Origin of the sequence: Shimia biformata (genome assembly GCF_016888515.1) — a bacterium.
Classification (GTDB): domain Bacteria; phylum Pseudomonadota; class Alphaproteobacteria; order Rhodobacterales; family Rhodobacteraceae; genus Shimia_A; species Shimia_A biformata.
In genome coordinates this window covers 738,035-793,723 of record NZ_JAFEJK010000001.1, presented here as the reverse complement: position 1 = coordinate 793,723, position 55,689 = coordinate 738,035, and the positions used below count along the sequence as shown (strand labels likewise).

The 55,689-nt window shown below is 61.2% G+C and carries 54 protein-coding genes and 1 tRNA gene (1 of these 55 running past the window's edge); 19 read left to right on the top strand and 36 right to left on the bottom strand.

What is annotated here, in order from left to right; genetic code table 11:
• Both JQ863_RS03760 and JQ863_RS03755 read right to left on the bottom strand, forming a co-directional pair.
• Window positions 1–1,658 carry the 5' portion of a sensor histidine kinase gene (locus tag JQ863_RS03760; protein WP_204112986.1) on the bottom strand. Its footprint begins 28 nt before the window's first position, so the window shows 1,658 of its 1,686 coding nt (coding positions 1–1,658); the start codon lies at window positions 1,656–1,658; its stop codon lies off the left edge, out of view.
• Window positions 1,659–1,688: 30 nt separating this feature from the next.
• Window positions 1,689–2,390: a response regulator transcription factor gene (locus JQ863_RS03755; protein ID WP_204112985.1), complete on the bottom strand. Its 702-nt coding sequence runs from the start codon at window positions 2,388–2,390 to the stop codon at window positions 1,689–1,691.
• Window positions 2,391–2,795: 405 nt separating this feature from the next.
• Between JQ863_RS03755 and JQ863_RS03750 the strand changes: the two genes are divergently transcribed.
• Window positions 2,796–4,394, top strand: coding sequence for a phosphoenolpyruvate carboxykinase (locus JQ863_RS03750; RefSeq protein ID WP_204112984.1), 1,599 nt, complete (start codon window positions 2,796–2,798; stop codon window positions 4,392–4,394).
• A gap of 76 nt (window positions 4,395–4,470) precedes the next feature.
• Here JQ863_RS03750 and JQ863_RS03745 read toward each other — a convergent pair whose 3' ends face one another.
• Window positions 4,471–5,433 carry a Hint domain-containing protein gene (locus JQ863_RS03745; RefSeq protein ID WP_204112983.1) on the bottom strand — a complete coding sequence of 321 codons (963 nt, stop codon included), beginning with the start codon at window positions 5,431–5,433 and terminating at the stop codon, window positions 4,471–4,473.
• 163 nt (window positions 5,434–5,596) lie between these two features.
• On the bottom strand, window positions 5,597–6,364 hold the full coding sequence (locus tag JQ863_RS03740) for a sulfite exporter TauE/SafE family protein (protein ID WP_204112982.1): 768 nt from the start codon (window positions 6,362–6,364) through the stop codon (window positions 5,597–5,599).
• A gap of 144 nt (window positions 6,365–6,508) precedes the next feature.
• On the opposite strand from JQ863_RS03740, the gene JQ863_RS03735 reads away from it, so the two are divergent.
• The 4 genes from JQ863_RS03735 (at window position 6,509) to JQ863_RS03720 (ending at window position 9,703) form a co-directional block, all read left to right on the top strand.
• Window positions 6,509–8,197, top strand: a complete 1,689-nt coding sequence (locus JQ863_RS03735) for an acyl-CoA dehydrogenase family protein (protein WP_204112981.1) — start codon at window positions 6,509–6,511, stop codon at window positions 8,195–8,197.
• A 148-nt stretch (window positions 8,198–8,345) separates the two neighbouring features.
• Complete coding sequence (locus tag JQ863_RS03730; RefSeq protein WP_204112980.1) at window positions 8,346–8,651, top strand: hypothetical protein; 306 nt, start codon at window positions 8,346–8,348, stop codon at window positions 8,649–8,651.
• Window positions 8,652–8,741: 90 nt separating this feature from the next.
• Window positions 8,742–9,278 carry a TetR/AcrR family transcriptional regulator gene (locus JQ863_RS03725; protein ID WP_204112979.1) on the top strand — a complete coding sequence of 179 codons (537 nt, stop codon included), beginning with the start codon at window positions 8,742–8,744 and terminating at the stop codon, window positions 9,276–9,278.
• Window positions 9,279–9,304: 26 nt separating this feature from the next.
• The gene (locus JQ863_RS03720) at window positions 9,305–9,703 is read left to right on the top strand and encodes an META domain-containing protein (protein ID WP_204112978.1); all 399 of its coding nucleotides are present in this window, start codon (window positions 9,305–9,307) and stop codon (window positions 9,701–9,703) included.
• On the opposite strand, the gene recO is transcribed toward JQ863_RS03720, so the two are convergent.
• From recO to JQ863_RS03700, 4 genes are all read right to left on the bottom strand, one after another.
• The gene (recO, locus tag JQ863_RS03715; protein ID WP_204112977.1) at window positions 9,678–10,409 is read right to left on the bottom strand and encodes a DNA repair protein RecO; all 732 of its coding nucleotides are present in this window, start codon (window positions 10,407–10,409) and stop codon (window positions 9,678–9,680) included. The two genes, JQ863_RS03720 and recO, sit on opposite strands and share 26 nt — an antisense overlap.
• A gap of 235 nt (window positions 10,410–10,644) precedes the next feature.
• Entirely contained in the window at window positions 10,645–11,922 is a 1,278-nt protein-coding gene (locus tag JQ863_RS03710; RefSeq protein WP_239113203.1) for a bifunctional folylpolyglutamate synthase/dihydrofolate synthase, read from the bottom strand.
• Window positions 11,923–11,991: 69 nt separating this feature from the next.
• Window positions 11,992–12,921, bottom strand: a complete 930-nt coding sequence (gene accD / locus JQ863_RS03705) for an acetyl-CoA carboxylase, carboxyltransferase subunit beta (RefSeq protein WP_204112976.1) — start codon at window positions 12,919–12,921, stop codon at window positions 11,992–11,994.
• 85 nt (window positions 12,922–13,006) lie between these two features.
• Window positions 13,007–13,888 carry a CPBP family glutamic-type intramembrane protease gene (locus JQ863_RS03700; RefSeq protein ID WP_204112975.1) on the bottom strand — a complete coding sequence of 294 codons (882 nt, stop codon included), beginning with the start codon at window positions 13,886–13,888 and terminating at the stop codon, window positions 13,007–13,009.
• A gap of 211 nt (window positions 13,889–14,099) precedes the next feature.
• Here JQ863_RS03700 and JQ863_RS03695 point away from each other — a divergent pair, with 211 nt between their 5' ends.
• The 3 genes from JQ863_RS03695 (at window position 14,100) to JQ863_RS03685 (ending at window position 17,421) form a co-directional block, all read left to right on the top strand.
• Window positions 14,100–14,867: a DUF6478 family protein gene (locus JQ863_RS03695; RefSeq protein ID WP_204112974.1), complete on the top strand. Its 768-nt coding sequence runs from the start codon at window positions 14,100–14,102 to the stop codon at window positions 14,865–14,867.
• 17 nt (window positions 14,868–14,884) lie between these two features.
• Window positions 14,885–15,259, top strand: a complete 375-nt coding sequence (locus JQ863_RS03690; RefSeq protein ID WP_204112973.1) for a hypothetical protein — start codon at window positions 14,885–14,887, stop codon at window positions 15,257–15,259.
• Between the two features lie 134 nt (window positions 15,260–15,393).
• Complete coding sequence (locus tag JQ863_RS03685) at window positions 15,394–17,421, top strand: NADPH-dependent 2,4-dienoyl-CoA reductase (protein ID WP_204112972.1); 2,028 nt, start codon at window positions 15,394–15,396, stop codon at window positions 17,419–17,421.
• An 8-nt stretch (window positions 17,422–17,429) separates the two neighbouring features.
• Here the strand turns inward: JQ863_RS03685 and JQ863_RS03680 are convergent, their stop codons facing one another.
• Complete coding sequence (locus JQ863_RS03680) at window positions 17,430–18,335, bottom strand: hydrogen peroxide-inducible genes activator (RefSeq protein ID WP_204112971.1); 906 nt, start codon at window positions 18,333–18,335, stop codon at window positions 17,430–17,432.
• A gap of 104 nt (window positions 18,336–18,439) precedes the next feature.
• Between JQ863_RS03680 and JQ863_RS03675 the strand changes: the two genes are divergently transcribed.
• The gene (locus JQ863_RS03675; RefSeq protein WP_204112970.1) at window positions 18,440–19,411 is read left to right on the top strand and encodes a sodium-dependent bicarbonate transport family permease; all 972 of its coding nucleotides are present in this window, start codon (window positions 18,440–18,442) and stop codon (window positions 19,409–19,411) included.
• 187 nt (window positions 19,412–19,598) lie between these two features.
• Window positions 19,599–20,504, top strand: a complete 906-nt coding sequence (locus JQ863_RS03670; protein ID WP_204112969.1) for a LysR family transcriptional regulator — start codon at window positions 19,599–19,601, stop codon at window positions 20,502–20,504.
• 136 nt (window positions 20,505–20,640) lie between these two features.
• Here the strand turns inward: JQ863_RS03670 and JQ863_RS03665 are convergent, their stop codons facing one another.
• The 5 genes from JQ863_RS03665 to JQ863_RS03645 all read right to left on the bottom strand — a co-directional run bounded on the left by JQ863_RS03665 (window position 20,641) and on the right by JQ863_RS03645 (window position 25,378).
• The gene (locus JQ863_RS03665) at window positions 20,641–22,227 is read right to left on the bottom strand and encodes a hypothetical protein (RefSeq protein WP_204112968.1); all 1,587 of its coding nucleotides are present in this window, start codon (window positions 22,225–22,227) and stop codon (window positions 20,641–20,643) included.
• A 183-nt stretch (window positions 22,228–22,410) separates the two neighbouring features.
• The gene (locus JQ863_RS19590) at window positions 22,411–23,361 is read right to left on the bottom strand and encodes an OmpA family protein (RefSeq protein WP_204112967.1); all 951 of its coding nucleotides are present in this window, start codon (window positions 23,359–23,361) and stop codon (window positions 22,411–22,413) included.
• A complete protein-coding gene (locus tag JQ863_RS03655) occupies window positions 23,358–23,930 on the bottom strand; it encodes a peroxidase-related enzyme (RefSeq protein WP_204112966.1) in 573 nt (190 codons plus the stop codon). The genes JQ863_RS19590 and JQ863_RS03655 overlap by 4 nt, the downstream gene beginning before the upstream one ends.
• Before the next feature lie 6 nt (window positions 23,931–23,936).
• On the bottom strand, window positions 23,937–24,662 hold the full coding sequence (locus JQ863_RS03650; protein ID WP_338055476.1) for a GNAT family N-acetyltransferase: 726 nt from the start codon (window positions 24,660–24,662) through the stop codon (window positions 23,937–23,939).
• Window positions 24,659–25,378 (bottom strand): competence/damage-inducible protein A, encoded by a 720-nt coding sequence (locus tag JQ863_RS03645; RefSeq protein ID WP_204112965.1) that lies wholly within the window; start codon window positions 25,376–25,378, stop codon window positions 24,659–24,661. Before JQ863_RS03645 ends, JQ863_RS03650 begins: the two co-directional genes overlap by 4 nt.
• Window positions 25,379–25,426: 48 nt before the next feature.
• Between JQ863_RS03645 and sfsA the strand changes: the two genes are divergently transcribed.
• Together sfsA and map are read left to right on the top strand one after the other, a co-directional pair.
• On the top strand, window positions 25,427–26,134 hold the full coding sequence (gene sfsA, locus JQ863_RS03640; RefSeq protein WP_204112964.1) for a DNA/RNA nuclease SfsA: 708 nt from the start codon (window positions 25,427–25,429) through the stop codon (window positions 26,132–26,134).
• Window positions 26,135–26,279: 145 nt separating this feature from the next.
• Window positions 26,280–27,095, top strand: a complete 816-nt coding sequence (gene map, locus JQ863_RS03635; RefSeq protein WP_204112963.1) for a type I methionyl aminopeptidase — start codon at window positions 26,280–26,282, stop codon at window positions 27,093–27,095.
• Here the strand turns inward: map and rsmD are convergent.
• Entirely contained in the window at window positions 27,089–27,655 is a 567-nt protein-coding gene (gene rsmD, locus JQ863_RS03630) for a 16S rRNA (guanine(966)-N(2))-methyltransferase RsmD (protein ID WP_204112962.1), read from the bottom strand. The two genes, map and rsmD, sit on opposite strands and share 7 nt — an antisense overlap.
• A 9-nt stretch (window positions 27,656–27,664) precedes the next feature.
• Window positions 27,665–28,873, bottom strand: coding sequence for an NAD(P)/FAD-dependent oxidoreductase (locus JQ863_RS03625; protein WP_204112961.1), 1,209 nt, complete (start codon window positions 28,871–28,873; stop codon window positions 27,665–27,667).
• Between the two features lie 95 nt (window positions 28,874–28,968).
• Between JQ863_RS03625 and JQ863_RS03620 the strand changes: the two genes are divergently transcribed.
• Window positions 28,969–29,457 carry a peroxiredoxin gene (locus JQ863_RS03620; RefSeq protein ID WP_204112960.1) on the top strand — a complete coding sequence of 163 codons (489 nt, stop codon included), beginning with the start codon at window positions 28,969–28,971 and terminating at the stop codon, window positions 29,455–29,457.
• A 65-nt stretch (window positions 29,458–29,522) separates the two neighbouring features.
• Here JQ863_RS03620 and JQ863_RS03615 read toward each other — a convergent pair whose 3' ends face one another.
• The 6 genes from JQ863_RS03615 to JQ863_RS03590 form a co-directional block, all read right to left on the bottom strand.
• Complete coding sequence (locus JQ863_RS03615; RefSeq protein ID WP_204112959.1) at window positions 29,523–29,813, bottom strand: 4a-hydroxytetrahydrobiopterin dehydratase; 291 nt, start codon at window positions 29,811–29,813, stop codon at window positions 29,523–29,525.
• A complete protein-coding gene (locus tag JQ863_RS03610; protein WP_204112958.1) occupies window positions 29,810–30,997 on the bottom strand; it encodes a GNAT family N-acetyltransferase in 1,188 nt (395 codons plus the stop codon). The genes JQ863_RS03615 and JQ863_RS03610 overlap by 4 nt, the downstream gene beginning before the upstream one ends.
• 44 nt (window positions 30,998–31,041) lie before the next feature.
• Complete coding sequence (locus JQ863_RS03605) at window positions 31,042–31,815, bottom strand: glycerophosphodiester phosphodiesterase family protein (RefSeq protein ID WP_204112957.1); 774 nt, start codon at window positions 31,813–31,815, stop codon at window positions 31,042–31,044.
• Entirely contained in the window at window positions 31,812–32,273 is a 462-nt protein-coding gene (locus JQ863_RS03600; protein WP_204112956.1) for a RidA family protein, read from the bottom strand. Before JQ863_RS03600 ends, JQ863_RS03605 begins: the two co-directional genes overlap by 4 nt.
• 77 nt (window positions 32,274–32,350) lie before the next feature.
• Window positions 32,351–33,658 (bottom strand): HlyD family type I secretion periplasmic adaptor subunit, encoded by a 1,308-nt coding sequence (locus tag JQ863_RS03595; protein WP_204112955.1) that lies wholly within the window; start codon window positions 33,656–33,658, stop codon window positions 32,351–32,353.
• Window positions 33,655–35,385 (bottom strand): type I secretion system permease/ATPase, encoded by a 1,731-nt coding sequence (locus JQ863_RS03590; RefSeq protein WP_204112954.1) that lies wholly within the window; start codon window positions 35,383–35,385, stop codon window positions 33,655–33,657. The genes JQ863_RS03595 and JQ863_RS03590 overlap by 4 nt, the downstream gene beginning before the upstream one ends.
• Before the next feature lie 263 nt (window positions 35,386–35,648).
• Between JQ863_RS03590 and JQ863_RS03585 the strand changes: the two genes are divergently transcribed.
• On the top strand, window positions 35,649–36,419 hold the full coding sequence (locus JQ863_RS03585; protein ID WP_338055475.1) for an MlaA family lipoprotein: 771 nt from the start codon (window positions 35,649–35,651) through the stop codon (window positions 36,417–36,419).
• A complete protein-coding gene (locus JQ863_RS03580; protein ID WP_204112953.1) occupies window positions 36,409–37,017 on the top strand; it encodes an MlaC/ttg2D family ABC transporter substrate-binding protein in 609 nt (202 codons plus the stop codon). The genes JQ863_RS03585 and JQ863_RS03580 overlap by 11 nt, the downstream gene beginning before the upstream one ends.
• Before the next feature lie 12 nt (window positions 37,018–37,029).
• Here JQ863_RS03580 and JQ863_RS03575 read toward each other — a convergent pair whose 3' ends face one another.
• The gene (locus tag JQ863_RS03575) at window positions 37,030–39,177 is read right to left on the bottom strand and encodes a transglycosylase domain-containing protein (RefSeq protein ID WP_204112952.1); all 2,148 of its coding nucleotides are present in this window, start codon (window positions 39,175–39,177) and stop codon (window positions 37,030–37,032) included.
• A 253-nt stretch (window positions 39,178–39,430) separates the two neighbouring features.
• Here JQ863_RS03575 and JQ863_RS03570 point away from each other — a divergent pair, with 253 nt between their 5' ends.
• The 3 genes from JQ863_RS03570 (at window position 39,431) to JQ863_RS03560 (ending at window position 41,611) form a co-directional block, all read left to right on the top strand.
• The gene (locus tag JQ863_RS03570) at window positions 39,431–39,769 is read left to right on the top strand and encodes a P-II family nitrogen regulator (protein ID WP_204112951.1); all 339 of its coding nucleotides are present in this window, start codon (window positions 39,431–39,433) and stop codon (window positions 39,767–39,769) included.
• A 23-nt stretch (window positions 39,770–39,792) separates the two neighbouring features.
• On the top strand, window positions 39,793–41,127 hold the full coding sequence (locus JQ863_RS03565; RefSeq protein ID WP_204112950.1) for an ammonium transporter: 1,335 nt from the start codon (window positions 39,793–39,795) through the stop codon (window positions 41,125–41,127).
• A gap of 118 nt (window positions 41,128–41,245) precedes the next feature.
• Window positions 41,246–41,611: a hypothetical protein gene (locus JQ863_RS03560; protein WP_204112949.1), complete on the top strand. Its 366-nt coding sequence runs from the start codon at window positions 41,246–41,248 to the stop codon at window positions 41,609–41,611.
• 76 nt (window positions 41,612–41,687) lie between these two features.
• Here the strand turns inward: JQ863_RS03560 and JQ863_RS03555 are convergent, their stop codons facing one another.
• The 13 genes from JQ863_RS03555 to JQ863_RS03495 all read right to left on the bottom strand — a co-directional run bounded on the left by JQ863_RS03555 (window position 41,688) and on the right by JQ863_RS03495 (window position 54,686).
• Window positions 41,688–42,872, bottom strand: coding sequence for an amino acid aminotransferase (locus tag JQ863_RS03555; RefSeq protein ID WP_204112948.1), 1,185 nt, complete (start codon window positions 42,870–42,872; stop codon window positions 41,688–41,690).
• Entirely contained in the window at window positions 42,872–43,729 is an 858-nt protein-coding gene (gene sseA, locus JQ863_RS03550) for a 3-mercaptopyruvate sulfurtransferase (protein ID WP_204112947.1), read from the bottom strand. The genes JQ863_RS03555 and sseA overlap by 1 nt, the downstream gene beginning before the upstream one ends.
• 113 nt (window positions 43,730–43,842) lie before the next feature.
• Window positions 43,843–44,121 carry a hypothetical protein gene (locus JQ863_RS03545; protein ID WP_204112946.1) on the bottom strand — a complete coding sequence of 93 codons (279 nt, stop codon included), beginning with the start codon at window positions 44,119–44,121 and terminating at the stop codon, window positions 43,843–43,845.
• 162 nt (window positions 44,122–44,283) lie between these two features.
• On the bottom strand, window positions 44,284–44,763 hold the full coding sequence (gene smpB / locus JQ863_RS03540) for an SsrA-binding protein SmpB (RefSeq protein ID WP_204112945.1): 480 nt from the start codon (window positions 44,761–44,763) through the stop codon (window positions 44,284–44,286).
• Between the two features lie 60 nt (window positions 44,764–44,823).
• The gene (locus JQ863_RS03535) at window positions 44,824–45,234 is read right to left on the bottom strand and encodes a VOC family protein (protein ID WP_204112944.1); all 411 of its coding nucleotides are present in this window, start codon (window positions 45,232–45,234) and stop codon (window positions 44,824–44,826) included.
• A gap of 52 nt (window positions 45,235–45,286) precedes the next feature.
• On the bottom strand, window positions 45,287–48,289 hold the full coding sequence (locus JQ863_RS03530) for an error-prone DNA polymerase (protein WP_204112943.1): 3,003 nt from the start codon (window positions 48,287–48,289) through the stop codon (window positions 45,287–45,289).
• A gap of 155 nt (window positions 48,290–48,444) precedes the next feature.
• Complete coding sequence (locus JQ863_RS03525; RefSeq protein ID WP_204112942.1) at window positions 48,445–48,927, bottom strand: RNA pyrophosphohydrolase; 483 nt, start codon at window positions 48,925–48,927, stop codon at window positions 48,445–48,447.
• A gap of 124 nt (window positions 48,928–49,051) precedes the next feature.
• Window positions 49,052–50,389, bottom strand: a complete 1,338-nt coding sequence (locus tag JQ863_RS03520) for a S41 family peptidase (protein WP_204112941.1) — start codon at window positions 50,387–50,389, stop codon at window positions 49,052–49,054.
• A 1-nt stretch (window position 50,390) separates the two neighbouring features.
• Window positions 50,391–51,533 (bottom strand): murein hydrolase activator EnvC family protein, encoded by a 1,143-nt coding sequence (locus JQ863_RS03515; protein ID WP_204112940.1) that lies wholly within the window; start codon window positions 51,531–51,533, stop codon window positions 50,391–50,393.
• The gene (gpmI, locus tag JQ863_RS03510; protein WP_204112939.1) at window positions 51,530–53,053 is read right to left on the bottom strand and encodes a 2,3-bisphosphoglycerate-independent phosphoglycerate mutase; all 1,524 of its coding nucleotides are present in this window, start codon (window positions 53,051–53,053) and stop codon (window positions 51,530–51,532) included. Before gpmI ends, JQ863_RS03515 begins: the two co-directional genes overlap by 4 nt.
• A 110-nt stretch (window positions 53,054–53,163) precedes the next feature.
• A tRNA-Arg gene (locus tag JQ863_RS03505) sits at window positions 53,164–53,240 on the bottom strand.
• A complete protein-coding gene (locus tag JQ863_RS03500) occupies window positions 53,231–54,199 on the bottom strand; it encodes a Hint domain-containing protein (protein WP_204112938.1) in 969 nt (322 codons plus the stop codon). The genes JQ863_RS03505 and JQ863_RS03500 overlap by 10 nt, the downstream gene beginning before the upstream one ends.
• A gap of 1 nt (window position 54,200) precedes the next feature.
• Window positions 54,201–54,686 carry a toxin-activating lysine-acyltransferase gene (locus JQ863_RS03495; RefSeq protein WP_239113202.1) on the bottom strand — a complete coding sequence of 162 codons (486 nt, stop codon included), beginning with the start codon at window positions 54,684–54,686 and terminating at the stop codon, window positions 54,201–54,203.
• Window positions 54,687–54,840: 154 nt separating this feature from the next.
• Between JQ863_RS03495 and JQ863_RS03490 the strand changes: the two genes are divergently transcribed.
• Entirely contained in the window at window positions 54,841–55,671 is an 831-nt protein-coding gene (locus JQ863_RS03490; protein WP_204112936.1) for a 3-oxoadipate:acetyl-CoA acetyltransferase, read from the top strand.
• Window positions 55,672–55,689: the final 18 nt, after the last annotated feature.

Sequence of the window (55,689 nt, the reverse complement as noted above, 5' to 3'; positions counted from 1 at the left end):
GCGCCCAACGGGTCCGAAGTGACGTCAGCATCCGTCGGGCGGATGTTCTCGGCCCAGATGACGCCGCCATGTGCCTCGACGATCTGCTTCGAGATCGCAAGTCCCAGGCCCGAGTTGTTGCCAAACTGGTCGGCGGGACGCTGCGAGTAGAAGCGGTTGAAAATCTTGTTCAGCGCCTGGTCGGGAATGCCCGGGCCGGTGTCCTCGACCACGACCAGCACGCGGTTTTCACGTTTTCGGGCCCAAATGCGGATTGCGTCGCCTTCTTCGCAGAAGCTGATCGCGTTGGTGATCAGGTTCACGAAAACCTGCGCAAGTCGCGCCTCAAGGCCGTTGATGACGACGGGTTTGTCGGGCAAATCGGTGATGAAATCTATGCCTTTGCCCTTGGCATCCTCGCCCAGGTACTGGGCGATATTGCCGATCATATCCAGCAGGTTGAACTGTTCTTCGTCTTCCTTGACCAGTTCGCTGTCCAGCCGCGACGCGTTCGAAATATCGCTGACCAGCCGGTCGAGCCTGCGTACGTCATGGTCGATCACATCGAGAAGTTTCTCGCGGTGTTCTTCCTTCTTGACCATGCGCAGCGACCCCACTGCCGAGCGCAGCGACGCAAGCGGGTTCTTGATCTCATGGGCGACGTCGGCGGCGAACTGTTCGTTGCTGTCGATCCGCTCATAAAGTGCCGAGACCATGCCCCGAAGCGCCCCGGACAGGCGGCCGATTTCATCCGGTCGTGCGGTCAGGTCGGGGATGCGGACGCGGCCGGGATTGACTTTGCGCGCACCGTTCTCTCGGCCGACTTCCGCAGCGGCAGCAAGATCAGACAGCGGGTTCGAAATGGTCGAGGCCAGAACCATCGACAGGCCGACCGAGACAACAAGGGCAATCAGGAACATCTGCAAGACGCGCTCTCGTTCGCTGCGCACCATCTGGTCCAGCTCACCCGCCGCGCTGGTCATGACGATAACCCCAACCGGCGCGCCGTTGGCCGGGAACGGCGTCGCAACGGCAAAAACCGATGCACCGCTGCGGTCCTTCAACGTCGCCAGCAACTCACCTTGCCGGGTCGAGTCCTGCGCCAATTTGGTCGCCTGTTGGTCAAGCGGCGGGATCGAGTACAGCACCGCATCACCGTTTCCGGCCAGCTTGTCCCACACCCAGTTCATCGCATTGGTCAGCGGGGTGCCGTCCGGACGCTGCGACAGTTTCTTGGCGGCATCCACCGGAGCCGACCCTGCCTTGCTTTCAATCAAAGTTCCGGTCGCGTCAAAGACATGTACGGTCGAGCCGGTGCTGATGCGCAGCGCCTCTAGTGTGGCGTCGACATCCACCCCGTCACCCGTGACAAGGTTGACCGGCGCGCTGCCGGGCATCTGCGCCTCAAATGCGCCAGCGACAAGCCGCGCCTCGGCCATCAGACCGGTCGCCCGTTGCACGGAAAAGCTGTCACGCGCGGAATTGAGGTAGAGGATACCGGCAACCAGAATGCAAAGGGCGATCAGGTTGAACGTGATGATCTTGCGCGTCAGCGGCGAACGGCTGAGCGGCAATAGCCGGCGTCGTTCACGCCGGCCACGCATCTCTTTTTCGACGTTGGCTTCGGGGGCGACCCAGTCATCCCCCAGCACCACGTCGCCATCGCGACCTTTAGTCATATGCGCAGTTCGCCCCCGATTGCGCTGAGTTTATTCGTCGTTATACCGGTAGCCGATCCCATACAAGGTCTCGATCGCCGAGAATTCCGGGTCCGCCTGGCGCATCTTCTTGCGCAGCCGCTTGATGTGGCTGTCGATCGTGCGGTCGTCGACATAGACCTGGTCATCATAGGCCACATCCATCAGCTGATCGCGGCTTTTTACGAAACCCGGGCGCTGGGCCAGGGCCTGCAGAAGCAGGAATTCCGTCACGGTCAGGGTCACATCCTGGCCTTTCCAAGTCACCGAATGGCGCAGCGGATCCATGATCAGCTCACCACGCTCCATGATCTTGGTGTCTTCGGTCTCGACCGGGCTGTTTCCGTCCAGCGCGTCCTGCCGACGCAGCAGTGCGCGGATGCGTTCCACCAGAAGCCGCTGCGAGAACGGCTTTTTGACATAGTCATCCGCCCCCATGCGCAGGCCCAGGACTTCATCGATCTCATCGTCCTTGGAGGTCAGGAAAATGACCGGCATCGCGGTCTTCTGGCGCAGCCGTTGCAACAGGTCCATGCCGTCCATGCGCGGCATCTTGATGTCCAAGACGGCCATGTCGGGCAATTTCTTGTTGAACGCGTCCAGCGCCTGCTGGCCGTCATTGTAAGTCTCTACTTCAAATCCCTCTGCTTCGAGGGTCATGGACACAGACGTCAGGATATTCCTGTCGTCATCCACCAAGGCGATCTTCGACATTGGCTGTTCCTTATACTGCTCTAATCTGCCTGTTTTTTTCGTCATTATGGGCCTTGCGGGGCGCCACAATCAATCCCAAAACGCGAATCAGGCAGAAATCACGCCCCATTTGCGCCTGAATTTCCTGACAAATCGCTAAACTGTCTCACTTCGGTGACAGTCACCCTCTCCGACCTGCCCATTCGGTCAGCGGTCCCCCGCCCGTTTCCTGACATGGTTGCGCTAACCTGCACTTGGTTGCGCTAACTGCGGTAAACCGTCCTGTTCAACTGCCAAAACAGCGTGTTATGAGCCGCATACCAGCCCTTGACCGGGGCCGGGCGGTGCGTGGAGTCCCGCAATGACCCCGCGGCATCGATACCAAGACCCGCCGCAAGAACAGGACGCGGCTACAGGAGTTAGACAATGACATTTGGACGGGTAAACCCGCAATTCCGCCTCGAAGACCAAGGGATCGAAGGGCTGGGCAATGTCTATTACAACTTTATGGAGCCCGCGCTGGTCGAGGCCGCTCTGAAACGGGGTGAGGGCACGCTGGGCAAAGGCGGCGCGTTTCTTGTCACCACCGGCAAGTTCACGGGCCGTTCACCCAAGGACAAGCACGTGGTCAAGACCGACAGCGTCGCGGACACGATCTGGTGGGAAAACAACGCCGAGATGTCACCCGAGGGGTTCGACGCCCTTTATGCTGACATGCTGGCCCATATGCAGGGCAAGGAATACTATGTGCAGGACCTGGTCGGCGGTGCCGACCCGCGCCATTCGATCAATGTGCGCATGGTCACCGAACTGGCGTGGCATGGCCTGTTCATTCGCCACATGCTGCGCCGTCCCGACCGCGAGGATCTGGACAGCTTCACCGCCGACTTCACCGTCATCAACTGTCCCAGCTTCCAGGCCGACCCCAAGAAACACGGCTGCCGCTCGGAAACGGTGATCGCGCTGAATTTCGACAAGAAACTGATCCTGATCGGCGGCACCGAATATGCTGGCGAAAACAAGAAATCAGTGTTCACGCTGCTGAACTACCTGCTGCCCGAAAAAGGCATCATGCCGATGCACTGTTCGGCCAATCACGCCAAGGGCAATCCGGTCGACACCGCCGTATTCTTTGGTCTGTCGGGCACCGGCAAGACCACCCTGTCGGCCGATCCCGACCGCGTTCTGATCGGCGATGACGAACACGGCTGGTCCGACAATGGCACCTTCAACTTCGAAGGGGGCTGCTATGCCAAGACCATCTCGCTCAACCCCGAGGCTGAACCCGAGATCTATGCCACGACCGAAAAGTTCGGCACCGTGATCGAGAACATGATCTTCGACCCCGAGACCTTTGACCTCGACTTCGAAGACGATAGCCTGACCGCGAACATGCGCTGCGCCTATCCGCTGGAATACATCTCGAATGCTTCGGCATCGGCGATGGGTGGGCACCCCAAGAACATCATCATGCTGACCTGTGACGCCTTCGGCGTGCTGCCTCCGATTGCGCGGCTGACTCCGGCGCAGGCGATGTATCACTTCCTGTCGGGCTTCACCTCGAAAGTGGCGGGAACCGAGCGTGGCGTGACCGAGCCGGAACCGACATTCTCGACCTGTTTCGGCGCGCCCTTCATGCCGCGTCGCCCCGAAGCCTATGGCAACCTCCTGCGTGAGAAGATCGCCAAACATGGCGCGACCTGCTGGCTGGTGAACACCGGCTGGACCGGTGGCGCCTATGGCACCGGCAGCCGGATGCCGATCCGTGCGACCCGCGCGCTTCTGACCGCGGCGCTGGATGGCTCGCTGGCGGATGCCGAGTTCCGCAAGGACGCCAACTTCGGGTTCGAAGTCCCGGTCCACGTGCCCGGCGTGGCCGAGATCCTGCTCGACCCGCGCCGCACCTGGGACGACAAGGCGGCCTATGACGCACAGGCGCAGAAACTGGTCGAGATGTTCTCGAACAACTTTGAGCAATACCTGCCGTTCATCGACAATGACGTAAAGGCAGCCGCCATCGGTTGACAGCTGTCAACTGAACAAAATCAAGCATTAAGCCCCGGCAAAAACCGGGGCTTTTTATTTTCTTAACAATAGGTTACTACGCTGCGAGCCTCGCCTCGTGAGGTTTTAACGCCGGACGCGCCAGACCGAAGTCCGTCGCCCGTCCGCGCAATTCCGGGAACAGCGCAAAGACCTCTTCCGCCTGGGCCCGTTCCAGTCCGCGCAGTGCTTCGACACCGGGATAGAAACTTTCCGACCAGGCGCCGTCGACCAGGACGATCTCATGCTGGTCAAAAAGAATGTGGACATAGGTAACCGCCTGCGGTGCTAGCTGCGAGATCCCTTCGCGATGCAGAAGGTGGCGCGCGGCAACCAGCACCTCGGTCTCTCCGGTGACCGTTTCCACCATGCCCCCCGTCAGCAGGACGCGGTGATTGGGAGACACCATCATGGACCGTTCCGGCATGTTACCGCCCAGCGCGCCCTGCGTGAACCGAACCGGCATCAGAGGCGCAAAGCGGGCCGCATCCTTGCGCGCAATGTGGCGGGTGCCAACCCAGGCGACGGGGCGCAATCCGTTATCGCGCGTCAGAACGCGCGTTCCGGGGGTCAGTGCTTCGATCGGGATGAGTCCATGTTCAGTCAGGATCAGGCTGCCGGCAGTGAAACAAGGCACCGGGCCGCCGCCGATGGTACCGTTTTCCGCTTCATCACGATAAAGACCAGCCAGAAGCACGTCAGCGCCGAGTTTTGCGTCAGTGACCTCGGACCCGTCGGTTGGTACGAAGAAAACGTGGGTTTCGCCGCTTGCATCGGTACTCTCAACATACCAGCCACGCATGACCGTGCCGTCGTCCAGCGTCATTTTCGAATTGTGGCGGAACTCGCTGATCTCATGTCCATTAACAAGGTCTGCATCGCGGTCAGCGTGTTTCTTGCCGATCTCGCCGTCGCCGCCGACATCTTCGAACACAAGGTCGATTGGCGTGACGGAACTGCCGGCCTTGCCCGCGCCATCGCCCAATGTGCCCAGATAGAAAGCTGTTGCTTGATATTCCATGAATTGCCCACCTCAACCAAGGTGACGCCCGCGACAGACCGGTCGCCACAGAAATGTCACAATTCAGATATGGGTCGATCGAGCTGCGTTTTTCAGGGGGAAAACGGGGTGGATTTTTGCACGTTGCGACAGCAGTTTGGGAGATTGCGACAGGGTCGGAAAATCAGCCGAAAACCGCCCGTCGAACCAGGTTCAGAGCCGCGATCGTCAGCACCAGAAGCGTGGCACGGCGAAACTGTGCCTGGTCGATCCGATCCTGGATGCGGGTTCCGATCCACATGCCGCATACCGCCGGAATGACCAGAAGCGCCGAGAATGGCGCGGTTTCAGCGCGAAGCACGCCGGACCCCAGGTGTGCACCCGCCAGTGCCACTGCCCCGAGCCCATATATTACACCCTGCACCCGCATCTGGTCGCGTTTTTCGGTGTTGATCGCGGTCAGATAAGCCACCGTTGGCGGCCCCCAAACTCCGGATATTCCACCTATCAGCCCGGCAAAACCTCCGATCATGGCCTCGGCCCGGAAGGATGGCCGGGCAAGGCTCAGATGTAGCCCAAAAAGCTGAGCGACCGAGAATAGCGCCACCGGTACGCCTATCATCAAGAGCATCACCTCGACCGGCAGAACCCGTACGAACTGGGCCGAGATCACAAGCGTGACCAGCCCCGCGAGCAGAAAGACCCGGAACCGCCTGACCGACGCCAGCGCTGCCTTTGTTCCTTGTCGCAACGCCTGCATTCCATTGGTGACCAATGTCGGCAGGATCAGGCCCGCCAGTGCCAGTTCCGGCGACAGAAACGACCCCAGACCCGAAATCAGCACCATCGGCATGGCAAAACCGACCATGCCCTTGATGACCCCCGCCAGAACAGCAACGAGGCAGGACAAGAGGATCAGTTGGGGGGCAAGTTCCGGGAAAAACGTTAGCATGACAAGCGTATACGCTGCGATTTGCGGCGGGGCAAAGCATTCCGCGCGTAATTAATGAAATGATGGGCGGCATTTTTAGCATTTTTGTTGCGCTGCACTTGCAAAAGAATTATGTCACACTGCAGCATAACGAGGATATGATTCATGGCCCATGACGGACAGGACCTGACGATGACGCAATCTGTAATTCTCCCCGATCTTCTGACATTGACCGGCGCGGCCGTAGCCCCTGTCGAGGCCGTTCTGGATACTGCAACGGCCCGCGTCCGCGACATGGTATCCGTTGACGGCCGAGTGTCTGGCGGACTGATCGAGGAAAACCAGACAGCCGCGCATGGCCTGTCCTGGCTGGCAACATATGCGCAGTCTCTGAAACAGATGCAAGCCTGGGCCGAACGCCTGCAGGCGGATGGCAAGTTCGGTGAGATGGAACAGCTGATCCACCAGATCGCCTTTGGTGAATACCTCTGGCAGGTCTATGGCGGCATCCCGATGAGCCAGAATGAAATCGTCCGCCTTCAGGATCTGGGGCTGACACAGGACGAGATGCGCGGCCTGATGATTCCTGCCGTGATGACCCTGTGCGACAGCGGCAACAGCCAGGGCGCACGAATGCGGCTGGTTGAACTGATGCGCGACAATGCGGGTCACGCCACCTTTGGTGCGTCCGGGCTGAATGAAGAACTGGAAATGATCCGCGAACAGTTCCGCCGCTATGCCGACGAACGTGTGATCCCCAATGCGCATGAGTGGCACCTCAAGGACGAGTTGATCCCGATGGAGATCATCGAGGAACTGGGAGAAATGGGCGTCTTTGGACTGACCATTCCCGAGGAATACGGCGGGCTGGGTCTGTCCAAGGCGTCGATGGTCGTCGTATCCGAGGAACTGTCGCGCGGGTATATCGGCGTCGGCTCGCTTGGCACCCGGTCCGAGATCGCGGCTGAACTGGTCGAAGCGGGCGGCACCGAGGAACAGAAAGCCTATTGGCTGCCGAAATTCGCCAGCGCCGAAATTCTGCCGACCGCCGTTTTTACCGAACCGAATACAGGGTCCGACCTTGGCAGCTTGCGCACCCGCGCGGTCAAAACCGAGGGCGGCGAGTATGAGATCACGGGTAACAAGACCTGGATCACCCATGCGGCGCGGACCCATGTCATGACCCTGCTGGCACGCACCGATCCCGACACCACGGACCACCGCGGCCTGTCGATGTTCCTGGCCGAGAAGACACCGGGCACGGATGAAAACCCCTTTCCCACCGAGGGCATGACCGGCGGCGAGATCGAAGTTCTGGGCTATCGGGGCATGAAGGAATACGAGCTTGGCTTCGACGGTTTCAAGGTCAAGGGCGAGAACCTTTTGGGCGGGGTCGAGGGGCAGGGTTTCAAGCAGCTGATGAAAACCTTTGAGGCCGCCCGCATTCAGACCGCCGCCCGCGCAATCGGCGTGGCGCAGGCCTCGCTTGAAGTGGGCATGCAATATGCCGAGGACCGCAAGCAATTCGGCAAGTCCCTGATCAACTTCCCCCGCGTCGCTGGCAAGCTGGCGATGATGGCGGTCGAAATCATGGTGGCGCGCCAGCTGACTTATTTCAGCGCCTGGGAAAAGGATCACGGCCACCGCTGCGACCTTGAGGCCGGCATGGCCAAGCTTCTGGGGGCGCGGGTCGCGTGGGCCTGCGCCGACAACGCGCTGCAAATTCACGGCGGCAACGGCTTTGCGCTGGAATACCAGGTCAGCCGCCTGCTGTGTGATGCGCGTATCCTGAACATCTTTGAAGGCGCCGCCGAGATTCAGGCGCAGGTGATCGCGCGTCGTCTGCTGGGCTGACCGGAAAGAGGGGGCGTGATAGGCTAGCCTAACAGCCGCCGAACCAATGTTGCGTCACAAGGCCCTGGGCATTGCCCGGGGCCTTGGCATTTTGAACATTGGCCCCAGCGCCCTATCATTCGCGCCCTGGCCAATAAGGGAGGTCACAATGCGGACCATCACTATTACCTATGAATATGGTGGCAACGAAAGCGAATGGCGTGAGGCAATAGACGCCTTCATTCGCGCGCTGGACGCCGACACTCGGAAACCCGGCACATTTTGCTATCAGGTTGCAGTCGCGGACAATGGCACGACCCGCATTCATTGGGGGCGCTGGGACACGGCCGAGACCCTGGCGCATGTCCAGTCGCAGGACTATTTCCAGACATTTGCCGGGAAGGTGCGGGCGTTCTCAGGAGGCGGACCGACAAACACCGGCGCGGATGTTGTGACACGGACCGCCAACTGGTAATTCCGCCGAGTGAGGCTTTGCTGCATCGCAGCAATGCACAGCGACAATGCTGCACTTGCAAAGAATCGCACGCCTGCATATGCCGAAATCATGTCTTCGACCCGCCTTTCCCCCGACCGCTGGATCGATGCCGGCTTTGACGCGCTGGTGTCCGTGGGACCGTCGGCGCTGAAGGCCGAGTCGCTGGCACGGCGGCTGAAGACCACCAAGGGATCGTTCTATTGGCATTTTGCCGATGTCCCCGCCTATCACGCTGCGATGCTGCAACGCTGGGAGAAACTGGCGCTGGCGGACCTGGCAAACATTGCCGAAGCGGATGAGGCACCGGTTCAGAAACTGCGACACCTGGCCCAGTTTGCGTTGCGCGACAGCAAGGGCACCGAAGCCGCGATCCGGGGCTGGGCCTTTGACAGTGCTGCGGCAGCGCAGGCGGTTCTGCGGCTCGATGAAAAGCGAATGGCGGCGCTGGCCGAGGTTCTGGAAGAGGTTGGCCTGCCAAACCCGGAACTCGCGCGTATCGTGCAAGCCGCCAATATCGGCATGGCGGAACTGACCAGCCGCGACCAGCGGGACAATGCCGAGGCCCTTGGAACTCTGGTCGACCTGATCCTTGCGCTTTATGACTAAGGGGGCCTCGCAACCTGAACCTTGTCATGCGCCCTGCTCTTCTTGCCTTTTTCCTTTTCAGCCTGACGGCCTGTAGCGGAGATGAAACCGCGTCACGTTATGGCGCGGCGGGCAAGACATGGGCCCTGCAGGAGATCGACGGTCGGGCGTGGACAGAACGGGCAACGTTGGTTTTCGACGGTACGGCGATTTCGGGTCAGGCCCCCTGCAACCGGTATTCAGCCAGCCAATCGGCTCCATACCCTTGGTTCGAAGTGACGGACCTGGTTCAGACCAAGCTGGCTTGCCCGTCACTGGATGCCGAAAACAGGTTCCTGTCCGCGCTGACCGCGATGCGCCTGATCGAAGTGTCGGACAGCACATTGATCCTGAGCGACGAAACGGGGCGCGAGATGATATTCACCCCCGCGCAATCCGGCGGCTGATCGCATCAAGAAACCGCCCGCGTGCCTCTGGTGGAGGGCGGTTGCCAAGGCTGGCCGCCAGCTTGTTCTCGATGAACCAACCCGTTGTGCCCAGCGCGGCAAGCACGTCGGCGTCGCTGGCATCGCCTTCACCGCGCAGACATGGCACAAGAGGCAGCATTCGGTCCGCCCATTCCCCCGCCCCATCCCGCGACACTGCGCGTCCGGTTTTCGGCGAAACATAAACCAGATTTTCCGTCTGCCCTGTCGCGGCGCAACGGCTCAGATCCAGGCCGAACCCGGTTTCTTCAAGCAGCGCCATTTCCCATTGCAGATAGGCCAGCGGCCAAAGATCGTCTTGTCCCAGAAGATCAAGAAGGTCGCGGGTACGGCGATAAAGCGGAGGATGCGCCTCGCGTTCGGGCAGGGCAAAAATCAGTAGTGCGGTCACCGCGTTCAGACCCGCCAGTGCGAAACGGTCGGAAAACACCGCCGCCCGGCTGCGCACCGGTTCAACCGTGAAACTGCCGATATGTTCCGACAATCGCGCCCGCCATGTCGCATCGACCTGCGCTCCGGGCTGCAAAATCGGGGTCAGCTTGCGGCTGACGCCGCCACGAATGACACCGGCGTGGCGGCCATGACTTTCGGTGAAGAGTTCGGCAATGACCGAGGTCTCTCCGTGTTTACGGATCGCAAGGATGATACCGTCTTCACGCCAGTCCATGATCCGAGCCTAGGGGTTTGCAAAGCGATGTCGAGTGATGAGCCGCAGCAATTTCGGTCGCTGGAATTATGTGAGGGGCGACCAGCGCCCCTCTTATACCTGCCTGCCTGTCCCGTGACCGGGCATCCGCTGGACTGAGCTACAATGTCGGATGCCTGTGCTTGGCAGCGACATTAGGCGAATCAGTGCGAATCAGTCAATAGCAAGTGATTCGGACGTGGTGATTCGGCGCAGCTTACCCATTGCTGCGCAGCACGTGTCCCGCCAGATAGAGAGAGCCGCAGATCAGGACCCTTGCATTGGGATCCTGTGCGACGATGGTGTTCAGCGCCGTCTCCAGCGACGGGGCTGTCGTCGCCGCCATGCCCACAGACAGAGCCGCTGCTGCGGTCTGATCGGCGCTCAGGGTGTTGGCCTCACCGGGGATCGAGATCGCCGTCAGGCTTTCACTGACCGCGAACAACGGGGCGAGATAGCCGGTCACGTCCTTGGTGTTCAGCATGCCGCAGATCAGGTGGGTCGGGCGCTGGGGCAATGTGGCAAGGTGAGCGCCAAGCGCCTCACCCGCGGCGGCGTTGTGCCCGCCATCCAGCCAGATTTCTGCCCCCGGCGCAGCATCGACCAACGGCCCTGTGCGCAGGCGCTGCATCCGGGCGGGCCAGTGCGCGCGGGTTATTGCAGCCTCGCACGCGGTTTCATCCGCACGAAGATAACGCAGCGCGGCAAGCGCGGCGCCGGCGTTCTGGATCTGATGCGCACCGGGAAGGACCGGAAGCGGCAGATCGAGCAACCCGGTTTCATCCTGATAGATCAGTCGCCCGCGCTCTTCCCAGACCTGCCAGTGTTGACCATGGGCAATCAGCGGCGCGCCCAGTTTCGCGGCCTGTGCCTCGATCACCTCCATCGCGGCATCCGCTTGCGGACCAACGATGCAGGGCACGCCGCGCTTGAGGATACCGGCCTTCTCGGAGGCGATCTGCTCGATCGTGTCGCCAAGGAACTGCTGATGGTCGATCGAGACTGGCGTGATCACCGTCAACGCCGGACGGTCGATCACGTTGGTCGCATCCAGCCGTCCGCCCAGTCCGACCTCAAGCAGGGTGTAATCGGCTGGCGTTCGCGCAAAGGCCAGAAGCGCGGCGCAGGTGGTGATCTCGAAATAGGTGATGTTCTCGCGATTGTTGGCGTTCCAGCACTCGTCCAGCACGGCGGTCAGGTGGTCCTCGTCGATCAGGGTTCCTGCCAGCCGGATTCGTTCGTGAAACCGGGCGAGGTGCGGAGAGGTATAGGCGTGAACCACCTTGCCCATCGCCTCAAGCCCGGCGCGGATCATTGCTTGTGTCGAGCCTTTGCCGTTTGTGCCCGCAAGGTGGATCACCGGAGGCAGCGCGTTCTGCGGATTGTCCAGCGCCGCCAGAAGTCGCCACATCCTGTCCAGCGTCAGGTCGATCACCTTCGGGTGCAGCGCCATCATCCGGGCAAGGATGGCGTCGGAGTTCTGGGATGTGGTCATACAAGGGATTCCGTCATTGAACGACAGATTGGGTTGGGCACAGTCGGGCGGTGTCCGCCCGACCGCCGCTCAGGTTTTTTCGACGGCTTTGGCGTCAGTGTCATCGGCCTCTTCCGCCACAGGTGCGGGCAGATCGCCTTGAACGGCAGGTGTCAGACCCAACAACATGCGGATGATCGTAACCAGCTCGTCCCGCATTTCGGTGCGCGGGGTGACACGGTCCAGCATGCCATGATCCAGAAGGTATTCGGCGCGCTGGAAGCCCTCGGGCAGTTTTTCGCGGATGGTTTGTTCGATCACGCGCGGCCCGGCAAAACAGATCAGCGCATTCGGCTCGGCAATATGCACATCACCAAGCATGGCATAGGACGCCGTGACACCGCCGGTCGTGGGATGGGTCAGGACGACGATGTAGGGCAGACCCGCCTCTTTCAGCATCTGCACCGCCACGGTGGTCCGCGGCATTTGCATCAAGGACAGGATACCTTCCTGCATCCGGGCGCCGCCCGCAGCAGAGAACAGCACCAGCGGGCGCTTCAGCTTGATCGCGCGTTCGGCGGCGGCGATGATCGCGTTGCCGACATACATGCCCATCGACCCGCCCATGAACGAAAAGTCCTGCGCAGCGGCGACGATCGGGGTGCGCCCGATTTCGCCTTCAACGACCAGCATGGCCTCTTTCTCACCGGTGGATTTCTGCGCCGCTTTCATCCGTTCGGGATATTTCTTCTGATCCCGGAACTGCAGCGGGTCGGCCACCGGATCGGGCACGGCCACTTCGGTGAACACACCACCGTCAAACAGCGCCTTGAAACGGTCGCGCGGCGTGATGTGCATATGGTGGCCGCAATGCGTGCAGACGTTCAGATTGTCCTTCAACTCGCGGTGAAACAGCATCGTGCCGCATTCATCGCACTTCGACCAGAGATTGTCCGGCACCTCGCGGCGCGAAAAGATCGAATTGATCGTCGGACGAACGTAGTTGGTGATCCAGTTCATGAACGAGTCCCTGATTGGCCGAAACGACAGCCGTCAGATAAGCTTACCCGACGGGAATTGCAAACACTGGCTTGAGGATTGGACACTAGCGACGGATCGCCAACCGCACAACAAGCCAGCTGCAGAAGATCATCAGTGCCTCGGCCGGAAGCAGTGCGGCGACAAGGTCGTGGTCATGGGGGCCGAAGGTCAGGACAAACAGCGACATCCCATCCCAGAACCCCTGCATACTGCTGACCATGAGGGCAAAGACATTGTTTGCCAGATGTAGGGCCAGCGCTGCGCCCAGATTACCGGTCCGGGCGGTAACATCCGCCGCCGCCAGCGCAAAAAGCCCCGACCAGGCCGCGACCCAACCGGCATTTGGTCCATAGGTTTCGCCGTCAAAGTGCAGCAAAGCAAACAGGACGCTGGGCAGCACCATCCAGACCAGCGGCGAGCGGAACCGCGCCGCCAGCTGCGCCATAAGATAGCCACGAAACAAAACTTCCTCGGCGGTAATCTGCAGCATCACCAGCAAGAGCGACACCGGAAGCAGCGTCAGCCACCGAGCCAGCGACATGTTCCAGATCAATTCCACGCCACTTGGCCCGGGCAAAAGCAGAATCAGGCCAAAAAACGGGGTGAGGTAGCGCAAACAGCGCAGGAAATCGCGGACCAGCGGGCGGAAGGCTCCGAACAATGAGGTCAGCGGGCGGTGATGCAGCAGCCCCAGCACCACGGCCAGAGACAGCAAAATGCCGGAAAAACTGAACAGCATCAGCCACATGGCGGCCGCGCTTGTGCCAAAGGCCAGGTCGTTTGCCAATTGCGGCCACGCGGGAAGGCCACTCAGGACGCCAAACAACATGCCATTGAATATGATCGTGCCACCCGCGATCATGACCAGGGCCAGAACCACGCGCCAGGGTTCACAGGTTTCCCGGGCCGGGGCGATCAGCTTGGAAAGGGAGTCATAGGCTGCCATGCGCCTTGATTGACCGGAATGGCGCCATAGGCAAGAAGATTGGTGCCGGGCCGCGCCATGCCAAGACATTTCGAATATAAAGGAAAATTTCCCGGCATTGCGCCTTGCTGTTTGTTTCGCGGCAACCATTCGGCTAGACAATGGAAAACGCCGAGTGCCATTGTTCCGCATTCGGAAACGAATTTGAGGCAGCAGCGCGGGAACGGAAACAATGGCTCGGGGTGGTTTGATCCAGCGGCTCTATCAGAAAGGGTTGGCGCGCTATTGGGCACGTGCGGCCCGAAATGCCCAATCGACCGACCTTGCCACCCTGCGTCAGCAGCGAAGTCGCGCCCGGAAGCTGCGGCAACATCTGAACTCTCTGATCTCGATCGCCGAAGGCCGTTTGGCGCTGCCGATGATTGGTTCTTCGGCCTTTCCCAAGCCCCACGGCACCGACTGGTCCTGGCGGCCGCTTTTGTGGCGCGAGCCGTTGCCGATGCGCGGGATGTCCGCGGTCGAAAACAAGGAAATGCTGGGGGATGAGGTCACGCTGTTCCATGATTGCGACATCTCGGAACTGACCTTGCGCCAGTTGCGCAACCAGCGCGAAAAGGATCTGGCCCCTTTTGGTCTGCGCATGGACGTTTTCCGTTTTGACGGATCGTTCCTGTCGCTGGTCGTGGATCTGCCAGAGGATGCCTGCAAGGGGCTGAAACGGTCACATGTGATCCGCATGGACACGATCGTCGAGGTCGAAAAGCCGCTGGAAATCTTTGCCCGCCTCAACATCAAGCACGGCCCCAACACGGAACAGATCGTCCGCGAATTGCCCCTGAACGAAGAGGACATCATGGTTGAGTTCGACCTCACCTATACCAAGATGGTCGAGCGGCGGATCGAGAAGATGTGGATCGACCTGATCTTTGAGGGGCCGGAAATGAATCAGGTCATCCTGCGGGACGTAACATTCAGCCGTTACCCACGCGCGGAATTCTGATCGGAACAGAGGACATAATGAGCGACATCACCGTTACCAAGACTCGTCTGTTCGAAGGCATCTGGGAAGGGCTTGTGACCCGCGCATCTGGCGAGGGCATGCCGAATATCGAGGTCACGCACCTGGAGCATCCGGTCCGCAACACGCGCCTGACAGCCGCACCTGATGGCACGGGCTGGGTGCTGCGGGTGCCGATCCCGGTCGAGACAATTGCCGATGGCGTTCAGACCTATCTGATCCGCGACAAGGACACCGACGAGGTGCTTGAGATCATCACTCTGATCTCGGGCGAGGTTCTGGCCGACGACATCCGCGCCGAAATGGATTTGTTGCGGGCCGAGCTGGACATGCTGAAACGCGCCTTCCGACGGCACTGCATCGAGACGATGTAGCCCGGCCTCGCGCCGACCACGGGCGGCTAACCGAGGCAAAATGACGAAGCGGCACATGTGTTCCTGACGCGGCGTTTTGCGTGACTATATGTGTGGCTTGGGGTTTCTTGCGGTCAAATCTGAGGAGATCACCCATGTCCAACTACCCGCATCTGCTTGCCCCGCTCGACCTTGGCTTCACCACGCTGAAAAACCGTGTGCTGATGGGGTCGATGCACACCGGGCTTGAGGAAACCAAGGACTGGAACCGCGTGGCCGAATTCTACGCCGAGCGCGCACGTGGCGGCGTTGGCCTGATGGTGACGGGTGGCATGGCCCCGAACCGCGAGGGCGGCGTGTTTCCCGGAGCAGCCGGGTTGTTCAATGATCAGGACATCGCCAACCACAAGGTTGTCACCGATCGGGTGCATGATGCGGGCGGCAAGATTGCTATGCAGATCCTGCATGCGGGCCGGTATGCCTATGGGCCGGAATGTGTCTCTGCATCACCCGTCAAGTCCCCGATCTCGCCCTTCCCGCCGAAGGAGCTGGACGAAGAGGGCATCGAGAAACAGATTCAGGATTTCGTCACCGCAACGGTCCGCGCCCGTGAAGCCGGTTATGACGGGGTCGAGATCATGGGATCTGAGGGTTACTTCATCAACCAGTTCCTGGTGACTCACACCAACAAGCGCACCGACCGCTGGGGCGGGTCCTATGAGAACCGGATGCGCCTTCCGGTCGAGATCGTGCGCCGTTGCCGCGAGGCCGTGGGTGAGGATTTCATCATCATCTACCGTCTCAGCATGATCGACCTGATCCCCAACGGCTCGACCCATGAAGAGGTTGTGATGCTGGCCAAGGCCGTGGAACAGGCCGGCGCAACGATCATCAACACCGGCATCGGCTGGCACGAGGCACGGATTCCGACCATTGCGACTTCGGTGCCGCGCCGCGCCTTTGCCTGGGTGACCAAGAAACTGATGGGCAAGGTGGGTATCCCGCTTGTGACGTCGAACCGGATCAACATGCCCGACGTGGCCGATCAGGTTCTGGCCGAGGGTTGCGCCGACATGGTGTCGATGGCACGCCCCTTCCTTGCCGATGCCGATTTCGTCAACAAGGCCGCCGAGGGAAAGGCCGAGCTGATCGCACCGTGTATCGGCTGCAACCAGGCCTGCCTCGATCATACGTTCTCGGGCAAATTGACCTCGTGTCTTGTGAACCCGCGCGCCTGCCACGAGACCGAATTGGCGATACCACCCGCTGATACGCCAAAATCCATCGCGATCGTCGGCGCGGGCCCGGCGGGGCTTGCCACTGCGCTGACCGCCGCGCAGCGTGGCCATGACGTTACCCTTTTCGACAAGGCCGAAAAGGTGGGCGGACAGCTGAACGTCGCCAAGCAGATCCCCGGAAAGGAAGAGTTCTGGGGGCTGGTCGATTGGTACGAGGCAATGCTGAAGACGCATCCAGTCAAGCTGGAACTGGGCCGCGCGGTGGGGGCAGATGACCTGACTGATTTTGACGAAGTGGTGATCGCCACCGGCGTCATGCCCCGCGATCCGCAGATTCCGGGTCAGGATGGGCCGAACGTCATGGGGTATCTCGACGTGCTGCGCGACAAGAAACCTGTGGGCAAGCGCGTCGCGGTGATCGGCGCCGGCGGGATCGGCTTCGACGTTTCTGAATACCTGGTGCATGAGGGCCAAAGCCTGACCGAAGACCTACCGGAATGGATGAAGGAATGGGGAGTATCTGACCCCGAAGCCAACCGTGGTGGCCTGGCGCCGGAAGGCCCGCAACCCCATGCGCCCGCCCGTGAAGTCACGCTTTTGCAGCGCAAGGCGCAGGCATTGGGCAAGGGTTTGGGCAAGACCACCGGCTGGATTCATCGCAGCCAGTTGAAGATGAAGGACGTGACCATGATTGGCGGCGTCAACTACGAAAAGATCGACGAAGCGGGTCTGCATGTCTCGTTCGGCGAAGCGCGTGAGAACCCGCAGGTGATCGAGGTCGACAATATCGTCCTGTGCGCCGGGCAAGTGCCGGACCGGTCTTTGGCTGATGCGCTTGAGGCAAAGGGCATCACGCCGCATGTGATCGGTGGCGCGGATGTGGCTGCGGAACTGGACGCCAAGCGCGCGATCAATCAGGGCACCCGACTGGCCGCGGCGCTGTGACGCCGGGACTATAACATTGCCATCAGGCGCGCGGCCTCTTTCGACAGGGCGCGCGCCAGCATACCGCTGCCCGGTCTGGCCTCGGGGCCGGCGGGCTGGATCAGCGAAAGAGTCCTTCTGGCCTTGTCGCCAGAGATGGGCCGAAGGACTACGTCACCCTGCCGCGCCGCAACGGTCGCGGCATAGACCTTGGGCAAAACCGCAACACCCGACCCAACTGACGCCATCAACCGGATCGCGTCCAGGCTTGTGCCCTCATATTCATCCGAGACCACGGCCCCTGCGTTCATGGCCAACTCCGCCACGATCAGAGATAGTCTGTGGCGACGGCCCAACGTCAGGATTGTGCGCCCCTGCAAGGCAACAGCACCGATCGCGCCCTCTGCCGCCAGTGGGTCGTCACGCGCCACCGCCAGCCATAGCGGTTCTTCGAACAACTCTACCTGCCGCGTACCGGGATGGTCTTCGGGCGTAGACACGATCATGTCGAGCCGCCCCGTGCGCAATCCTTCCTCAAGGTCCTGCGTTGCCTCTTCCCGCACCACGAGCCTGAATTCGGGAAACTCGCGATGCAGCGCAGGCACGATCCCCGGCAAAAGATAGGGGCCAATTGACGGCAATATCCCGAGGCGCAGACGCCCATCGAAAATTCCATTCCCGCGCACGGACGCCTTCAGGTCTTCCATTTCGCGCAAAATCCGGCGGGCCCGGCGCACCACGTCGACTCCGCCTGCGGTCAGAACCGCCCCACCCCGCCCCCGGTGAAACACCCGCGCGCCAAGCGCGTCCTCGGCTTCCGCGATCTGGGCCGACAGGCTGGGTTGGCTGACGTTCAGTCGATCAGCTGCCAGACCAAACCGCCCGGTATCCGCCACAGCCACGAGGTATTCCAATTGCCGAAGAGTCGGCTTCATAGTCAAATCCTATTTAAAGATCAGTTTTAATATATTTGCCCTTTTGCAAAAATCCAACCATCTGGGCCAGCGACGCCTCAATGCCCTACCAACAAGGAGACATCATGACCGCGCCGCTCGACATGCTGGCCAGCAATCTGCTGGTTCCGACCATCCTGTTCTTCATGCTTGGAATCGTTGCCGCGGTGATGCGGTCCGACCTGTCCATCCCCACGGGCGCAGCCAAGCTGATGTCGATCTATCTTTTGTTTGCCATCGGGTTCAAAGGCGGGGTCAGCCTGTCGGAGAACGGGTTTTCGGGCACCTTGCTGGGCAGCCTTATGGCCGGCGCGATCCTGTCCTTTGCGATGCCTTTCGTGGCCTTCGGTCTACTTCGGCTGCTCACGCGGCTGGACACGCTGAACGCTGCCGCGGTTGCAGGGCATTATGGATCGATCTCGATCGTGACCTTCGTTACGGCTGCCAACCTGCTTGAGGGACAGGGCATCCCGTCCGAGGGCTATATCGTGGCTGTTGCCGCCGTCATGGAAGTTCCGGCGATCATGTCCGCGCTGTGGCTGGCGGCACGTGGCAACGGCGGGGCGAAGGTGGACTCGGAACTGATCCGCGACATTCTTGGCAACGGGTCAATCGTTCTTCTGATCGGCTCGTTCGTGATCGGCGCCATCACCGGCAAGGAGGGGCTGGCGCAGGTCGATACGTTTATCGTTGTGCCCTTTACCGGTGTCCTGTGCCTGTTCCTTCTGGACATGGGCCTGTCCGCCGGGCGTTCGGTCATGCAGCACCGTCGGGACGTCACGGCAGGACTTGTGGCCTTTGGCTGCATCATGCCGGTGGTAGGAAGCGGCTTTGGCATGGTGGCCGCGCTGCTTCTGGGGCTGAGTCAGGGCGGTACGTTCCTGATGATGACGCTTGCGGCCTCGGCGTCTTACATCGCGGTTCCGGCGGCCCTGCGGATCGCCCTGCCCGAGGCGCGGCCCGGCATCTATCTGACACTGTCTCTGGGCATCACTTTTCCGTTCAACCTGACACTGGGATTGCCGCTTTATTCGGCGCTGTCCGCGCTGGTCGCATAGGGAGACAGACTGTCAGGGCGGCAAATTTTCGCCCTGGATCCAACGACCGAATCTGTTTCCACGCCGCAAACGATCCAAGAGAAATCCCAGATATTGTCTGCGCCGTGCCCAGTTCCTGCCCGATTTTAGCGCGATAGATGATCTTCAAGCACGGGGGCGTGTGATCAAGAAGTGATGAGGCAGGACAATGGATCGTCTGACCGAAATGGAAGCATTCGCCACGGTTGTGGATCAGGGCGGGTTTACCGATGCCGCCAAAAAGATGGGGATTTCCAAGTCCGCCGTCTCGAAACACGTCTCAAGCCTTGAGGCCCGCCTTGGCGCGCGCCTGCTAAACCGCACCACCCGCCGCGTCAGCCCGACCGAGATCGGCCTAGCCTATTACGACCGCGCGCGTCGTGTCCTGAACGATGCAGGCGAGGCTGACGCGCTGGTCACGTCGATGCAGTCGGCACCATCCGGTCTTCTCAGGATCAGCGTCGCCACCGATTTTGGCGTCAATCACCTGTCGCCGGTCCTTGGGAATTTCCTCAGCGAGTTTCCTGACATCACCGTCAACATGGTGCTGAACAACCGCTATGTCGAACTGATCAGCGAAGGATTCGACATGGCGATCCGTATTGGGGAACTCGAAGACAGCACCCTGCGCGCCCGCAAGCTGACCGAGACCACCAAGCGCATGATCGCAAGCCCGGCTTACTTCGAACGGTATGGCCGGCCACAGAAGATCGACGATCTGAACGAACACAAGCTGCTGCACTATTCCAGCCAGGCCAATGGCGCGGTCTGGAAGCTGACGGCGCCGTCGGGTGAAAAACGCCAGGTGCGCACTGGCGGCTGGTTAAGTGTGAATGACGGCCAATCGCTTCTGAACGCCGCGATTGCCGGGCTTGGCATCGCCTATCTGCCAAGCTTCCTTTATGCCGACGCGCTGAAAGCCGGGCTGGTCGAGGACGCCATCCCCGACCTGCCGATGGAAACCCAAGGCATCTATGCGGTCTATCCGCCGGGACGTTTCACCCAGCCCAAGGTCCGCGCTTTTATCGATTTCCTGGTCCACGCCTTCAACGACAAGGGCCCGACCGACTGGTAAAATCACTTCTTCCCCTGGCTTTCATTGCTGAAAGCACCTGCACCCGGGCAATCGCCCGGGTTTCTTTTTGAATTACAGGCAACACGTCGGCGCACAATGGGGAAACCTCTGAACGACCAGCGCAGTTAAACCGTCCTCAGCCGTGATCCGCGCGGTGCCATTCGAATCCTGCACGGATCAAATCGGCATAGCGGCCCGAATTGACGGCCGCTCGGGCCAGTCGTTCAAGCGCAAGGTCATTCAGGTCCGCCGCGCCAGATTCCGTGGCAACACGAAGGGCGAAAAGATAGGTCTCGACAGCGATCTGCCCGGTAAGGGCTTCGCCCTCCAAGAGGTTCTTGACCGTCGACAGGGCCCATGCTCGGTGTTCGGCCGTACTGTGGTTCGCGACATCATCTGCTGCGAGGGAAGCGCGCAAATACGCCATTTCGGAATCGTTCAGCGTCTTGCTTGCCACAAGAAGAAGCGGGGCAAGATGTTCCACAGGGATTTCCGGGGAAAGCACGCTGCTCCACCATCCGACAGGGCGTTCAAGACCGTCCATCAAGCGTTCGGCGCTTTCCAAATCACCGATTCGCGCGAAAAGGTTGGACAGCTCGATCCTGGCAGAGGCATCCAGCCCGGATGCGCCCCAAATTATGGGACCGCTGACAAGCCCGACCCCCACGATTTTCGACGGATTTTCAGGAAACAGGGCCAGAGCCTTGTCGATGCTTTCGCGAATATCGCTTTCTGGCGCGCCCGCGACGCTCAGCGCACGAGCCGCATCGATGTGTCCAAACACCGGCAACGAGGACGGGGTTTTGTCCGCTAGCTGCGCCATCTGTTTTGCCAACCTCAGAGACAAATCGGCATGCCCCTGATCCACTGCCTTCCGAACGGTTCGGAACATAAAAGAAAAGTCGGGCGAAGGGGTACGCGATGCAAAGGCGTCAAAGGCGGCAACAAAAAGGTCCGCGGCCCGCTCGTCATTATCCTCGGCAGTGGCCAGGGACAGCAGGGCAAGGGGCATTCGCTTGCCTGCCCGACTATTCAGGTCACGGGCTTTGTCGACGCCGATCGCCTTGATCAAATCCGGCGACATATGAAGATATGTGTCCTCTGCATCAGGAATTTGCAGAAGGGCATCAAGGGCCGCCTGCCTGTCACCTACCGCCGCGAAAAGTTCAGCAGCATAGGTGAAGTGCGAACGTTTCCGCCGTTCCGACCCACTTGCGGCAATCACCTGAATTTCATGGGCCATGTTGCTGACCGTGGTCAGGACCCAATTCGCGGGTTGGGTATCGGGATGGCGCGCCGCTCCATATGGGTTTCTGTCGAGCAGGTCCAAAGCCGCGATCCACAGAACACCGGCGTCCATCTCGGGGATGTCCCGGATCGAGTCAGCCAGGGGTGTCCCGGACCTTAGCGCCGCAGCGAGCCGGTGGCTGGCAACTCTGCGGTCCGCACGCGCGCCAGCGACATCCAGCGTTTCGCCGACACCCTTCTGCACCAAAAACTCAAGGGCGCGGGCATCCTCAATTCGCCCCATCCGGGCAAGCTGATCCACCGCACGCAGGTAAGGGGGCAGACTGTCCTGCGCCAAGGCCTTTTCCACACCCCAATCTGTCAGGCATGTTTTGGATGGCGTCGCTTTGCAGGCGGTAAATCCTGCATCGATGTCCGGTGAGTCGGATGCCAGGAAGAGAGCCAGAAACACAATGGCAAAGCCGCCCGCGCCCAACAGCGAATAGCGAAGCGGGACGCGCAATACGTGTCTGCATTTATTCAACATGTCGCCCGATCTGGTCCCGCACAAAGCTGTTTCGCCTGTTATCTTCACACGCGGTCGGGCGCGGTCACAAGGTTGCGAAACGCTATGCGTATTTATTGGCAAACGATGGGATTGACGGGACGCGGGAAAAACTCAGTCAGCGGTTAGCAGGATCGCCTCGACCCGCCGGTTTTGTTCGCGACCTTCGGGCGTCGCATTGGTGGTCACCGGCGCAAGATAGCTGACCCCGTCCGCATCAAGTTGACCGGCACCGACCCCCAGTTCCTGCACCATGTAGTCGCGTACCGCCTCGGCCCGGCGCTTTGACAGCGTCATGTTCTTGTCCAATCCGCCTTCGCTGTCAGTGTGCCCCACCAGCGTGACACGTGCGTCAGGGTGGTCCGACAGATAGGCCGCCAGCGCGACAAGAACCGGAACCTCGCCCGCATCAAGACGGGCGGATCCTGTTTCAAACGTCAGCCCCTGCAGAACAACATGGCCATGCGCCTCAAGCGCACGGGCAAGCGCATCGGAATCCCCGGTTGCAATGGCGGGGCTGAACACCGCCGCAGCGCCAGACGTTTCGGGCACCACCAGCGTCACCGGGTCCGCGTTCGTGTCCTCGACCACATGCACGATATGAACCAGCCCGGCACGCACAGCCGAACTTATCAGGATGTTGACGCCTTCCCGTCCCGCCGGTCCGACCCGCACTGCGCTGATGACACGGAAGTCCGACAGGTCGACGAACATCTCCGGCGGCGGTAGGATCTCGGTGTTGAAGCGATAGTCAAAGCCCCCGCACCCATCCGTTTCGCAGTCCAATTCCACCCGGAATGCGGCCTTCTCAAGTAGGTCGCGCAGCGCGTCTGCCAACCCCGATGTGCCGGCAAACCCGGACTCGACGCGCCAGACCTCGAACCGCACTTGCCCGGACAATCGCATTGACGGCACTTTTTGACCATCAAACGGAGCGACAGGCAGGTCATATCCGCCCGAGACATTGCGTTCAGCGTCAAGCCGCGCGCCTTCCGGCAGCGCCAGTTCCAGCGCCGCCCCCACTCCCGGCCAGACGGCAAGGCATATGGTCGCAAGCCATTTCACCGGAATTGCGCGTGATACTCGTCATTGGGACGCATGTCTGTCGCCGATGCGACGCGGTTCGTCATGTTGAAGAACCCGGCAACCCCGGCAATGTCAAAGATGTCCCGGTCCGAGAATCCGACATCGCGCAGCGCCTGACGGTCAGTTTCCTCGATCGTGGCTGAGGCGGTGGTCATCTTGGCGGCGAAATCCAACATGGCCCGTTGACGCACATCCAGCGGAGCGACTCGATAGTTCATCACCAGCATCTCGCCCAGTTTCGGATCGCCCGACAACTCGCGCACCGCCGCGCCATGCGCAACCAGGCAATAGAAACACTTGTTGATGGACGAAACCACGACTGCAATCATCTCGCGTTCAAGCTTGGTCAACCCGCTGTCTGCCAGCATCAGGTCATTGTACATCGCCGTGAACGCATTGAGTTTGTCTATGTCAAACGCATAGGCCCGCAACACATTCGGCACCATACCCAGCTTTTCGACACAGATGTCGAAGTATTTTTGCGTTTCAGGCGGCAACGGATCGACCTGCGGCAGGTCCAGCGCGGTCGGCATATCTGTCTTTGTCATCGTGACCTAGTCCTGTTTGATACGGTAATGATACTGTCCCACAACCGTCATCCCGAGGGAAGAATAGAGCGCATTGGCCCCCTGGTTCGCCGTGGTGCAGATCACGGCCAGAGTGTGCCCGCCACGCGCCAGGGTCCAGAAGGCCGCACGACGCATCAGCCAGCGGGCAACCCCCTGGCGTCTCTGACTGGGTAGGATTTCCAGCGCGTGAACCATGCCGACCCCATCATGGACCGCCATGAAACTGGTCCCCGCGGGATGGTCGTTCCAGCGGCTGATGAACCCCGTCTTGGGGCCTTCGGCGCGTTTCATCACCTCGATCCGGCCCGCCCCGATACCGCCCGCCTGCCAGATTTCCAGCATGATCTGCAGCGGTTCCCACGCGGCAATTGCGGCGGTACGCGGCGGTACTTCCGACGCGATGTCCTGCGCGGGTGCGGCATACATGGTCACCGGGTCGATCACTTCGTAACCAGCATCAGCGAGCTGCATATCCAGCACCTCTTGGCCATCACGGATCATAAACAGAGCGGGCTGGTCCATCGCGCGCATCGCGGCTTCGAAGTCGGGCAGTTTCTGTGGGTCGAGCGCCCCATCGACCGTCGCCGCCGACACCCGTTTGCCACCACCACGCCCTTCGCGCAGGGTGACATTGCCGATTTTCCGGGTGGAAGCAGGCGGCCAGGTCGATTCGATGACCTCATACATTTTCTGAACGTCGGGAAGGCTCACGCGAAAATCTCCGCGAGTTCTGCAATCGCAGCGTCGATCCGCGCGCCGTCAAAGCCACGGATGACGATGTTTGATCCAAAGGCTCCGTTTTTCTGGAACGGATAGCTGCCGATGGACAGGTCGCTATAGCGCGCCGCCAGATCGCCCAAAGGACCGGCGATGTCGCCCTCTCCACGGTCGATACGGAGTGATTGCGACAACAGCGGCGCACCACCGGTGAGGGTCGGCAACACACTGGCGACCATGGCCTGAAACACCGACGGCACTCCGGCCATGACATGTACGTTCTCAATGGTGAAGCCGGGCGCGACCGACACCGGGTTGTCAATCAACGTCGCCCCATCCGGGATACGCGCCATGCGCAGACGCGCGGCGTTCAGTTCCTGCCCGGAATTGTCGTAATGTGCCTGCAACAGCGCGCGGGCATCGTCGCGTACGTCGATACGCACACCGAAAGCGGCGGCGACACAATCGGCGGTGATGTCATCATGGGTCGGTCCGATTCCGCCCGATGTGAACAGATGGTCATATTCGGCAGACAGTGCATGAACCGCGTGAATGATCGCTTGTTCCTGATCCGACACCACCCGCACCTCGGCCAGTGTGATGCCGTGCTTGGTCAACTCACCCGCAAGGAAATGCATGTTGGCGTCACGGGTGCGACCGGACAGGATCTCGTCCCCGATCACAAGCATGGCGGCGGTGGGGTTGGGCATGTCTCGGGCTCCTTGTCAGACCGTCCCTGTCGGTATAGGCCCGGATTCATGCGCTTTCAAACCCCACTTGTGCCCGCCGTGCTGATCCGCCGCTACAAACGCTTCCTGGCGGATGCGCGGCTGATGGACGGGACCGAGGCCACCGCCCATTGCGCCAATCCCGGCTCGATGATGGGGTTGGCGGAACCGGGGACGCGAATCTGGCTGGAACCCAATGACGACCCGAAGAAGAAGCTGAAATTCGGCTGGCGGCTGGTCGAACATGAGACCGGGCATTTCACCGGGGTCGATACGTCCGTGCCCAACCGCGCCCTGAAGAACGCGCTTCAAGGCAGCGCGATCCCGGCGCTGGCCCAATACCGCACCATCCGCCCCGAAGTGAAATACGGCACCAACAGCCGCATCGACTTCCATCTGTCGGATGGCGACATGCCAGACCTCTGGCTCGAAGTGAAATCCGTGACCCTGTCACGCAGCCCCGGCACCGCCGAGTTTCCCGACAGCGTGACCGCGCGCGGCCTGAAACACCTGCATGAGCTTGCCGAGGTTGCCAGAGGCCCGGATCGCGCCATGATGCTCTACCTCGTCCAGCGCACCGACGCCCGAACCGTTTCCTTGGCAACCGATATCGACCCGGCCTATGCACAGGGCTTCCGGCTGGCACGCACCGCAGGGGTCGAAGTCATGGCGCTTGGCTGTGACATCACCCCCAAGGGCATAACCATCGCTGCGGCGCTGCCCTTTTCCGATCCCTGACTTTTTTCTGGTAGCAAATACCCCCGGGGGTCCGGGGGCAGCGCCCCCGGCCTTGCGTCACACCGCCCATATTGCGACGAAAACCCGCCCCCTCTGGTTTCCCGGCCAAAAACCGCCTAAATAGCGGCAAGAAGAAACGCGACCCATGAGGCAGACCATGATCGGCAAAGGCCGCCAGACCCGTGACGGGATCAGGATCTATGAACAAGCCGATTTCGCCGGCATGCACAGGGCTGGCGAACTGGCGGCGCGTATTCTGGATGAGATCGCCGAGCATGTCTTTCCCGGCCAGACCACGGGCGAGATCGACCGCCTGATCGAAGACAAGGTCAACGCCGCCGGTGCAAAATCTGCAACCATCGGCTATCGCGGCTATGAACATGCCTCCTGCATCAGCGTGAACCACGTCGTTTGCCACGGCATTCCCGGGGACAAAAAGCTCAAGGATGGCGATATCCTGAATATCGACGTCACGGTGATCGTCGATGGCTGGTTTGGTGACACCAGCCGGATGTTCGTCGCGGGCAAACTGAACCGCAAGGCCGAGCGGCTTATTCAGGTGACCTATGACTCGCTGATGCTGGGGATCGAGGCGGTGAAACCCGGCAACACTTTCGGCGACATCGGTCACGCGATCCAGTCATACGCCGAAAGCCAGCGGATGAGCGTCGTGCGCGACTTCTGTGGACATGGGCTGGGACGGGTATTCCATGCCCCGCCCAACGTGCTGCACTATGGTCGCCCCGGCACCGGTGCGCGGCTGGAGCCAGGCATGTTCTTCACCATTGAACCGATGATCAACCTTGGCCGCCCGGAAACCAAGGTCTTGGCTGATGACTGGACCGCCGTCACGCGCGACAAGTCGCTGTCGGCCCAGTTCGAGCACTCGGTTGGTGTGACAGAGGACGGGGTCGAGATCTTCACCAACTCGCCCGCCGGGAAGTTTCACCCGACTTATTGAGCGTCCCGCTCAAGAAAGGTGACATGGGTGTCGCCGTATTTGCGCGTGTCCAGCACGTTGAAACCTTTTGGCGCGGGCTGGGGAGCGTTTTCCTCGAAAACGATCAACGCGCCGGGCGCAATCCATCCCGTGTCCACCGCCCCTGACAATGCCTTCATCCCCAGCCCCTTGCCGTAAGGCGGATCGAGGAAGACAAGGCTGGCCGCCGCGCCGTCACAGGTGGGCAACCGGGTGGCATCGCGCTGGATCAGCCGGGTCTGAGCGGAGCTGCGTGTTGTCTTGATGTTCTGACGGATCAAGCTGGTTGCCTTGCGTCCATCATCGACAAGTGTGACATGTGACGCGCCGCGTGACAGCGCCTCAAGCCCCAGCGCGCCCGTGCCGGCAAATAGGTCCAACACCACCGCATCCGTGACCGGATCACCGAACCGTCCGCCCATCAGCACGTTGAACAGGCTTTCGCGCACCCGGTCGGTGGTCGGGCGCAGATGTGCGCCCGGATCGCCTTTGCCGACCGAAGCCAGCGCCGTGCCGCGAAACGCGCCTGCGATGATGCGCACCTTTGCCCCCTAACCCTTGAGCAGGTCCTTGAGGTTGGCATCGGGGTTGGCAATCACTGCTGCGTCGGGTGATTTGCCCGCTTCGATCAGCCGCCGTCCCATCATGAAGTCGCGCGGCGCGTTCATTGCGTCGACCGCCAAAAGCGTGTCGCCCGCAAAATACCAGAACGACACCGCCCCACCCTCGCCCGGACGTGTGACCACGCGGTCATAGCCGATGTTCAGCCCGGCGATTTGCAGTTTGACGTCGTATTGATCCGACCAAAACCAAGGTTTCGCGACATAGGTCTTGCCCGCCCCCATGATGTTTTCCGCCACGCATTCCGCCTGATCGATGGCGTTGGGCACGCTTTCCAGCCGGATACGTCCACCGCGATAGGGGAAGGATGCACAATCGCCCGCCGCCCAGATCGACGGGTCCGACGTGCGGCCCTGTTCGTCGGTCTTGATCCCGTTTTCAAGCTCGACCCCAGCGCCCTCGGCCAGCGCCGTGCCGGGCATGATGCCGACGCCGACGATGACAAAATCCAGATCCAATGTGGTGCCGTCGCTCAGGATCGCTCCGGTGACGCGATCCTCGCCGGTGATACGCTCAAGCCCGGTCGCCTCAAGGATTCTGACGCCATGGCTGGTATGCAGGTCGCGGAAAAAGGCGCTTGTTTCGGGGGCGGCTACCCTTTGCAGGATGCGGTCTGACATTTCGACCAGCGTGACATCCAGACCTTTCTTGGCGGCCACTGCCGCCGCCTCAAGCCCGACATAGCCCCCACCGACGATCAACACCCGTTTGCCCGCACTGAATTGGGGCGCCATGGCGTCGACATCGGCAAGCGTGCGCACGGTAAAAACGCCGGGAAGCGCGCCGCCGATACTGGCGGGCAGGCTGCGTGGCACCGAACCCGTGGTCAGGCACAGGTGATCATAGGACAGTGGCCCGGATGTAGTCTCGATCATCTTGGCCCCCGCGTCGATCGCAGTCACGGTTTCGCCAAGTCGCAGGTCGATCTTGTTGTCGGCGTAAAAGCTGAGGGGACGCAGGTACAACCGCTCCAGTTCCATCTCGCCCAGAAGGTAGGCTTTGGATAGCGGAGGACGCTGATAGGGCGGTGCAGTTTCGGTCCCGATCAGCGTGATCTGCCCGTCAAAACCCAGCGATCGCAACTTGGCCACCAGTGAGCTTCCGGCCTGCCCTGCCCCGACCACAACCACATGCGTCATATTTCTGTCTCCCGCCGCAAAACCTGATTGTAACCTCAAGGTGGCAGCCTATATCGTCGCCAAGGGAAAACGCAATGAACAAGGACTTCTGAACCATGACTATTTCCGTAGGCGAGTCGCTGCCCAAACCAACGATGATGCGACTGGGGGACAACGGCCCCGAGCCAGTCGAACTCGCCCCCTATATTGATGGCAAGAAAGTTGTGCTGTTCGGCGTGCCGGGCGCGTTTTCGACCACTTGCGACCAGGCGCATATGCCCAGTTTCATCCGCAACGTCGATGCCTTCAAAGCCAAGGGCGTGGACGAGATCATCTGCATTGCCACCAATGACCCCTGGGTGATGGCTGCCTGGGACAAGGCGACAGGTGCTGGCGACGCGGGCATCACTGTCCTGTCGGATGCTTCGGCCGCCCTGACCAAGGGCATGGGGATCGAGTTCAGCGCGCCGGTTGTCGGGTTCAACGACCGCTGCCGCCGCTTTGCCGCCTTCATCGACAATGGCGTCGTCAAGGTGCTTCAGGAAGAAGTTGAAAAGGGCGTCTGCGACCTGACCGCGGGTGAGGCGCTTCTGGACGCAATCTGATTGTCCTGACACGCAGAAAACGAAAGGGGCCGTGCGGCCCCTTTTTCATACGCGTGTGCCCGGTTTCAAAGGCTATCCAGCTTGCGGGCCAGTTTCGCGTCCAAAGTCGACAGTCCGCCGACATCATGGGTGGTCAACAAGACCGTGACGCGGTTGTAGACATTGCTCCATTCCGGGTGGTGGTTCCATTTCTCGGCCCAGATCGCAGCCTTGGTCATCCATGCAAACGCATCAACAAAACTACCGAAGGTAAAGGTTTTTTCGATTGCGTCCCGCCCGTCGACCAAAGTCCAGCCATTTGCAATCAGCGGGTCGAGCAGAAGCTTGCGGGTGTCGTCGCTGAGAAGTTCCGTCATTGGTGATCCTCTCGGGTTTCGTTTCGGAACGGGCCATAGGCGGTCAGGATTTCAATTTCCTCGGCCACGGCGTCGCGTTCGGCCTGAAGGTAACTCGCCACGGCATCGGCAAATCCGGGGTCAGCAATCCAGTGCAACGAATGAGTGGTCACCGGCATGTAGCCGCGCGCCAGCTTGTGTTCTCCTTGCGCGCCCGCCTCGACACGGGTCAGACCATGACGGATCGCCCAGTCGATGGCTTGATAATAGCACAATTCGAAATGCAGGCAGGGGTGGTCCTCGACACAGCCCCAGTAGCGGCCAAACAGTGTTTCGCGCCCGATCACGTTCATCGCCCCCGCCACGAAGCGCCCGTCGCGCCAGGCAAGTATCATCAGAATATCATCGCGCAACGTGTCGTGAGCGATGTCAAAGAAGGCGCGGGTCAGATAGGGCGAGCCCCATTTTCGCGCACCTGTGTCCTGGTAGAACTGCCACATCGCGTCCCAATGTTCCGGGCGGATGTCCTCTCCGGTCAGGCAGAGGATGTCGCCGCCAAACGCCTGTGCCCGTGCGCGCTCCTTGCGGATATTCTTGCGTTTGCGCGACGACAAGGCTGCAAGAAAAGCGTCGAAATTGCCAAACCCGTCATTGACCCAGTGGAATTGCTGACCGGTACGGTGCAACAGACCCATCTGCCGCCCGGCCGCGGCCTCGGACGGGGTGCAGAAGGTCAGGTGCAGCGAACTAATTTCGTTTTCTGAGGCCACCTGGACCGCGCCCTGTACCAGTGCGGCCATGCCGATTTCCTCATAACCGGGACGGGTCAGCAAACGCCGTCCGGTGACAGGGGTGAATGGCACGGCAACCTGCAGTTTCGGGTAATACCGCCCGCCTGCCCGTTCAAACGCATGCGCCCAATTGTGGTCAAAGACATATTCGCCCTGGCTGTGGGATTTGGCATAAAGCGGCGCGCAGGCGATCACCTCGCCATTCATGCGCGCTGTCAGATAGCGCGGCTGCCAGCCTGTTCCCGGCCCGACCGAGCCGCTGTCCTCGATCGCCTTGAGGAAGCGATAAGTGGTAAAGGGATCGACGGGACGGTCATCGGTGTCCAGCCCGGGTGCGGCGCAGGCGTCCCAGTCGCGCGGTCCGATACTGGCCAGCCCGTCATGCATCTCGATCGCGATTTGCGCCCCGTCCATGCTGCGCCTCCTCGCTGAATTAGGTGGTGTCGATCCGTGAAGGATCAAGCCGGAAACGGCGCTGTGTAGCCCTCGAATGTGATATTGTCGGCGATCCGGCGGGCGGTTGCCTCTTCTTCAGGCGACCGCACAGTCCAGCACAGGACCGGCACGGCACGTGCTTTCAACGCAGCCACGGCCGGACTGGTCAAATCCTTGCGATCATGGCTGACAAAGCTGGCGCCGACCGCCTCAAAATCGGGAATCCCGGCCAGCCGTTCGCGGGTTGTGGCCGGGACCAGCGGCCATTCATCGGCGGCGAAGGCTTCGGTCACCAGCCCGCGCGCCACGTCTGGCGCATGCCAGGCCATGGCCGCAACCGAATGCGGGTTGAAAGACATTACAGCCACCGGCCCGGCATAGTCCGCAAGTGCCGCGCCAACCGCCTGTTCCAGCTGCCCGACATTGACGCCAAGCGCGCCATCCTGGTCCTTTATCTCGACCAGAAGGGGCACCTTGCCCGCGACGAGTGACAGAATCTCGGGCAAGGTCGGTATCCCTTCGTCCCCGCCGGTCAGCGGCACCCCGGCCAGTTCTGCAGAAGTTCTCTGACGGATCGGGCCGGTCTGTGCGGTCAGCCGGGCAAGGTGATAATCGTGGAAGACCATCGCCTGCCCGTCGGCGGACAGCTGAACGTCGATTTCGATCCCGTAGCCCGCCTGCAGCGCGGCCCGCACCGCGGCGCGGCTGTTTTCAGGTCGCCCGTCGCCGACATTATGCAGGGCACGGTGGGCAAGCGGGACCGACAGAAAGGCGGAAGGCAGCGCGGGCCGTGTCATCGGATCTGAAAGATGCCTTCGATTTCCACCGCGACGTCGCGCGGCAGCGCCCCGGCCGACACTGCCGAACGGGAATGACGGCCCGCATCGCCCAGCACGTCGACCAGGAAGTCGGACGCACCGTTTACCACTTCGGGCTGGTCGGTGAAATCGGGGCTTGAATTGACGAAGCCGGTCAGCTTGACCACCCGGACCAGCCGGTCAAAATCGCCGTCGCAGGCTGCCTTGACCTGAGCCAGAAGGCCGATTGCGCAAGTCCGCGCCGCCGCCGCACCTGCAGCAACATCCAGATCAACGCCGACCTTGCCGGTGATCAGACCATTTTCATTCATCGAAATTTGCCCGGACACAAAAACAAGGTCTCCGACAATCACGAAAGGCACATAGTTTGCGGCCGGAGCCGGGGCAGTGGGAAGGGTTACGCCAAGCTCGGCCAGCCGAGAGTCCACGTTGCTCATGTCATCCTCCTGAGGTCAGTCGGCCGCGACGCTAGACCGCGCAGGCGGCAAGGGAAAGCATGATTTTCAAACCGCAGTCAGCTTTCGCGGAACGCCTTGGCGAAATAGTCCGCCAGCGGTTTGACGAAATAGGCCAGCGGCGTCCTGTCCGCCGTGCGCAGGAAGCTTTCCACCGGCATTCCGGGCAACAGGGCGGCGCCCTCTGGCAGTTTTTGTACCTCTTCCGGGTTCAGCGTGATCTCGGCCCGGAAATAGCTGTATCCCCGTGCCTGGTCTTCGAAGGCATCCGCCGAGATATTCTTGACCGTTCCAAACAGCTCGGGTGTCTGACGCTGGTCAAAGGACGAAAACCGCAGGATGACCTCTTGTCCGGGATACACCTGATCGACGTCGATCGGAGGCACCTGTGCGGCGATCACCAGTGGCCGATCCTGCGGCACGATGTACAGCACCGGGTCGGCCGCCCGGATCACCGACCGAGGGGCAAAGACCTGCAATCCGTAGACAATGCCAGAGACCGGCGCCGTGATGTCGAGCCGCCCCATCTGTTCATCGAGGGCACGTTTCTGTTCGGTCAGCTCTGTCACGCGGAATTCGATATCGCGCAGAAGCGAGATCGCCTCTTGCCGCCGCGCCACGTCGAGCTTGTCGATCTCGATGTCGATCTCGGTGATGCGACCTTCGACCTGGGCGCGGTTTGCGGTTAGTTCTCCGACGCGGCCCTTCAGTTGCGCCTCTTCGCGCTGCAGGGCCAGAACCCGGTTCGACTGTGCCAGACCCCGATCCAGAAGTGACTGCTGCACCGTCAGTTCGCGCTGGATCAGATCAAGCTGCTGCCCCAGGGCGTCCAACTGAGCATCGACGCCTTCGATTTGATTGCCAAGCTGGTCCTGACGCCGCCGCAATTGATCCGTTTCGCGCTCAAGCGACACATTCCGTGCGCGAAACAGGCTGCGCTGGCCTTCGATTTGCTTGGCAAGGCTATCGTTCACCCCGGCATCCGCGATCAGGTCAGGGGCAAAGGTGATTTCATCGGCCCCGTCCCTTTCCGCTTCCAGCCGAGCAAGTCGCACGCGGTATTCGTTCAACTGGTTCTCGACAATTTCCAGGTTTGACGCCAGGCCGGTATCGTCCAGCCGGATCAACAACTGGCCTGCTTCGACAAGGTCGCCCTCATCAACCTCGATCCTTTCGACAATGCCGCCATCCAGATGCTGGACGACCTGCCTCTGTTGCTCGACTTCGACACGACCTGGCGCAATAACTGCACCTGAAATCACCGAATTGGCGGACCAGTATCCAAAACCGCCCAGAAGGATAGCCAGACCGAGAAAGCCAAGAATCACAAGCCAGCGGGCCGAAAATCTGCGTTCCGGTGTCGTCATCGCGCACCTCTTGCGGTTGCCTTGCGGACTTGTTCGGCGTTAGCCAGGACTTCGCGCAAGACTTCGTCACGTGGTCCGAATTTGCGTGTCGTGCCCCCTTCCAGCACCAGGATCAGATCACATTCCTGGATCGCCGCGGGCCGGTGCGCCATGATGAGGATCGAACTTCCTTCGGATTTCAATGTCCGAATGGCAGAATTGAGCGCCTCTGACCCGATGCTGTCCAGGTTCGAATTCGGCTCATCCAGAACCAGAATCACTGGCTCGGAATACAGAGCGCGCGCCAGGCCGATCCGCTGGATCTGGCCACCGGACAGCCGCCCGTCAGCCGAACTGACCACGGTGTCATAGCCGTTGGGAAGTGCCACGATCATATCGTGCGCTGCTGCTTTTTTTGCCGCTGCCACAACCTTCTGGTGGTCGGGTTGAAGCGACAGGCGCGCGATGTTGTCGGCAATGGTTCCGTTGAACAATTGCACCCGCTGGGGAAGATAGCCGATGTAGCGCCCCAGATCTTCCGGTTCATATTGGTCCAGCGACGCCCCATCCAGCCGCACCCGTCCACCCGCAGGGGGCCAGACTCCGGTGATGGCCCTTGCCAGCGTCGATTTGCCTGACCCGGATGGTCCGATCACACCGACGGCCTGCCCAGGTGCGACAGCGAAGCTGACCACGCGCAAAGATGCCTGACTTTCGCCCGGCGGCAGAACAGTCAGTTGTTGCACCTCAAGTTTGGCTGCGGGTTTTGGCAGCTTGGTGCGCGGTGTTTCTTCTGGAACCTCGCCCAGTAATTCCGCCAGAGCATCCCAGCCCCTCAGCGCGCGTTCGACCACCGGCCATTGCCCGACAGCCACTTCGATCGGGGCCAGCGCCCGGCCCAGCAGGATCGACCCGGCAATCATCGCGCCGGGCGTCAGTTCGTTCTGCAAAACCAGATAGGCCCCCAGCCCCAGCATGGCCGATTGCAGGAACAGGCGGAACGTCTTGGTGAACGAGGTAAACGTCCCGCCGAGATCGGATGCCGACACCTGTTCGTGAAGCGCCTTGTTTCTGGCCTGCTGCCAGCGTGCAAAGCCGGCTTCGGTCATGCCAAGGGCACGCACCATCTCGGCCTCGGTCTGCAATTGCCCCGAAGTCGACTGAGACTGGTTCGACGCCATCATTGCCTGCATCAGCGGGCGGCGGGACAGTGCCTGATTCAGAATGATCGCAAGGATCAGAACCGACCCCCCGGCAACCGCCAGCATGCCAAGCCAGGGATGAAACAGCGCAATGCCGAGAAGAAAAATGGGCGTCCAGGGAATGTCGAAAATCGATAGGAACACGGGCGAGGTCATGAACCGCTGGACCGCCTCAAGGTCGGTCAGCCCGGTCAAACCGGTTTTCGACGGTGTCCTCACCGATTTGCGCAGCACTGCATCAAAAACCCGTCGGTCAAGCCGTGCCTGAAATCGCGCCCCCACGCGCGACATGATGCGCCCGCGCACGAAATCCATGAGGCCCATCATTCCGTAAAGGAACACGACCACCAGTGTCAGAGCGATCAGAGTCGCCTCGGACCGGCTGCCCAGAACACGGTCATAGATCTGCAGCATGTAAAGCGGGCCGGTCAGCATCAGGAGGTTGGTGAAAATGCTGAAAACGGCGACCGCCCAATACAGTCCCCGGCTTTCGCTGCGGGCCTGCCTCAGCTCGGCCCGTCCTGCCTGTTTGACATTGTTGTTCATGTTCAGACCGTACCTGCCTGCTCACTCAAGGAATTACTGCCATTCAACCGACCTTACCCCAGACAGCGCGTTTCGGTACAAAAAACTGTTTCCAATGAGCAACAGCCATCATCTATGTTTGCGCAGCCAATTTGATGTGACGGTTGGAACGTACACATGTCGTCGCGACCCCTCCGGCCAACGTAAGGCCAGAAGCAAGTTTGAACGGAAAGCGTGTTTAGGTGATAAAGATTTCCGGGCCAATCAGAGTGTGTTTGCGCGCCGTGCTGACGCTTGTCTTGCTTGTCGGAGTCTCTGGCTGTGCCAAGAACCACCCGGCGGTCGGCATCAACGACCCGCACGAGGAAGCCAACCGCCGTGTCCACAATTTCAACAGGTCGATGGACCAGTTCCTGCTGGGGCCGGCCTCGGAAGGGTATGGCGGGGTCATCCCGTCCGACATTCGTGTTCTGATCTCGAACTTCTCGCGCAACCTGGGCGAGCTGAGTGATGCTTACAACTTTCTCTTGCAAGGCAAATTGAAGAACTCGGGCATCGCGGTCATGCGGTTCGGCGTGAACTCGACCGCCGGGATTTTCGGCATCGTCGATGTGGTCGAGGAATTCGGCGGCCCCGACAATCGGACAGATTTCGGTGAGACGCTGCATGTCTGGGGCATGGCGGAAGGGCAGTACGAGGAACTGCCGTTTTTTGGACCGTCGACCAGCCGTGACACGATCGGATTTGCCGTCGATCTTTTGGTGAACCCGTACACGTTCCTCAATTTCGACTCGGTGCGCGGCATCGGTATCCTGGCCTATGTCGTTGCGCGGCTGGATGACCGTTACAACTATTCCTCAACCGTGGATTCGGTGCTGTATGACAGTGCCGACAGCTATGCCCAGGCGCGTACGCTTTATCTGCAGAACCGGCGGTACAGGCTGGGCATCGACGCCGCAGCAGGGGGAAGCGGCGGGGACGCGTTTGAAGACCCCTATGCCGACCCCTATATTGAAAACTATTCCGATCCTTACGAGGACCCCTATGCTGAATGATTTTCTGACCCGCCGCAGTTTTGTTAAGCTGGGCTTTGCGGCCTCGGCAGTCGCCATGACCGCCCCGGCAGCCCTTGCTCTGACCACAGGAGAGGCCACGGCGCTGGTTGATCGTGTGGTTGCCGACATCAACAAGGTGATCTCTTCCGGCAAACCGCTGGGCGGCATGATAAACGATTTCGAAAAAATCCTGATCAGGTATGGTGACGTTCCCATCATCGCCCGCTCTGCGCTTGGCGCAGATGCCCGCAGCCTGAGCGGTTCACAGATGTCGTCCTATACTAAGGCGTTCCAGGGCTATCTGGCCCGAAAATACGGCAAGCGCTTCAACGAGTTTGTTGGCGGAACGATCGAAGTGCAGGATGCCCGCCAGGTCAAAAGCTTCTACGAAGTGCGCACCCTGGTAAAACTGAAGGGCGAAGCGCCCTTCGCGGTGAATTTCCTGGTCTCTGACAAGTCAGGTAAGAACCTGTTTTTCGATATTATCATCGAAGGCGTCAGCATCCGGCTTTCGGAAAAAACCGAGATCGGCGCCATGCTGGACCGGCGTGGTGGCAATGTCGACCAGATGATCGCCGACCTGAAACAGGCCGGCTGATACAACGTTCGGTTACCGAAACAACTCTCGCAGGATTTCATTGAGGACCCGTTCCACCGGGTCCTCTTTCCGTTTGCGCTTGGGTTTCTCGGGCTTGGGTTTGGGCACGAAGGCCGGCAGGGGCCGGGGGTCAAGCCCTTCATGCACCCGCATCATCGCCTCTCGCCAGATTTCTGCCGGCAGGCCGCTGCCGGTGACTCCGGTCAGGGGGGTATTGTCGTCATATCCCATCCAGACCCCGGCGACGTAATCGGCCGAAAAGCCGACGAACCATGCATCGCGCGCCTCTTGCGACGTTCCCGTCTTGCCCGCCAGTTCCCAACCTGGGAATTGCGCCCGGCCGCCGGTGCCTTCTGTGATGACCTTGTTCATCATGAAGATCAGCTCACGTGCGGCGCCTTCGGTGATGACCCGCTCACCGATGCCGCCCCCCGTGCCCATCAGGGGCTCGGGGTCGTTCACCAGGCGCAGTTCGACCAGACCATAAGGCGTCACGGACGAGCCGCCGTTCAGGATGCCCGCATAGGCCCCCGTCATCTCGATCAGCGTGCTTTCCGACGCGCCAAGCGCCAGCGCCGGCCCCAGCGCAAGGTCGCTTTCGATGCCGAACCCTTCGGCCACTGTACGCACGTTTTCGCGACCGACAGCTTCGGATATCTTCACCGCTGGGATGTTGAGCGAGTTCTTCAGGGCATAGGTCAGCGTGACCTCGCCGTAATGCTTGTTGGAATAGTTCGACGGGCACCAGCGGCCCGACCCGGCAATGTTCATGCAGAACGGTTCGTCCACAATTGTATCGTCATAGCGATAGCCGAGATCCAGCGCCGCGGCGTAGACAAAGGGCTTGAAGGCGGAACCGGTCTGACGGCGCGCCTGGACCGCGCGGTTGAACGCACCTGACACCTTCAGTTCGCGTCCGCCCACCATGGCCCGCACCGCCCCGTCCGCCGACATGACAACAATCGCGGCCTGCGCCTTGGACCCTTCGCGGACCTTGTTCTCAAAGACCCATTTCAAGCCGTCTTCAGCTGCCTTCTGAATACGCGGATCAAGCGTGGTTTTCAGGATCACGTCCTCTGTGGTGTTGTCGGTAAAGAACTCTGGCCCAGTCGACATCACCCAGTCAGCAAAATACCCGCCAGCCTTGGCCTGCGCCGCTTCGGAAAGGGTTGCGGGGTTCTGTTGCCAGTATGCCGTTTCCTGATCCGTCAGATAGCCTTGCTCGTTCATCAACCGCAGAACCGTAGCGGCGCGATCCTGGGACCGTTGCAGGTTGGCGGTCGGCGCCAGCGACGACGGCGCAGTCAGCAACCCTGCAAGCATCGCGGCCTCTGCCGGGGTGACATTGGCAGCCGACTTTCCAAAATAGCGTTGCGACGCGGCCTCGGCCCCGTAGGCGCCGCCGCCCATGTAGGCCCGGTTCAGATAGATCGAGAGAATGTCGTCCTTGGTGTATTTCAACTCCATCGCGACGGCATAAAGAGCTTCCTTGCCCTTGCGCCACAGAGAGCCGCGACGGCAGTCGCGGATATACTCGGCCTCGTTCTTCCACTGCGACTTGTCATATTCGACACCAAGGCACAAAAGTTTCGCGGTCTGCTGGGTGATCGTGGACCCGCCATGGCCTGACAGCGGACCGCGTCCCTCGCGCAGGTTGATGCGAATGGCACCGGCAACACCGCGCGGGCTGACACCGAAATGGCCATAGAACCGCTTGTCTTCGGTCGCGACGACGGCGTTTTTCAGGGCGGGAGCCACGGTATCAGCGGTCACCACGCCACCGAACTGATCACCGCGCCAGGCAAAGACCTTGTCGTCGCGATCCAGAAGCGTGACCGACCCGCGCGCGCGCCCATCAAGCTGGGCATCAAGCTCTGGTAGGGTTGTGTGGATGTATCCGACCGCCAATCCGACCAGTATCATCACCACCATCGAAACCCGCCAGGTGATCGACCAGATCAGCCGCAGGACCCACCGCAGAAGCCGGGTGAAAATATTGCCGCCCTTCCTTCCGCCGGACTTGCGGGCCGGTTTCCGAACCTGCTTGCGGGCCTTGGCCGGCGCCTTCTTGCGCGCAGGTTTGGCCGCCGGTTTCGCGGATTTCTTGGTATACCGTTTCTCGGCCACGAGGGGTGGCTTGCGTCGGCCTGAATCACTCATTTTCTGCTCTGCCCGGCGTCGTGTTTGCGTGCACCTTACCTTCTTTCAAAAGGATTGTTGAGTTAACGCTAGCGCAAATTCGCCTTCATATTCTGCCTATTTTTTCACCCAATCATGCCATTTGTGCAAAAATTAAGCACAAACGCCGTCATTTTCAGCCATTCCAGCCTCGCCAAGCTTCGATTCGAAGCCCTGCATCGCTTTTCTGCACAGGCAACATGCACGATGTCACCAATGGAAAAAGGGGACCAGGGTGAAACTGATTATCGCAACGATCAAGCCGTTCAAGCTTGAGGAAGTCCGCGAGGCGCTGACCGACGTCGGCGTGCGCGGCATGATGGTAACCGAAATCAAGGGCTTCGGATCTCAGTCGGGACACACCGAGATCTATCGCGGCGCGGAATACGCCGTGAACTTCGTGCCCAAGGTGAAGCTTGAACTCGTCGTTCCGGCATCCATGGCCGACCAGGTGGTCGAGACCATCACCAAGACCGCCCAGACCGGCAAGATCGGCGACGGCAAGATTTTTGTTCTCGACGTGCAGCAGGCGGTTCGCGTGCGCACCGGCGAAACCAACGAAGACGCCATCTGAGCGTCGCAGGAAGGGACCTGACTATGACCAAACTGACGAAATATGCCCTGCCCGCCGCGCTGATCGCGCTGCCCGCGGCAGGCTTTGCACAAGAAGGACCGGTGCCGGGCGTGAACGCCTCGACTGACACGGTCTTTATCCTGAACTCGCTGCTGTTCCTGGTCGGCGGCTTCCTGGTCTTCTGGATGGCAGCCGGTTTTGCCATGCTGGAAGCCGGGCTTGTCCGCTCCAAGAACGTCACGATGCAGCTGACCAAGAACATCGCGCTGTTCTCGCTGGCCGCGATCTTCTATTACCTCATCGGCTACAACCTGATGTACCCGCTGGGCACGTGGTCGATTGACGGCATCCTGTCGGGTGTCTGGGGTCCGGGTGTTCTGGAATCCGTCGGCGTAACCGCAGATGCGGCGGACGACTATTCCTATGCCTCGACCGGGTCGGACTTCTTCTTCCAACTGATGTTCTGTGCAACCACCGCGTCGATCGTTTCGGGCACTCTGGCTGAACGTATCAAGCTGTGGCCCTTCCTGATCTTCACGATCATCCTGACGGCAATCATCTATCCGCTGCAGGCTTCGTGGAAATGGGGCGGTGGTTTCCTGGATGCGATGGGCTTCCTCGACTTCGCCGGTTCGACCGTCGTGCACTCGGTCGGTGGCTGGGCAGCTCTGACTGGTGCGCTGATCCTTGGACCGCGTATCGGCAAGTATAAAGACGGCCGCACGGTTCCGATCCCCGGTTCGAACCTGACCCTTGCCACGCTGGGTACGTTCATCCTGTGGCTCGGCTGGTTCGGTTTCAACGGCGGCTCGCAGCTGGCTATGGGCACCGTGGGTGACGTCGCAGACGTAAGCCGCATCTTCGCCAACACCAACACTGCCGCAGCAGGTGGCGCAATCGCGGCCCTGATCCTGACCCAGGTTCTTTACAAGAAGCCGGACCTGACCATGGTGCTGAACGGTGCGCTGGCCGGCCTGGTGTCGATCACCGCTGAACCGCTGACCCCCAGCCTGGGCGCAGCAACCATCATCGGCATGATCGGCGGCGTGATCGTGGTCTTCGCGGTTCCGTTCCTGGACAAGCTGAAGATCGACGACGTTGTCGGCGCGATCCCGGTTCACCTGATCGCCGGTATCTGGGGCACCATCGCGGTTGTCTTCACTAACGATGACGCCTCGCTTGGCACGCAGCTTTATTCGATCGTCGTGGTCGGCGTGTTCACCGTGGTTGTCTCGGGCGCCGTCTGGCTGATCCTCAAGGCCGTCATGGGTCTGCGGGTCGACGAAGAGACCGAGATCAACGGCCTCGACATGGCAGAGCTGGGTATGGAAGCCTATCCCGAGTTCTCGAAGGGCTAAGCGCCTCGACACAAGATCAAAGAAGGCCCGGGCGATTGTCCGGGCCTTTTTTTCATGCGCCAAATATGTTGACGAAAGCGTGACGAGACTTGCCGGGGTATGCCGCTAGACTGGCTATATGCCGTTGCGCCCATCTATCGCCCTCGCCCTGACCTGTCTTGCCCTGCCGCTGCGGGCCGATCCACCTGACATTCTGGCGGTAACTGCGACGCGCGATGGCAATGACCGCGCACGCTTCGACGTGACGCTTGCACACCCCGACACGGGGTGGGACCACTACGCCGATGGTTGGAGGGTCGAGGATGAGACCGGCAAGGTGTTGGCCGTCCGAGAGCTTTTGCACCCGCATGTCCACGAACAACCGTTCAAACGGTCTTTGGGCGGCGTGACGATGGTGCATGACAGCGCCCCGTTATTCATCCGCGCACGATGCAGCGTCGATGGCTGGTCCGAACACCGGGCCCAGGTGCCGCTGGATGACTAACCCGGACTTGTCGAAGACAAAAAAAACGCCCCCGCAGGTCGCGGGGGCGCGTGGACTGATAAGTCGTTGAAATTTGTCAGATGCCGGTCTCAACGATCGCCTTGGCCAGGATCGGCACTGTTACGGCATTTAGCCCGGCAATGTTCAGGCGCGAATCCGAGACCATGTAGATCCCGTGTTCCGCCCGCAGACGCTCGACCATGTCGGGGGTGGTCCCCAGCTGGCTGAACATGCCCCGGTGCTGAGCGAGGAAGCCAAAACGGTCGGACCCTGACAGGCGCTGCAATTCGCTGGCAAGCTGTTCACGCAGGTTCAGCATCGACAGCCGCGTCTCTTCCAGTTCCGCAGCCCAATCCGCGCGCAGCGCGTCATCGGTCAGGATGGTCGTGACGACCCGCGCGCCATGATCGGGCGGGAAGGAATAATTCTGGCGGTTCAGGTGGTTCAGGTTGCCCTGGGTCACGGCCGTGTTGTCGGCGTTTTCCGAGATCGCCATCAACATCCCGGTCCGCTCTCGATACACCCCGAAGTTCTTCGAACAGCTGGCCGCGATCAGGCATTCCGGCACGGACGAGGCCACCAGCCGGGTCGCGGCGGCATCTTCCTCAAGCCCGTCGCCAAAGCCCTGATAGGCAATGTCGATCATCGGAATCAGGCCCTTTTCGTTCAACAGGTCGATCACCGACTGCCATTGGGTCAGGTTCAGGTTCGCACCCGTCGGGTTGTGGCAGCAGCCATGCAACAGCACCACGTCGCCCGGAGTCGCGGCGTTCAGGTCTTCGATCATGCCGTCGAAATCGACACCGCGCGTTTCAGTGTCGAAATAGCGGTACTTCACCGTTTCGATCTGCAGGTGGTTCAGGATCGAGACGTGGTTCGGCCAGGTCGGGTTCGAGACCCAGACGCGGGCCGTCGGGCTTGCCCCCTTGATCAGTTCGAACGCCTGACGCACCGCGCCGGTGCCGCCAGGTGTGGCAATGGCGGCGATGCGGGCGCGGTCGACACTGTCAGCCAGAAGAAGGTCTGTCATCGCAGCCGAAAACGCAGGATCACCGGCCAGCGCAACATAGGACTTGGTGGTCTGTTCTTCGACCAGCCGCCGCTCGGCCGTTTTCACGGCACGCATCACCGGGGTCACGCCCTCGGCATTCTTGTAGACCCCGACGCCCAGGTCGATCTTCGTCGGGCGCGGGTCGTCGCGATACATCGCCATCAGAGCGAGGATCTTGTCGGCGGGCTGGGCTTTGAGGTTGGTCAGCATCAGGCTTCTCCGGTGGCAACTGGGACGGTGGGGAACATCCCCCACTCTGTCCATGATCCGTCATAGAGCGAATGGTCAGATTTGCCGAACCGCTCCATGGCAAGACTGAGAACCGCAGCAGTGACGCCCGATCCGCAGGTGGTGATGGCGGGTTTATCCAGATCGACCCCAGCAGAGGCAAAAACCGCGCGCAAGTCGTCGGGCGCTTTCATCGTGCCATCTTCGTTCAGGAGCGTGGCAAAATGCACATTCTTCGAGCCGGGGATGTGGCCTGCGCGCAGACCCGGGCGCGGTTCGGGTGCCTCGCCACGGAACCGGGCGGGGGCGCGGGCATCGATGATCTCGTGATCGCCAAGTTTCGACGCCGATGACACCTGCGTCACATCCCGGACCATGTGGTTTTGCCGGCGCACTGTCATGTGACGGTCACGGATTACCGGGGGCAGGTCTTCGACCGGGCGGCCTTCGGCCTGCCATTTCGGGAAACCGCCATCCAGCACCGCGACATTGTCCTGCCCCATCAGGCGGAACAGCCACCAGACCCGAGCCGCCGAAAACAGCCCGGCGCCGTCATAGACCACGACCTGATGCCCGTCCCCAACGCCCATGGCGCGCATCCGTGACATGAACTTTTCGACCGGCGGCACCATATGCGGCAGGTCCGAGCGCAGGTCGGCAATCTCGTCAATATCGAAGAACCGCGCACCGGGAATATGGGCGCTGTCATATTCGGCCTTGGGATCGCGCCCGTCGCCGGGCAAATACCAGCTTGCGTCGATGATCCTGAGATCGGGATCCTTGAGGTGCTGCGCCAGCCATTCGGTGGAAACAAGCGTTCTGGGATCGTCCTGAGCCATGATTACCCCCGGTGTGAATATCGGTTCCTGCCTACTATCAGGGGCAAACAGAGGCAAGAGCGGGGTCGCCGCAGCGTCCCTGCCCATTGGGTTTTCCTGTCCGGGTACTCGGCTTACTTCGACAGTGCGTTACGCACCAGTCCGACAATTGCCAGAACCACACCGCCGCCGACACCGCCGCTGGCGACCTGGCCGATGATCGCGCCGACGTCCATGCCACCGCCGTCCGCCATGCCACCCGCGCCCAGCGCCGCCAGAATCTGACCGCCCAAACCGCCGCCGACAATCCCGGCGATCGAGTTGATCAGCGTGCCCTGGTCGATTCCCTTGATCAGCCGGCCGGCCGCGTTGCCACCAACCGCACCCGAAAGAAGTCCGATTATCAGTTCCATAATACCCTCCGCGAGGCCGCATTTGGATAGCTGGCGGGCCGGCCCCTGAACCCTGCATCGTCAAGCTATCAGGAATGGCCGGTCGATATGCGGGAAAGGAAAGGGAGTTTTCCCCGTACCATGCATCCCGGAGGGGGATGGCGCGGCGAAAGCCAATGGAGTTTAGTCGCCGTGACGCAGCAGGCGCTGTTTCTGGCGACCCCAGTCGCGCTTCGCCTCGGTGGCCCGCTTGTCGTGGATCTTCTTGCCCTTGGCGATGCCAATCTTCAGCTTCACCCGGCCCTTGTGGTTGAAGTAAATAACCAGAGGCACAAGGGTCATGCCCTTGCGCTGGGTCGCGTTCCACAGGTTTGCCAGTTCCTTGCGGCTGACCAGAAGTTTGCGGCGGCGGCGTTCTTCGTGGCTGAACATCGCGCGGTCATAGGGCGCGATGTAAGAGTTCACCAGCCACAGCTCTCCCTCCTCAACAGCGGCATAGCTTTCGGCGATATTCGAGCCGCCACCTCGCAGCGATTTGACCTCGGATCCTTGCAGCACGATCCCGCATTCAATGTCATCCTCGATAGCATAATCGAACCGGGCCCGCCGGTTCTCGGCGATAACCTTGTAGTTGGGATCGGTTTTCTGCTTCTGCTTAGCCATGACAGCGGTGATTACAACGGCGCGGCGGGGCTGTCCATCGGTTGCAGCCCGAGCAAGGGTTTATTCCCCGTCCACCTGATGCACCTCGATGACATTGCCGTCGGGGTCATAGAAGAACACCTGATGCCAGCCCTCGACGGCGGCATTTTCCCAGTCCGAGAACGGGATCCCCCTGTCGCGCAGATGCTGCTTGAATGCCTCGATGTCGTCGGTGCGATAGGCGATATGTCCGCGACTGACCGGGTTGACGATCTGTCCGGTGTTGAACCCGGCATGAATATCCTTCTGCGCCAGATGCAATTGGATGTCGCCATCCCAGACAAAGGCCACATCCCCAGCATAGCCCTTGTCCTTTTCCAGCATCGGCAATCCCGACACGGGCGGCTCAAGCCCCATGACATCACGGTAAAACGCATCCATCCGCCCGACATTCTCGGTAGACAGGTTGATATGGTGCAGTTTGAGTTTCATGCCGTCCTCCCTTCTGGAAACCTAGCGCGGGGTTGCCTGTGGGGGAAGCGTCTCAGCGATGGTTTCCCGCACCGTCCGCATGGGTCGGGAAACGTGGCGGCGCCGGTCGGGTCGCCGTCGGCCCTACCGGATGCGGCAGGGTGGCGGGCCGGGTTCCGCGCGGCGGCGTCAGGCGGTCCCTGAGAAGTGCCAGCGGGTGACGGCGCAGCGTCAGGCGCATGGCAACGTAATCCTCGACCACCTCTTCGCCTTCGCTCATCTGCGGCAGGGTGACGGGGGCCTCGTGGATCACCTCGCCATCAAGATCGGCAGCAAACAGCGGCAATTCGCTGTCGGCGCGGATCGCCTTGGCCTGCCACAGCGCCTCGCGCCGTGTGAGGCCAAGCGCGGCGAAAACATCCGCTTCGGCCAGCCGCGTGATGACGGCAGGCGCGATCCCGGCGCGGCGCCAGACATCCATGACCTCGGTATAGCCATTACCCCGCGCCTGCGCGATCCACACCGCATCCTCTTCGCGCAGCCCCTTGATCTGGCGGAAGCCAAGGCGCAGCGCCAGACCGCCATTGCCATCGGGCTCCATCACGTTATCCCAGAAACTGTTCTGGATGCAGATCGGGCGCACCGTGACACCATGTTCCCGCGCATCCCGCACGATCTGGGCCGGGGCATAGAACCCCATCGGCTGGCTGTTCAGAAGCGCGCAGGCGAAGATGCCCGGGTGGTGGCACTTGATCCACGCGCTGGCATAGACCAAGAGGGCAAAAGACGCCGCATGGCTTTCGGGAAAGCCATATGACCCGAACCCCTCGATCTGGGAAAAGCACCGCGCGGCGAATTCCTCGTCATAGCCATTCTGCTTCATCCCACGCATGAAACGGCTTTGAAACTCGCTGACATTGCCATGCTTCTTGAAGGTCGCAAGCGAGCGGCGCAGGCGGTCGGCCTCTTCCGGGCTGAACCCGGCACCGATGATGGCGATTTGCATGGCCTGTTCCTGAAACAAGGGCACCCCCAGCGTCTTGCCCAGGACCTGCCCAAGCTCGTCGGAAGGAAACGATACTTCCTCCTCACCATTCCGCCGCCGGATATAGGGATGCACCATGTCGCCCTGGATCGGGCCGGGCCGGATGATTGCCACCTCGATCACGAGGTCATAGAAATTGCGCGGCCGCATCCGGGGCAAGAAGTTCATCTGGGCGCGGCTTTCGACCTGGAAAACGCCAATCGAATCCGCCTCGCATAGCATGTCATAGACCGCCGGGTCCTCGGGTGGCAGGCTGGAGAGCGTATGACGCTGGCCCAGATGCAACTCAATCAGGTCAAACGCCTTGCGGATACAGGTCAGCATGCCAAGGCTGAGGACATCCACCTTGAGGATGCCCAGCGCGTCGATATCGTCCTTGTCCCAGCAGATGACGGTGCGGTCCTCCATCGTGGCGTTCTCCATCGGGACCAACTCGTCCAGCCGTCCTTCCGTCATGATGAACCCGCCGACATGCTGGGACAAATGACGCGGGAAGCCGATGATCTCATGCACCAGCTCCATCGTCTGCTTCAGCCGCCGGTCCTCGGGGTCTAGACCAATCTCGCGCAGGCGCTGATCCTCGACCGCATCAGCCGAGAAGAACCCCCAGAGCTGGGACGACAAAGCCGAGATCGTGTCCTCGGTCAGCCCCATCGCGCGGCCAACCTCGCGGATTGCCCGCTTGCCGCGATAGTGCACCACGGTGGCACACAGCCCGGCGCGGTGGCGGCCATAGCGTTCATAGATCCACTGGATCACCTCCTCACGCCGCTCATGTTCGAAATCGACGTCGATGTCGGGCGGCTCGTCCCGTGCCTCGCTGACGAAACGTTCGAAGACCATCGTCCCGATCTCGGGGCTGACCGAGGTCACACCAAGGCAATAACAGACCACGGAATTGGCCGCCGACCCACGCCCCTGGCACAGGATGTCACGCGAGCGGGCGAAATGCACCACGTCGCGCACGGTCAGGAAATAGGGCTCGTATTTGAGCTTGGAAATCAGGTCCAGTTCGTGGCGCAGCATGGTGCGGACCTTTTCGGGCGCGCCATGGGGATAACGCCAGCGCAGCCCCTCAAGCGCCAGCCGTTCCAGCCGTCCCGCCGCCGTCTCGCCCTGCGCCACCTCGGATGGATACTCATAGCGCAACTCGTCCAGCGAGAAGGTCAGCCGCGCCGCCAGCCGTCCGGTTTCTGCCAGCGCCTCTGGATAATCAGCAAAGATGCGGGCCATCTCCTCCGCGCCGCGCAGTCGGCGCTCACCATTGGTCAGCGCCTCGCGGCCGAGGAAATCGACGCGTGTGCCGGTGCGGATTGCGGTCACTACATCGGCCAGCTTGCGCCGCGCCCCGTGATGCATCACCGGCATGGCGCTGGCGACCAGCGGCAGGCCCTGTTCCCGCCCCAGCCGGGCGAGATGGGCAAACCGCGCCGCGTCCTCGCCATCATAGGCCGGGGTCAGCCCCAGCCACAGCCGTCCGGCAAAGCGCCGCTTCAGGCGGTTCAGATGTGGTGCCCACCCGCCCGCGCCGCGTGCCACGTGGCGGGCATGGGGATGGGGATGCAGGATCAGGCACAGCCCGTCGCCGTTCTCCATAAGGTCATCCAGCGTCAGATGACACTGCCCCTTCTCGACCCGCAGCCGCCCGCGCGACAACATCCGGCACAGGCTGGCCCAGCCCGCCCTGTTCTCGGGCAGGGCCGTCACGTCCGGCGTATCCGCCAGAACCAGCCGCGCCGCCGGAATCAGCCGCGGCGTGGCATAAATCGGCATCGACGGCCCGGGATCACAGCCCTCGGGACAGGGCGGCCCGATCAGCCCGACCTCATCATCAAACCGCCGCCTCTCGGCCACCCGCCGCGCGATCTCGCGCGCCTCGGCATGTGCCCGCACGATGCCCGCAACCGAGTTTTCATCCGCAATCGCAATCGCATCCAGCCCGACCATGGCGGCACGGCGCATATATTCCTCGGGGTGCGACGCCCCGGTGAGAAAGGTGAAATTCGACGTGATCGACAGTTCGGCTAGCATGGTGACTCGGCAGTATATTCACTTTTTGTTCTCATTTCGAGTCCCCCGCTTCCTCTTGCCCCAAATACCTCCGCCGGAGGCACGACGCGCGTCAGCGCGGCGCCCTGCCCAGCCAGAGGACGGGCCGACAGGCCCTGACGATGGACGGGAGACCTTCAGAGATGGTCGGCAAACGCCTCAAGCACGGCGGCATAGACCGCGCGTTTGAACGGCACGATATTGTCCACCAGTTCAGATGGCGGCAGCCAGCGCCAGGTCGAGAATTCGGGGTGGTCCGTGGCGATATTCACATCCGAATCCGCCCCGTGGAAGCGCAACAGGAACCACTTCTGTTCCTGCCCGCGATACCGCCCCTTCCAGATGCGCGGCACGATGTCATGCGGCAAGTCATAGGGAATCCAGTCCGCAGTTTCGGCCACCACCGACACCAGATCAGCCGGAACGCCAGTTTCCTCCCACAATTCGCGCAGCGCCGCGTCGCGGGGGGCTTCACCCTTGTCGACTCCGCCCTGCGGCATCTGCCAGGCCGGTTGTTCCGTGTCGATGCGCTGACCGACAAAGACATGGCCCGCCGCATTCATCAACATCACACCCACGCAGCGGCGATAGGGCAGCTTGGCTATTTCTTCTGGTGTCATCTGCGGCTCCTTCAACTGGACTTGTCCTAGCCCGGCGCATTCATCGGTGCAACGCACCCAGATTACATCGTGCAAAAAAGAAGGGGCCAAACGGCCCCTTCCGAAATGCCAATCTGTGCGACGGCTATTCCTTCGGACCCAGAGCCGACAGGCCCTTGAGGATATCGATGGCATAGGCCAGCTGATAGTCCTCTTGCCGCAACTCGGCAGCTTTCTCGGCGCGGGCGCGATCCTCTTCGATCTGGCGGATCTCGTCCTCGGACAGGCTGTCATTGTCGAGGCTGCCGCGCAGGTCGGCCTCCGAGCGGCCCTGACGCGCTGCCGACTCATCATCTTCCTCGCTGGCAGGACGGCGCGGGGGCTGTTCGACGATAATGTCGGGGCTGACGCCCAGCGCCTGGATCGACCGGCCCGACGGGGTGTAGTAGCGCGCCGTGGTCAGGCGCATCGCACCGTTTCCACGCAGCGGCATGACCGTTTGCACCGACCCCTTGCCGAAGCTCTTGGTGCCGACAACGATCGCGCGGCGATGATCCTGAAGCGCACCGGCGACGATTTCCGAAGCTGAAGCCGACCCGCCATTAATCAGCACCACGATGGGCTTGCCCTGCGACAGGTCACCGGGCTGAGCGTTATAACGCTCACCATCCGCCGGGTTGCGGCCCCGGGTCGAGACGATCTCGCCCTTTTCAAGGAAGGCGTCCGAAACTTTGATCGCCTGGGTCAGAAGGCCACCGGGGTTGTTGCGCAGATCCAGCACGATACCGTTGACCTTGTCCATGCCGCCCAGTTCTTCAACGTGTTCGGCAAGCTTGGCTTCAAGGTTCGACATGGTCTGATCGTTGAACGTGGTCACGCGCAGGACAATCGTGTCGCCAACGGTGCGCGACCGGACGGCGGTCAGCTTGATCGTGTCACGGACGATAGTGACGTCGAAGGGTTCCGCTTCGCCCTCGCGAACGACGGTGATCACGATCTCGGACCCGACCGGTCCGCGCATCATCTCAACCGTTTCATCCAGCGTCAGCCCCAGCACGCTTTCGCCATCGACATGGGTGATGAAGTCGCCCGCCTCGATCCCGGCCTCGTCCGCTGGGGTGCCGTCGATAGGCGAGACCACCTTGACGAAACCCTCTTCCTGGGTGACCTCGATTCCAAGCCCACCGAACTCGCCCCGTGTCTGAACGCGCATGTCAGCGGCGTCGTCGGGCGAGAGATAGCTTGAGTGCGGGTCAAGCGAGGTCAGCATACCGTTGATCGCTGCCTCGATCAGGTCGCCCTCGTCCACTTCTTCTACATATTGGGCGCGGATACGTTCGAAGATATCGCCAAATAGGTCGAGCTGTTCATAGACATTCGAGGTCTTGGCGCTTTCCTGCGCCAGAAGCGGACCCGCCACCTGGGTCGCCATGACGACACCGGCCAATGTGCCGCCCAACGCGGCCGCGACAAATTTCTTCATACTAGCTATCCTTGTTGGTGCGGAACCATGTTTCAGGATCCACCGAAGCGTTGTTTTCTCTTACCTCTATATAGAGCGTTTCTGTCCGGTCATTGCCAGAGCCTTCACCCGACTGTGACAGGATCGCGTCGATTTCGTCACTTCCCCCGCCCATCAACCCGACAGGAGAGCCTTCGGGGATGACCTGACCAGCCTCACCAAACACTGTATCGAGACCGGCAAGCACGAACATCAGCCCCGGTTCCGGCTCAAGTATAATGACATTGCCATAGTCCAGAAGCGGGCCGCGATAGCGGATCGTAGCCGCGGTTGGGGACGTCACCAGCGCTGCGGGCCGGGTGGCGACCACCAGGCCGGGACGACGCACGCCGGCGGCATCGGCCTCGCCTGACCGCCGCAGGACATTTGCCTCAACCGGAAGCCCAAGGTCCCCCTTGAGCGCAAAGACGTCAGCCGCAGCAGCAGAAGCTGCGGGATCGGCTTCGCCCTGGATTTCGGTCAACCCGCTGGCGAATCCTTCCAGTGTCTCGGTCGAGGCGATCAGAAGCGCGGTGCCGACCGGGTCATCGGTGAAACGGGTAGGCAGGTCCGTGCGGTCGGCAATAGCCTCGGACAACTGCTGGCGCGCGTCCTGCACGCCTTTCAACCCATCGCGCAGCGTCTGGGCGGCGCTTTCCTGCAATCCGCGCAGGATTGCGACCTCTTCCAGATCGCGTCGCAATACCGCGGCCTTCTGATCCAGTGCGGGCGCGATGTCGGCCAGGATCATGCCTGAACGCGCGGTGCCCGTAGGCCCAGCAGGGTGCAACAGCATCACCGGCGGTGGACCTCCCGACATGGATTGCAGCACTCCCAGCAGCCGCGCCACATCCTGTTCCTGCGCTTTCAACTGGCGCCCAAGCTGGGCTTCGCGGATGGCGGCACGGCGCAAACCCTCGCGCAGGGCGGCAAGACCGGCTTCATAGGCTTTGACCGTATCGGTCAGGGCGGCGACCCGGTCGCGGGCCTCATTCGCAGCGGCCAGAGCAATGGCGGCGTCCTCAAGCTGACCGGCAGCGGCGCGGGCCGCCTCAGCCGGGTCCGTTTCGGCCCCGGCAGCGGCCGCGCACAGGCCAAGGATCAGGAGGAGGGCGGCCCGTGTCATCGCTGGATCAGGCTCTCCCCGGTCATCTCGGGCGGCTGATCCAGCCCCATCAGGTCCAGAAGTGACGGCGCAAGATCCGCCAACCGACCGCCGCCTCGCAGCGTCGCACCGTCAGGCCCATTGACGAGGATGACGGGCACCGGATTGGTCGTATGCGCGGTATGAGGGCCGCCAGTGACGGGATCGACCATCACTTCGCAATTGCCATGGTCGGCAGTTACGATCATGGCACCGCCCGCCTTCAAAAGCGCCTCTCGCACCGCGCCGAGACCTCGGTCCACGGCTTCGCAGGCTTTCATCGCCGCCCCCAGATCACCGGTATGCCCGACCATGTCCGGGTTGGCGTAATTGGTCACGATCAAGTCATACCCTTCCTCGATCGCCGCAACAAATTTCTCGGTTACTTCATCCGCCGACATCTCGGGTTGCAGATCATATGTCGCCACCTTGGGAGATTTCGGCATGAACCGGTCCTCGCCTTCCGACGGGGTTTCCTCGCCGCCGTTCAGGAAGAACGTCACATGCGGGTATTTTTCGGTCTCGGCGAGGCGGAATTGGCGCTTTCCATTCCTGGCCACCCATTCGCCCAGGGTATTGACGATTTCCTGCTTGGGATAGGCGGTGGTCATGAAGCCGTTGTGGGTTTCCGAATAGTCGACCATCCCCAAAAGTGCAGCCCATTCGGGGCGCTTGCCCGTGTCGAACCCGTCGAACTCCGGCTGACCAATCGCCAATAGGATTTCCCGCGCGCGGTCAGCGCGGAAGTTCAGGCAGAAGAACCCGTCGCCATCGCCGGCCCCGTCGTAATCTCCGATCACGCTGGCCTGAATGAACTCATCGCTTTCGCCGCGCTCATAGGCAGCGGCGACTGCCGCGTTTGCATCTGAGGCTTTCAGCCCCTCGCCCCGGATCATAGCGGCATAGGCCTTCTCGACCCGGTCCCACCGGTTGTCGCGATCCATAGCGAAATAGCGGCCCGTCACCGTCCCGACCCGTGCACCCTCGGGCAGGCGTTTCAGCAGATCGGCGACAAACCCGTCAGCCGATTTCGGTGCCACGTCACGCCCATCGGTCACCGCGTGCAGCACAACCGGGACGCCCTGCCCGGTCACAGCGCGCACCGCAGCCAGCACATGTTCGATATGCCCATGCACCCCACCATCCGAGACAACGCCCATCAGGTGCGCCGTGCCGCCGGTCTTTTTCAACGTCCTGGCAAAGGCGACAATCGCGGCGTTGTCAAAGAACGAACCGTCTTCGATCGCAAGGTCGATCTGACCCAGATCCATCGCCACGACGCGACCCGCGCCGATATTGGTGTGACCGACTTCCGAGTTTCCCATCTGGCCCGACGGCAGCCCCACGTCCGGGCCGTGTGTGATGAGCGTTGCATTGGGACACGTTGCCATCCAGTTGTCAAAAACGGGTGTCGCCGCCAGTGCCGGTGCATTGGCATCGGTCGTGCTGCTCAGACCCCATCCATCAAGGATACACAGGACAACGGGTTTTGGGGTGGTCATGTCAACTGCTCCGCTCTTGTTAAGCGGGTTCTAGCGGCTGTTTGGTCCGGAATGAACCGCTTTCTGCAAACGGGCGAGATATCCGCGGTGCTTTGCGCAGGATTGGGGTTTGGCGATCCCGGAAGGACTCGAACCCTCAACCTGCTGATTAGAAGTCAGCTGCTCTATCCAGTTGAGCTACGGGACCGCGTGGCGGTGTTGATAGGGCAAGTCGGAGGGTTTGCCCAGAGCGTTTTCGCGCGTCGGTCCGGCCTCAAGGTCGCGCCCGATCAGCCGCGCTTCGTATCCGCGCAAAACCGTGCGCGCCGTGCGGCCATAGGTTTCCGGCAGGCTTCTGAGGTCGGGGAACAGGCGGAACAGCTCCTCTCGGGTGGCGGCCGCAAACCCGTCCAGACCGACGTGGCCGGGAAAGAAGCTTTCGCTTTCCAGCGCGCAGCTGGTCAGTATCTGGTGAGTGTCGAAGAACAGGTGGAAATAGGTGACCGGCCCGGTATCGGCCTGAAACACCGTCCGACCGTTGACAAGGTGCCGCGCCGGGCAAAGCACTTCGTCGGCGCCGGTCAACAACGGAACCTGCGGTGTGCGGATCAGAACCCGATGCATGGGCGAGACACAGACGTCCCGGTCCGGCACCCCGGCCCCAAGGGCATCCTTTTTCAACCGCACCGGTTGAAGCGTCATATCATCGGCCAGAGGTTCAACCGTGGTGGCCCCGATCCAGCGGATCGGCTGAGCGCCATCATCCCGCGTCAGGACAAGGTCACCGACACGCAGATCCTGAACCGGGCGCGGACCGCGAGGCGTGTCGACAAGCGTACCTTCAACGAAGCAGGGCGGGTCTGTGACGCCGTTGATCGTGATCGTGACCGTGGTCGTGCCCCCGTCCCAGGTCACGGTGAAAACTTCGGTCAGTGTTTCACCATCATTCAACGCATCAATTGCAGGGTGGTCATTGTCGGCGGTGTAGGTCCAGGCACCATTGGCGTCGATCACCAATTCGCTGCCATACGATCCCGGGATAGTTTCCGCAGTCCAGCGCCCGATGTCGGATTGCAGCAGAATATCCATCTGACCCGTGGTGATGAGCAAGCCGCCGGTATCGGCGTCCTCGGTCACGCTGCCGTCCTGAGCAAGAGGAAACCCCATTCTACACCACCCCCGGTCGGATCATGGAAAGCCGCTGTCCCTTGGGGTGCGCTGCATTTCCCGAGACGACCCGCTTCAGTCGGCCCTTATGGTCGACGCGGGCAAACCAGAATGGTTCATCCGGCGGGTTTCGGGCGATATGGCGGGCAACCTGCGCGCCCTGTCCAAACGGCGCAATCAGGTCAAGAAACCAAAGCTGGTCTCCGCTAACCCAATCCTCGGGGCGCGGGGGCACCTGGTCCAGCGTCATGCGTTCAACGACATCCTGACCAAGCCGCGCCCAAATCAGCGCCGCGCCGACCTGCCCCTCGGCAGTTTCGAAGAAACGCACGCAGCCATTGTCGATGGCCGGAATAAAAAGGCGGGACAGAAGCACGGCAGGAAACTTCGAATGCAACGGGCAATAGGTCGCGAGATACTGCAATTTCCCAAGGGAAAGCAGACTCTCATCGGTTGGACCGATGCGCTGTCGCCGAGTGCCTGACATTGCTCTAACCTGCCTGCCCGCGTGTGCCGCGGTGCTTGACCGCCAGCCTACAAAACCACGAATCACTTGTCAAAACGTGAAAGCTGGCTGTCCAAGGCGTCACTTGAATTGGCAATGGGTTGGAGTAGTTTGGGGCCACAGCTAAGGAAAGCCCATGACCAAGCCCTGCATCATCTGTGTCGCAATCACCGGTTCGGTACCCAAGAAATCCGACAACCCCGCAGTTCCGATCACCGTCGAGGAACAGATCGAAAGCACCCACGCCGCGTTCGAAGCGGGTGCTGCGATCGCCCATTGCCATGTCCGCTTGGACGATGGCACGCCAAGCTCGGACCCCGAGCGTTTTGGACGCCTGATGGAAGGTATCCGCAAACACTGCCCCGGCATGATTGTGCAGCTTTCGACGGGCGGGCGCAGCGGGTCGGGCCGCGAGCGCGGAGGCATGCTTCCGTTGCGGCCGGACATGGCCTCGCTTTCGGTCGGGTCGAACAACTTTCCGACACGGGTTTACGAAAACAGCCCCGAATTGATCGCGTGGTTGCAGGAAGAGATGATCAAGTATGACGTCAAGCCCGAGATCGAGGCCTTTGACCTCAGCCACATCCACCAGGCCGTCCGTATGAACCGCGAAGGACGGATCGCCGGCAAGCTTTATGTGCAGTTCGTCATGGGGGTGAAGAACGCAATGCCCGTCGACAAGGACGTATTCGACTACTACGTCCGTACGATGGAACGGCTTGCCCCCGAAGCAGAATGGTGCGCGGCCGGGGTTGGACCGGGTCAGGTTGTGGTGAACGAATGGTGCATCGCCGCTGGTGGCCACACCCGCACCGGGCTTGAGGACAACATCCGATGGGACCGGAACACGCTTGCGCCTTCAAACGCCGCGCTGGTCACCCGCGCGGTAGAAATCTGTGAGAAATATGAACGCCCTGTGGCGACGTGGCAGGAAGCGCGGCAAATTCTGGAATTGCGCGCCGCCTGAACGATTGGGGCCGGAAAC

What these genes read in the sequence shown, in the direction of transcription:
- JQ863_RS03755 (WP_204112985.1), bottom strand. Translation starts at nt 2,390, where the DNA reads ATGTCGAAGATCGCCTTGGTGGATGACGACAGGAATATCCTGACGTCT.
- JQ863_RS03750 (WP_204112984.1), top strand. Translation starts at nt 2,796, where the DNA reads ATGACATTTGGACGGGTAAACCCGCAATTCCGCCTCGAAGACCAAGGG.
- JQ863_RS03745 (WP_204112983.1), bottom strand. Translation starts at nt 5,433, where the DNA reads ATGGAATATCAAGCAACAGCTTTCTATCTGGGCACATTGGGCGATGGC.
- JQ863_RS03740 (WP_204112982.1), bottom strand. Translation starts at nt 6,364, where the DNA reads ATGCTAACGTTTTTCCCGGAACTTGCCCCCCAACTGATCCTCTTGTCC.
- JQ863_RS03735 (WP_204112981.1), top strand. Translation starts at nt 6,509, where the DNA reads ATGGCCCATGACGGACAGGACCTGACGATGACGCAATCTGTAATTCTC.
- JQ863_RS03730 (WP_204112980.1), top strand. Translation starts at nt 8,346, where the DNA reads ATGCGGACCATCACTATTACCTATGAATATGGTGGCAACGAAAGCGAA.
- JQ863_RS03725 (WP_204112979.1), top strand. Translation starts at nt 8,742, where the DNA reads ATGTCTTCGACCCGCCTTTCCCCCGACCGCTGGATCGATGCCGGCTTT.
- JQ863_RS03720 (WP_204112978.1), top strand. Translation starts at nt 9,305, where the DNA reads ATGCGCCCTGCTCTTCTTGCCTTTTTCCTTTTCAGCCTGACGGCCTGT.
- recO (WP_204112977.1), bottom strand. Translation starts at nt 10,409, where the DNA reads ATGGACTGGCGTGAAGACGGTATCATCCTTGCGATCCGTAAACACGGA.
- JQ863_RS03710 (WP_239113203.1), bottom strand. Translation starts at nt 11,922, where the DNA reads ATGACCACATCCCAGAACTCCGACGCCATCCTTGCCCGGATGATGGCG.
- accD (WP_204112976.1), bottom strand. Translation starts at nt 12,921, where the DNA reads ATGAACTGGATCACCAACTACGTTCGTCCGACGATCAATTCGATCTTT.
- JQ863_RS03700 (WP_204112975.1), bottom strand. Translation starts at nt 13,888, where the DNA reads ATGGCAGCCTATGACTCCCTTTCCAAGCTGATCGCCCCGGCCCGGGAA.
- JQ863_RS03695 (WP_204112974.1), top strand. Translation starts at nt 14,100, where the DNA reads ATGGCTCGGGGTGGTTTGATCCAGCGGCTCTATCAGAAAGGGTTGGCG.
- JQ863_RS03690 (WP_204112973.1), top strand. Translation starts at nt 14,885, where the DNA reads ATGAGCGACATCACCGTTACCAAGACTCGTCTGTTCGAAGGCATCTGG.
- JQ863_RS03685 (WP_204112972.1), top strand. Translation starts at nt 15,394, where the DNA reads ATGTCCAACTACCCGCATCTGCTTGCCCCGCTCGACCTTGGCTTCACC.
- JQ863_RS03680 (WP_204112971.1), bottom strand. Translation starts at nt 18,335, where the DNA reads ATGAAGCCGACTCTTCGGCAATTGGAATACCTCGTGGCTGTGGCGGAT.
- JQ863_RS03675 (WP_204112970.1), top strand. Translation starts at nt 18,440, where the DNA reads ATGACCGCGCCGCTCGACATGCTGGCCAGCAATCTGCTGGTTCCGACC.
- JQ863_RS03670 (WP_204112969.1), top strand. Translation starts at nt 19,599, where the DNA reads ATGGATCGTCTGACCGAAATGGAAGCATTCGCCACGGTTGTGGATCAG.
- JQ863_RS03655 (WP_204112966.1), bottom strand. Translation starts at nt 23,930, where the DNA reads ATGACAAAGACAGATATGCCGACCGCGCTGGACCTGCCGCAGGTCGAT.
- JQ863_RS03645 (WP_204112965.1), bottom strand. Translation starts at nt 25,378, where the DNA reads ATGCCCAACCCCACCGCCGCCATGCTTGTGATCGGGGACGAGATCCTG.
- sfsA (WP_204112964.1), top strand. Translation starts at nt 25,427, where the DNA reads ATGCGCTTTCAAACCCCACTTGTGCCCGCCGTGCTGATCCGCCGCTAC.
- map (WP_204112963.1), top strand. Translation starts at nt 26,280, where the DNA reads ATGAGGCAGACCATGATCGGCAAAGGCCGCCAGACCCGTGACGGGATC.
- JQ863_RS03625 (WP_204112961.1), bottom strand. Translation starts at nt 28,873, where the DNA reads ATGACGCATGTGGTTGTGGTCGGGGCAGGGCAGGCCGGAAGCTCACTG.
- JQ863_RS03620 (WP_204112960.1), top strand. Translation starts at nt 28,969, where the DNA reads ATGACTATTTCCGTAGGCGAGTCGCTGCCCAAACCAACGATGATGCGA.
- JQ863_RS03615 (WP_204112959.1), bottom strand. Translation starts at nt 29,813, where the DNA reads ATGACGGAACTTCTCAGCGACGACACCCGCAAGCTTCTGCTCGACCCG.
- JQ863_RS03610 (WP_204112958.1), bottom strand. Translation starts at nt 30,997, where the DNA reads ATGGACGGGGCGCAAATCGCGATCGAGATGCATGACGGGCTGGCCAGT.
- JQ863_RS03605 (WP_204112957.1), bottom strand. Translation starts at nt 31,815, where the DNA reads ATGACACGGCCCGCGCTGCCTTCCGCCTTTCTGTCGGTCCCGCTTGCC.
- JQ863_RS03600 (WP_204112956.1), bottom strand. Translation starts at nt 32,273, where the DNA reads ATGAGCAACGTGGACTCTCGGCTGGCCGAGCTTGGCGTAACCCTTCCC.
- JQ863_RS03595 (WP_204112955.1), bottom strand. Translation starts at nt 33,658, where the DNA reads ATGACGACACCGGAACGCAGATTTTCGGCCCGCTGGCTTGTGATTCTT.
- JQ863_RS03590 (WP_204112954.1), bottom strand. Translation starts at nt 35,385, where the DNA reads ATGAACAACAATGTCAAACAGGCAGGACGGGCCGAGCTGAGGCAGGCC.
- JQ863_RS03580 (WP_204112953.1), top strand. Translation starts at nt 36,409, where the DNA reads ATGCTGAATGATTTTCTGACCCGCCGCAGTTTTGTTAAGCTGGGCTTT.
- JQ863_RS03575 (WP_204112952.1), bottom strand. Translation starts at nt 39,177, where the DNA reads ATGAGTGATTCAGGCCGACGCAAGCCACCCCTCGTGGCCGAGAAACGG.
- JQ863_RS03565 (WP_204112950.1), top strand. Translation starts at nt 39,793, where the DNA reads ATGACCAAACTGACGAAATATGCCCTGCCCGCCGCGCTGATCGCGCTG.
- JQ863_RS03560 (WP_204112949.1), top strand. Translation starts at nt 41,246, where the DNA reads ATGCCGTTGCGCCCATCTATCGCCCTCGCCCTGACCTGTCTTGCCCTG.
- JQ863_RS03555 (WP_204112948.1), bottom strand. Translation starts at nt 42,872, where the DNA reads ATGCTGACCAACCTCAAAGCCCAGCCCGCCGACAAGATCCTCGCTCTG.
- sseA (WP_204112947.1), bottom strand. Translation starts at nt 43,729, where the DNA reads ATGGCTCAGGACGATCCCAGAACGCTTGTTTCCACCGAATGGCTGGCG.
- JQ863_RS03545 (WP_204112946.1), bottom strand. Translation starts at nt 44,121, where the DNA reads ATGGAACTGATAATCGGACTTCTTTCGGGTGCGGTTGGTGGCAACGCG.
- smpB (WP_204112945.1), bottom strand. Translation starts at nt 44,763, where the DNA reads ATGGCTAAGCAGAAGCAGAAAACCGATCCCAACTACAAGGTTATCGCC.
- JQ863_RS03535 (WP_204112944.1), bottom strand. Translation starts at nt 45,234, where the DNA reads ATGAAACTCAAACTGCACCATATCAACCTGTCTACCGAGAATGTCGGG.
- JQ863_RS03530 (WP_204112943.1), bottom strand. Translation starts at nt 48,289, where the DNA reads ATGCTAGCCGAACTGTCGATCACGTCGAATTTCACCTTTCTCACCGGG.
- JQ863_RS03525 (WP_204112942.1), bottom strand. Translation starts at nt 48,927, where the DNA reads ATGACACCAGAAGAAATAGCCAAGCTGCCCTATCGCCGCTGCGTGGGT.
- JQ863_RS03520 (WP_204112941.1), bottom strand. Translation starts at nt 50,389, where the DNA reads ATGAAGAAATTTGTCGCGGCCGCGTTGGGCGGCACATTGGCCGGTGTC.
- JQ863_RS03515 (WP_204112940.1), bottom strand. Translation starts at nt 51,533, where the DNA reads ATGACACGGGCCGCCCTCCTCCTGATCCTTGGCCTGTGCGCGGCCGCT.
- gpmI (WP_204112939.1), bottom strand. Translation starts at nt 53,053, where the DNA reads ATGACCACCCCAAAACCCGTTGTCCTGTGTATCCTTGATGGATGGGGT.
- JQ863_RS03500 (WP_204112938.1), bottom strand. Translation starts at nt 54,199, where the DNA reads ATGGGGTTTCCTCTTGCTCAGGACGGCAGCGTGACCGAGGACGCCGAT.
- JQ863_RS03495 (WP_239113202.1), bottom strand. Translation starts at nt 54,686, where the DNA reads ATGTCAGGCACTCGGCGACAGCGCATCGGTCCAACCGATGAGAGTCTG.
- JQ863_RS03490 (WP_204112936.1), top strand. Translation starts at nt 54,841, where the DNA reads ATGACCAAGCCCTGCATCATCTGTGTCGCAATCACCGGTTCGGTACCC.